Annotated in this window: 51 protein-coding genes and 2 pseudogenes (1 of these 53 only partly in view); 22 read left to right on the top strand and 31 right to left on the bottom strand. The window is 72.5% G+C overall.

Annotated features, from left to right (window positions below; genetic code table 11):
• From ABZU46_RS06175 to ABZU46_RS06165, 3 genes and pseudogenes are all read left to right on the top strand, one after another.
• Positions 1–771 carry the final stretch of a PspC domain-containing protein gene (locus tag ABZU46_RS06175; protein WP_354855368.1) on the top strand. Its footprint begins 1,206 nt before the window's first position, so 771 of the gene's 1,977 nt are visible here — the last part of the coding sequence; its start codon lies beyond the left edge, outside the window; the stop codon is at positions 769–771.
• Positions 768–953: pseudogene (locus ABZU46_RS06170) on the top strand (hypothetical protein); the annotation flags it as partial. The gene ABZU46_RS06175 and the pseudogene ABZU46_RS06170, both read left to right, overlap by 4 nt.
• 650 nt (positions 954–1,603) lie before the next feature.
• Positions 1,604–2,857, top strand: a complete 1,254-nt coding sequence (locus ABZU46_RS06165; RefSeq protein WP_354855367.1) for a phosphatidylserine decarboxylase — start codon at positions 1,604–1,606, stop codon at positions 2,855–2,857.
• A 57-nt stretch (positions 2,858–2,914) separates the two neighbouring features.
• Here ABZU46_RS06165 and ABZU46_RS06160 read toward each other — a convergent pair whose 3' ends face one another.
• From ABZU46_RS06160 to ABZU46_RS06150, 3 genes are all read right to left on the bottom strand, one after another.
• Positions 2,915–3,853, bottom strand: a complete 939-nt coding sequence (locus ABZU46_RS06160; RefSeq protein ID WP_354855366.1) for a CDP-alcohol phosphatidyltransferase family protein — start codon at positions 3,851–3,853, stop codon at positions 2,915–2,917.
• A gap of 347 nt (positions 3,854–4,200) precedes the next feature.
• Positions 4,201–5,091, bottom strand: a complete 891-nt coding sequence (locus ABZU46_RS06155; RefSeq protein WP_354855365.1) for an NUDIX domain-containing protein — start codon at positions 5,089–5,091, stop codon at positions 4,201–4,203.
• A 139-nt stretch (positions 5,092–5,230) separates the two neighbouring features.
• Positions 5,231–6,181 (bottom strand): NUDIX domain-containing protein, encoded by a 951-nt coding sequence (locus ABZU46_RS06150; RefSeq protein WP_354855364.1) that lies wholly within the window; start codon positions 6,179–6,181, stop codon positions 5,231–5,233.
• Between the two features lie 144 nt (positions 6,182–6,325).
• Here ABZU46_RS06150 and ABZU46_RS06145 point away from each other — a divergent pair, with 144 nt between their 5' ends.
• Positions 6,326–6,682 (top strand): PspC domain-containing protein, encoded by a 357-nt coding sequence (locus ABZU46_RS06145; RefSeq protein ID WP_354855363.1) that lies wholly within the window; start codon positions 6,326–6,328, stop codon positions 6,680–6,682.
• 7 nt (positions 6,683–6,689) lie between these two features.
• On the opposite strand, the gene guaA is transcribed toward ABZU46_RS06145, so the two are convergent.
• Both guaA and ABZU46_RS06135 read right to left on the bottom strand, forming a co-directional pair.
• On the bottom strand, positions 6,690–8,246 hold the full coding sequence (guaA, locus tag ABZU46_RS06140) for a glutamine-hydrolyzing GMP synthase (RefSeq protein WP_354855362.1): 1,557 nt from the start codon (positions 8,244–8,246) through the stop codon (positions 6,690–6,692).
• Between the two features lie 78 nt (positions 8,247–8,324).
• Positions 8,325–10,022, bottom strand: a complete 1,698-nt coding sequence (locus ABZU46_RS06135; protein WP_354855361.1) for a GMC family oxidoreductase — start codon at positions 10,020–10,022, stop codon at positions 8,325–8,327.
• 145 nt (positions 10,023–10,167) lie between these two features.
• Here ABZU46_RS06135 and ABZU46_RS06130 point away from each other — a divergent pair, with 145 nt between their 5' ends.
• Complete coding sequence (locus ABZU46_RS06130; RefSeq protein WP_354855360.1) at positions 10,168–11,292, top strand: LCP family protein; 1,125 nt, start codon at positions 10,168–10,170, stop codon at positions 11,290–11,292.
• A 48-nt stretch (positions 11,293–11,340) separates the two neighbouring features.
• Here the strand turns inward: ABZU46_RS06130 and ABZU46_RS06125 are convergent, their stop codons facing one another.
• Both ABZU46_RS06125 and ABZU46_RS06120 read right to left on the bottom strand, forming a co-directional pair.
• Positions 11,341–12,801, bottom strand: coding sequence for a M1 family metallopeptidase (locus ABZU46_RS06125; protein ID WP_354855359.1), 1,461 nt, complete (start codon positions 12,799–12,801; stop codon positions 11,341–11,343).
• Positions 12,802–12,908: 107 nt separating this feature from the next.
• Entirely contained in the window at positions 12,909–14,330 is a 1,422-nt protein-coding gene (locus ABZU46_RS06120) for a M1 family metallopeptidase (protein WP_354855358.1), read from the bottom strand.
• Positions 14,331–14,723: 393 nt separating this feature from the next.
• Between ABZU46_RS06120 and ABZU46_RS06115 the strand changes: the two genes are divergently transcribed.
• Both ABZU46_RS06115 and ABZU46_RS06110 read left to right on the top strand, forming a co-directional pair.
• On the top strand, positions 14,724–15,845 hold the full coding sequence (locus ABZU46_RS06115) for a sugar phosphate isomerase/epimerase (protein WP_354855357.1): 1,122 nt from the start codon (positions 14,724–14,726) through the stop codon (positions 15,843–15,845).
• A 214-nt stretch (positions 15,846–16,059) separates the two neighbouring features.
• Positions 16,060–19,377 (top strand): ThuA domain-containing protein, encoded by a 3,318-nt coding sequence (locus ABZU46_RS06110; protein ID WP_354855356.1) that lies wholly within the window; start codon positions 16,060–16,062, stop codon positions 19,375–19,377.
• 90 nt (positions 19,378–19,467) lie between these two features.
• Here the strand turns inward: ABZU46_RS06110 and ABZU46_RS06105 are convergent, their stop codons facing one another.
• The gene (locus ABZU46_RS06105) at positions 19,468–20,586 is read right to left on the bottom strand and encodes a GuaB3 family IMP dehydrogenase-related protein (protein ID WP_354855355.1); all 1,119 of its coding nucleotides are present in this window, start codon (positions 20,584–20,586) and stop codon (positions 19,468–19,470) included.
• A gap of 27 nt (positions 20,587–20,613) precedes the next feature.
• Positions 20,614–22,176: an IMP dehydrogenase gene (gene guaB / locus ABZU46_RS06100; RefSeq protein ID WP_354855354.1), complete on the bottom strand. Its 1,563-nt coding sequence runs from the start codon at positions 22,174–22,176 to the stop codon at positions 20,614–20,616.
• A gap of 186 nt (positions 22,177–22,362) precedes the next feature.
• Here guaB and ABZU46_RS06095 point away from each other — a divergent pair, with 186 nt between their 5' ends.
• Positions 22,363–22,782, top strand: a complete 420-nt coding sequence (locus tag ABZU46_RS06095; RefSeq protein WP_354855353.1) for a DUF5319 domain-containing protein — start codon at positions 22,363–22,365, stop codon at positions 22,780–22,782.
• A 37-nt stretch (positions 22,783–22,819) separates the two neighbouring features.
• On the opposite strand, the gene ABZU46_RS06090 is transcribed toward ABZU46_RS06095, so the two are convergent.
• Positions 22,820–23,638, bottom strand: a complete 819-nt coding sequence (locus ABZU46_RS06090) for a response regulator transcription factor (protein ID WP_354855352.1) — start codon at positions 23,636–23,638, stop codon at positions 22,820–22,822.
• A 255-nt stretch (positions 23,639–23,893) separates the two neighbouring features.
• Here ABZU46_RS06090 and ABZU46_RS06085 point away from each other — a divergent pair, with 255 nt between their 5' ends.
• On the top strand, positions 23,894–24,277 hold the full coding sequence (locus ABZU46_RS06085; protein ID WP_234589302.1) for a WhiB family transcriptional regulator: 384 nt from the start codon (positions 23,894–23,896) through the stop codon (positions 24,275–24,277).
• A gap of 192 nt (positions 24,278–24,469) precedes the next feature.
• On the opposite strand, the gene ABZU46_RS06080 is transcribed toward ABZU46_RS06085, so the two are convergent.
• The 3 genes from ABZU46_RS06080 to groES form a co-directional block, all read right to left on the bottom strand.
• A complete protein-coding gene (locus tag ABZU46_RS06080) occupies positions 24,470–26,146 on the bottom strand; it encodes a molybdopterin-dependent oxidoreductase (protein ID WP_354855351.1) in 1,677 nt (558 codons plus the stop codon).
• 125 nt (positions 26,147–26,271) lie between these two features.
• A complete protein-coding gene (gene groL, locus ABZU46_RS06075) occupies positions 26,272–27,912 on the bottom strand; it encodes a chaperonin GroEL (RefSeq protein WP_354855350.1) in 1,641 nt (546 codons plus the stop codon).
• Between the two features lie 70 nt (positions 27,913–27,982).
• Positions 27,983–28,297: a co-chaperone GroES gene (gene groES / locus ABZU46_RS06070; protein WP_030330046.1), complete on the bottom strand. Its 315-nt coding sequence runs from the start codon at positions 28,295–28,297 to the stop codon at positions 27,983–27,985.
• Positions 28,298–28,559: 262 nt separating this feature from the next.
• On the opposite strand from groES, the gene ABZU46_RS06065 reads away from it, so the two are divergent.
• The 8 genes from ABZU46_RS06065 (at position 28,560) to ABZU46_RS06030 (ending at position 36,155) form a co-directional block, all read left to right on the top strand.
• Positions 28,560–29,756: a methyltransferase domain-containing protein gene (locus ABZU46_RS06065; protein ID WP_354855349.1), complete on the top strand. Its 1,197-nt coding sequence runs from the start codon at positions 28,560–28,562 to the stop codon at positions 29,754–29,756.
• A gap of 10 nt (positions 29,757–29,766) precedes the next feature.
• Complete coding sequence (ybaK, locus tag ABZU46_RS06060) at positions 29,767–30,246, top strand: Cys-tRNA(Pro) deacylase (RefSeq protein ID WP_354855348.1); 480 nt, start codon at positions 29,767–29,769, stop codon at positions 30,244–30,246.
• Positions 30,247–30,425: 179 nt separating this feature from the next.
• Positions 30,426–31,520 carry a substrate-binding domain-containing protein gene (locus ABZU46_RS06055; RefSeq protein WP_354855347.1) on the top strand — a complete coding sequence of 365 codons (1,095 nt, stop codon included), beginning with the start codon at positions 30,426–30,428 and terminating at the stop codon, positions 31,518–31,520.
• A 113-nt stretch (positions 31,521–31,633) separates the two neighbouring features.
• Positions 31,634–32,452 carry an ATP-binding cassette domain-containing protein gene (locus ABZU46_RS06050; RefSeq protein WP_354855346.1) on the top strand — a complete coding sequence of 273 codons (819 nt, stop codon included), beginning with the start codon at positions 31,634–31,636 and terminating at the stop codon, positions 32,450–32,452.
• On the top strand, positions 32,449–33,714 hold the full coding sequence (locus tag ABZU46_RS06045; protein ID WP_354855345.1) for an ABC transporter permease: 1,266 nt from the start codon (positions 32,449–32,451) through the stop codon (positions 33,712–33,714). Before ABZU46_RS06050 ends, ABZU46_RS06045 begins: the two co-directional genes overlap by 4 nt.
• A 22-nt stretch (positions 33,715–33,736) precedes the next feature.
• Positions 33,737–34,918, top strand: coding sequence for an ROK family protein (locus ABZU46_RS06040; protein WP_354855344.1), 1,182 nt, complete (start codon positions 33,737–33,739; stop codon positions 34,916–34,918).
• Between the two features lie 19 nt (positions 34,919–34,937).
• Positions 34,938–35,246 carry a DUF1707 domain-containing protein gene (locus ABZU46_RS06035; RefSeq protein ID WP_354855343.1) on the top strand — a complete coding sequence of 103 codons (309 nt, stop codon included), beginning with the start codon at positions 34,938–34,940 and terminating at the stop codon, positions 35,244–35,246.
• 168 nt (positions 35,247–35,414) lie between these two features.
• Positions 35,415–36,155, top strand: coding sequence for a DUF4142 domain-containing protein (locus ABZU46_RS06030; protein ID WP_354855342.1), 741 nt, complete (start codon positions 35,415–35,417; stop codon positions 36,153–36,155).
• 22 nt (positions 36,156–36,177) lie between these two features.
• On the opposite strand, the gene ABZU46_RS06025 is transcribed toward ABZU46_RS06030, so the two are convergent.
• The 4 genes from ABZU46_RS06025 to tsaB are packed head-to-tail and all read right to left on the bottom strand — an operon-like array spanning position 36,178 to position 38,645.
• The gene (locus ABZU46_RS06025; protein WP_039906914.1) at positions 36,178–36,432 is read right to left on the bottom strand and encodes a hypothetical protein; all 255 of its coding nucleotides are present in this window, start codon (positions 36,430–36,432) and stop codon (positions 36,178–36,180) included.
• 14 nt (positions 36,433–36,446) lie between these two features.
• A complete protein-coding gene (tsaD, locus tag ABZU46_RS06020) occupies positions 36,447–37,493 on the bottom strand; it encodes a tRNA (adenosine(37)-N6)-threonylcarbamoyltransferase complex transferase subunit TsaD (RefSeq protein ID WP_007465128.1) in 1,047 nt (348 codons plus the stop codon).
• A complete protein-coding gene (gene rimI / locus ABZU46_RS06015; protein WP_354855341.1) occupies positions 37,486–37,971 on the bottom strand; it encodes a ribosomal protein S18-alanine N-acetyltransferase in 486 nt (161 codons plus the stop codon). The genes tsaD and rimI overlap by 8 nt, the downstream gene beginning before the upstream one ends.
• Positions 37,968–38,645, bottom strand: coding sequence for a tRNA (adenosine(37)-N6)-threonylcarbamoyltransferase complex dimerization subunit type 1 TsaB (gene tsaB / locus ABZU46_RS06010; protein ID WP_354855340.1), 678 nt, complete (start codon positions 38,643–38,645; stop codon positions 37,968–37,970). The genes rimI and tsaB overlap by 4 nt, the downstream gene beginning before the upstream one ends.
• Positions 38,646–39,177: 532 nt before the next feature.
• Between tsaB and ABZU46_RS06005 the strand changes: the two genes are divergently transcribed.
• Positions 39,178–39,882: a helix-turn-helix transcriptional regulator gene (locus tag ABZU46_RS06005; RefSeq protein WP_354855339.1), complete on the top strand. Its 705-nt coding sequence runs from the start codon at positions 39,178–39,180 to the stop codon at positions 39,880–39,882.
• A 119-nt stretch (positions 39,883–40,001) separates the two neighbouring features.
• Here ABZU46_RS06005 and ung read toward each other — a convergent pair whose 3' ends face one another.
• The 6 genes from ung to ABZU46_RS05975 all read right to left on the bottom strand — a co-directional run bounded on the left by ung (position 40,002) and on the right by ABZU46_RS05975 (position 45,522).
• Positions 40,002–40,703, bottom strand: coding sequence for a uracil-DNA glycosylase (gene ung, locus ABZU46_RS06000; RefSeq protein WP_354855338.1), 702 nt, complete (start codon positions 40,701–40,703; stop codon positions 40,002–40,004).
• Between the two features lie 76 nt (positions 40,704–40,779).
• Positions 40,780–41,262, bottom strand: a complete 483-nt coding sequence (gene tsaE / locus ABZU46_RS05995) for a tRNA (adenosine(37)-N6)-threonylcarbamoyltransferase complex ATPase subunit type 1 TsaE (RefSeq protein WP_354855337.1) — start codon at positions 41,260–41,262, stop codon at positions 40,780–40,782.
• A complete protein-coding gene (locus ABZU46_RS05990; protein ID WP_354855336.1) occupies positions 41,259–42,362 on the bottom strand; it encodes an alpha/beta hydrolase in 1,104 nt (367 codons plus the stop codon). Before ABZU46_RS05990 ends, tsaE begins: the two co-directional genes overlap by 4 nt.
• A 55-nt stretch (positions 42,363–42,417) precedes the next feature.
• Complete coding sequence (alr, locus tag ABZU46_RS05985) at positions 42,418–43,539, bottom strand: alanine racemase (protein ID WP_354855335.1); 1,122 nt, start codon at positions 43,537–43,539, stop codon at positions 42,418–42,420.
• 90 nt (positions 43,540–43,629) lie between these two features.
• Complete coding sequence (locus ABZU46_RS05980) at positions 43,630–45,099, bottom strand: NAD(P)H-hydrate dehydratase (RefSeq protein ID WP_354855334.1); 1,470 nt, start codon at positions 45,097–45,099, stop codon at positions 43,630–43,632.
• Positions 45,100–45,153: 54 nt separating this feature from the next.
• Positions 45,154–45,522, bottom strand: a complete 369-nt coding sequence (locus ABZU46_RS05975) for a holo-ACP synthase (RefSeq protein WP_354855333.1) — start codon at positions 45,520–45,522, stop codon at positions 45,154–45,156.
• Positions 45,523–45,696: 174 nt separating this feature from the next.
• On the opposite strand from ABZU46_RS05975, the gene ABZU46_RS05970 reads away from it, so the two are divergent.
• Both ABZU46_RS05970 and ABZU46_RS05965 read left to right on the top strand, forming a co-directional pair.
• The gene (locus ABZU46_RS05970; RefSeq protein WP_354855332.1) at positions 45,697–45,993 is read left to right on the top strand and encodes a hypothetical protein; all 297 of its coding nucleotides are present in this window, start codon (positions 45,697–45,699) and stop codon (positions 45,991–45,993) included.
• Positions 45,990–47,564 (top strand): alpha/beta hydrolase, encoded by a 1,575-nt coding sequence (locus ABZU46_RS05965; protein WP_354855331.1) that lies wholly within the window; start codon positions 45,990–45,992, stop codon positions 47,562–47,564. The genes ABZU46_RS05970 and ABZU46_RS05965 overlap by 4 nt, the downstream gene beginning before the upstream one ends.
• Positions 47,565–47,571: 7 nt before the next feature.
• Here ABZU46_RS05965 and glmS read toward each other — a convergent pair whose 3' ends face one another.
• A complete protein-coding gene (gene glmS, locus ABZU46_RS05960; protein WP_354855330.1) occupies positions 47,572–49,485 on the bottom strand; it encodes a glutamine--fructose-6-phosphate transaminase (isomerizing) in 1,914 nt (637 codons plus the stop codon).
• Positions 49,486–49,852: 367 nt separating this feature from the next.
• Here glmS and ABZU46_RS05955 point away from each other — a divergent pair, with 367 nt between their 5' ends.
• A complete protein-coding gene (locus ABZU46_RS05955) occupies positions 49,853–50,653 on the top strand; it encodes an MmpS family transport accessory protein (RefSeq protein WP_354855329.1) in 801 nt (266 codons plus the stop codon).
• Positions 50,654–50,693: 40 nt separating this feature from the next.
• On the top strand, positions 50,694–51,884 hold the full coding sequence (locus tag ABZU46_RS05950; protein ID WP_354855328.1) for a pyridoxal phosphate-dependent aminotransferase: 1,191 nt from the start codon (positions 50,694–50,696) through the stop codon (positions 51,882–51,884).
• A 30-nt stretch (positions 51,885–51,914) separates the two neighbouring features.
• Here ABZU46_RS05950 and glmM read toward each other — a convergent pair whose 3' ends face one another.
• From glmM to ABZU46_RS05915, 7 genes and pseudogenes are all read right to left on the bottom strand, one after another.
• Positions 51,915–53,273, bottom strand: coding sequence for a phosphoglucosamine mutase (gene glmM / locus ABZU46_RS05945; protein ID WP_354855327.1), 1,359 nt, complete (start codon positions 53,271–53,273; stop codon positions 51,915–51,917).
• A 117-nt stretch (positions 53,274–53,390) separates the two neighbouring features.
• Positions 53,391–53,864 (bottom strand): 30S ribosomal protein S9, encoded by a 474-nt coding sequence (gene rpsI / locus ABZU46_RS05940; RefSeq protein WP_354855326.1) that lies wholly within the window; start codon positions 53,862–53,864, stop codon positions 53,391–53,393.
• 20 nt (positions 53,865–53,884) lie between these two features.
• On the bottom strand, positions 53,885–54,328 hold the full coding sequence (rplM, locus tag ABZU46_RS05935) for a 50S ribosomal protein L13 (RefSeq protein WP_007465158.1): 444 nt from the start codon (positions 54,326–54,328) through the stop codon (positions 53,885–53,887).
• 209 nt (positions 54,329–54,537) lie between these two features.
• Positions 54,538–55,386 (bottom strand): annotated as a pseudogene (locus ABZU46_RS05930) (MFS transporter); the annotation flags it as partial.
• A gap of 157 nt (positions 55,387–55,543) precedes the next feature.
• Positions 55,544–55,837 (bottom strand): hypothetical protein, encoded by a 294-nt coding sequence (locus tag ABZU46_RS05925; protein WP_354855325.1) that lies wholly within the window; start codon positions 55,835–55,837, stop codon positions 55,544–55,546.
• On the bottom strand, positions 55,827–56,084 hold the full coding sequence (locus ABZU46_RS05920) for a DUF6364 family protein (RefSeq protein WP_354855324.1): 258 nt from the start codon (positions 56,082–56,084) through the stop codon (positions 55,827–55,829). Before ABZU46_RS05920 ends, ABZU46_RS05925 begins: the two co-directional genes overlap by 11 nt.
• Before the next feature lie 89 nt (positions 56,085–56,173).
• Positions 56,174–56,869: a class I SAM-dependent methyltransferase gene (locus tag ABZU46_RS05915; RefSeq protein ID WP_354855323.1), complete on the bottom strand. Its 696-nt coding sequence runs from the start codon at positions 56,867–56,869 to the stop codon at positions 56,174–56,176.
• Between the last annotated feature and the right edge of the window lie 194 nt (positions 56,870–57,063).

Here is a 57,063-nt window from a genome sequence, read left to right as displayed (position 1 = left end):
TCGGCGCCGGTGACCGCAGTGCCCGCCGGTCCGTCCGGTTACCCGGCCGCGGCGACGCCGGGCGGGTACCGCCCACCGTTCGCGCCACACGGCCCGTACGCCGCGCCGGCCCCGGCCGCGTATCCGCCGCCCAAACCACCGAAGCCGCCGAAGCGGCCCCGGGAGCGTTCACCGCTCGGCGCGGTGACCTTCTCGCTGATCTTCCTGGCCCTCGGCGTGGTCGCCCTGCTCGACCTGCTGGACGTCTTCGCCGTCGGCGCCTCGGCGTACTTCGCGGCCGCGTTGGCCACGATCGGGCTGGGGCTGCTGGTCGGCACCTGGTTCGGGCGGGCCCGCTGGCTGATCGCGCTCGGCCTGGTGACCGCCGCGGCTCTGGGAACCGCCACGGTCGCCGAGTCCTACGACCGCATCCGTGGCGTGGACGGCGCGGTCACCTGGGCGCCCACCGACTACCGCGACCTCGCCAACCGGTACGAGAACAGCTTCGGTGACGCCGTGCTCGACCTGCGGGGCATCGACTTCACGAAGCAGGACAGCGAGGTGACCGTCGCGATCAACTTCGGGCAGGCGACGGTTGTCGTACCGCCGAACGTGGACGTGACCACCGTGGCCGACGTCAACGCCGGCGACGCCACCATCTTCGGCAACCGTTCCGGCGGGATCGACGGCCGCCTGCGGGAGTCCACCGACCTGGGCGCGGACGGTCCCGGCGGCGGGAAGCTGCGCCTGTACATCCACGTCAATGCCGGCAACCTGGAGGTGACCCGGTGAAGGCTCACCGTACGGACCTGCTCTCGTTCGCCTTCGGGCTGGTGTTCCTGGCGTTGTCGGCCTGGTGGCTGCTCGCCCAACTGCTCGGGCTCGCGCTGCCGCCGGTCGGCTGGTTCCTGGCCGGCGCGCTGATCCTGATCGGGATCTTCGGTCTGGTCGGCGCGTTGCGCTCCGGCCGCTCCGGCCGCCCGGAGCCGAACGACGTCGCCGACCCGGCCACCATCGCGGCCCAGCAGCCCGGCACGCCGACCTCGGCGTCCGGGCCGGTCACGGGCGCCGCCGAGCCCGGCGTGCCGACCTCCGGGGTGCCCGCCCCGACCTCCGGCGCGGGCCTTCCGGCCTGGACCGCCGAACACTCCACCTGGGACGCTCCCCTGCCGGGACCGGCGCCAGAGGCACCCACCGTGGCCCTGCGGGCACCGGAGGCGCCGACCGCCGAGATGCGTCTGCCGGAGGCGTCGACCGCCGAGATCCGGGCACCGGAGGCGTCGGCGGACGCCATCCACCCCGCCTGGCTGGCCCACGGCGCGTCGGAGTCGTCGGCGGCGCCGGTCTCCGACCGGCCCGGCGACGGGGCCGACGAGCAGCCCCGGCCCGACCACCCGAGCACGGCGACCGGCGACGATCCGGCGGACGAGCGGGAGGGCCGACGGCGGGAATCCTGACCCGGCCACCTGCCCGCGGCGGCCCGCACCACCTCCACGGCGGTGCGGCCGGCGCGGGCAGGCGCATATGCTGACCGGTGGAGATCTCGCCTCCGCCGGCCGGCCCGTCCCCGCCATGGCGGCCCCGCCGCGATTCCCGTCTCTACCCCGTCAGGAGCCCGCCCGACATGACGCAGTCCCCCGCCGTGCGTACCACCGGCCGGTCCGGTCCGGTCCGCATCGGCGAGCGAGCCGCCCGTACCCTCGTCACCGAGCTGGCCCGGATGAACGACCCGAAGGCCGCCCTGCTGGTCGGCGCGAGCCCGGAGTCCGCGGTGCTGGCCGCGGCCATCGAGGCGTTGCTCCCCGGTGACCAGCTCACCGTGGTGCCCGCCGACTCGTCCGGCGCCCCCGTGCTCCGCGAGCACGTCACCGCCCAGGGCCGGTGGGTCGCCGACCGCGTACGCGTGGTCGACTCGCTCGCCGACGCCGAGGCCGCCGCCGTGGTCATCGCCGGCGAGGCGTTCATCGGCACCGCCGAGGAGACCCGGAGCGGCATCGACGGGTTGTCCAAGTACCTGACCGAGGGCGGGGTGCTGAGCGTGGCGACCACCGCGACGCCGGGCCGGACGACCGGCGCGGCCAGCGAGCTGGCCCGGCAGGACGCCCTCTACGGCGTCGGCGGGGACCTGGTGCTGCGGAACACACCGCCGGTACGGGTCTACCGGCTCCGGTTCACCCCGGCCAGCCCGGCCACGGCCGACCGGTTGGCCCCGGCGTACCGGCCGTCGAGCGTGCCGCTGACCCGGGGAATGCACATCGACTCCAACGGGGTGGCCGCGGCGGGCATCACACTGGGTCTGGCGGCGCTGGCCCGGGTGGCGCGTCCGTCGTCCAAGTTGTGGCTGCTGCCGGCGCTGGCCGCCGGGCCGGTCGCCGCGTTCTTCCGCGATCCCCAGCGGGACGTCCCGGAGGACCCGAACGCCGTGGTGGCCAGCGCGGACGGCAAGGTCCTGTCGGTGCAGCGCCTGCACGACGAGCGTTTCGGCGACGGTGAGTGGCTGCGCGTCGCGGTCTTCCTCTCCGTGCTGGACGTGCACGTCAACCGGGCTCCGGTCGCCGGCAAGGTCGTGGACTACTTCGTCGCCGACGGCGGCTTCGTCAACGCGATGAAGCCGGACGCCGAGCACAACGTCGCCGCGTACACCGTCCTGGACACCAGCCGTGGCACGGTGGTGGTCGCGCAGCGGACCGGCCTGATCGCCCGTCGCATCGTGCAGCGCGCGCCGATCGGCGCGCTGCTGGCGAAGGGGGAGCGCTTCGGGCTCATCCGGTTCGGCTCGCGGACCGACGTCTACCTGCCGGCCGAGGCCGCTGACCCGCTGGTGGGGCCGGGCGACAAGGTGGTCGGCGGCTCCACAGTCATCGCCCGCTGGCGCTGACGCCAAGACGCGAAAAAGGGGCGCCGCTGTCCGCGGCGCCCCTTTTCGTGTGTCGGATCAGGCGGTACGACGCTGGCGCAGCCAGAGCACCGGCCCGCTGACCAGGTAGCCCACCACGATCAGGGCGAACGTGAGCCGGATGTCGACGAGCGCGCCGAGCACCGGGGCCAGCCAGAGCCACGGCGGCAGCTTCACCAGGCGCGCGAGCTTGGCGTACGGGAAGCTGGACACCATCGCGAAGGCGAGCAGTGCCACCCCGGCGACCAGCACCAGGCCGGGCACCGGCAGGCCGATCGCCACGGTCACGGCGAGCACGGCCGCGGCCATGGTGGTGGGGACACCGCAGAAGAAGCGGCCGTCCTTCGGCGAGACGTTGAAGCGGGCCAGCCGGATCGCCGCACACGCCGCGACCAGGGCGCAGGCCACCGCGGCCGCAGCCGTCGACACGGAGCCGGCGAGCGAGGCGTAGACCACCACCGGCGCGGCGAGGCCGAACGAGCACATGTCGGCCAGCGAGTCCATCTGAGCGCCGAACGGGCTGGCGACGCCGAGCCGGCGCGCCAACGCGCCGTCGAGGCCGTCGAAGCCGACGCAGGCGATCAGGCAGAGGGCGGCGATGCGCACCTCGCCCTGCATGGCGAGGAAGATGGCCAGCATGCCGAGCATGAGGCTGGCCAGGGTGCAGGCGTTGACCAGGCCGAACTTCATCCGGCGGGCGACGGTGCGCTCGCCGGGCAGCAGTGGGATCGACCGGGACGACGCCTCGTCGGCGTGCGCCATCGGCGGCAGCGCCGGGCTGACCGGCATGACCGCCTCGACCTCGGCGCGATTGACGCCGAGCGACGGACGGCCGAGCCGGTCCAGGCCGTAACGGCGGCGCTGGCGGTCGGCGTACCGGTGCTCGGGCAGTGTCACGTCGGTGGTCCGCAGGTCGCCGTCACGGCGACCCGCCCGGACCAGCAGCACCTGGCGGGCGAACGTGCTGCTGCGGCGCAACGGGCCCGCCCAGCGACGCCCTGCGGGGCGCGGACTGTCAGTCGTACGACGCCGGCGCCATGGGGCTCTCGGCACGTTTCCTCCATCACCGGATCGGCTTGCCGCCGTTTGGGGCGGATGTCCGGCTGTCTCGTGCCGGACCTTGCGTGGCCCGGCAGCCGTTTTGCGGAGTACACCATCGCATAGGGGAACGTGGCTTGGCGATAGCTGCCGGCGGTACTTATATCTGGTGCAAACCGCGCGAACCGCCTTGTTATTCCCATCCCGGGCCTCATCGCCCGTTTCCTCCACCATTCCCGTCTCTGACTGTACCGGAGGGTCACCATCTCGGCTCGCCGAGCCGGGTGCTATCGACCCAGCTGTCCGATTGCCGAGGCAGCGATGCCGGTCAGCAGCAGGTCAGCGGTCTCGGCGATGGTGAACCAGCCCGCCCGGGCGGTCGAGCCACCGGCGGACTCGGTCACCACCGCGTCAGTGGGTACGTCCACGAGCACCCGATAGATCACCCGAACGCCGTGCCAGTCCAGCGGACGGCCCTCCGGGCCGAGCGCGGCCGGGTTGTGCAGGTTGTCCACGCCGAGCAGCTCCACGACCCGGCCCACCTGACCGCCCTCCTCGACCAGCTCACGGAGCAGCCCGGTGGTCGGCTGCTCACCGTGATCGGTGCCACCGCCGGGCAGGTGCCACTTGCCGGCCCCGGGATAGCCGTCGGCGATCTGGGTGAGCAGGACCCGCCCGGCCGGGTCGGTGACCAGCCCGTACGCCCCGAAGCGCAGCCGGCGATCCGGGTGCGGCGGCGGGAGCGGCTCGGCGGACGGGTGCGCGTCGGCCGGGAGCGGGGTGACCGGCAGTCCGAGCAGTTCGGCGCTGAACGGCGTCAACGGCAGCCGGGCCGCGTCCTCTGGGCTGACCCAGCGGGCCTCGATCGTGCCGTCTCCGGTGTCGCCCGGCGCATCGCCGTCAACGGTCATCTCGAACAGCAACCGGTCGGTGTGCAGCGAGACGCCGTCCTGCGCGAGGGTGCTGACGTCAGCGACCACGGCCCGCAACCGGCCCACCGACACGGTCAGCCCGGTCTGCTCGCCCACCGCGCGCACGGCCGCACGCTCAGGATGCTCGGCGTGCGCGACCGGCCCCCCAGGCAGCGACCACACCGCCCCCACAGCCCCCCGAACAACCAGAACTCGCCCCGAGGCCGACAACAGACCATAAGCCGCAACCCGCCGCACCAGCTCCACAACCAGGCCCCCGCTCCCCCGCACCCGCCTTCAGGCCGGTGATCATGAAGTTATCGCCGTCCATCCCGGCGTGTCCCGACAATAACTTCATGATCGCCGCGACGAGGGAGGCCGGGGGCGGGGTGGGGTGGGGTGGGGGTTAGGTTAGTTGGGCTGCTTGGACTGCTTCTGCGGTCACCTCGGTCAGGCGGTCGGTCGGGAGGGCGCCCAGTTCCTCGCGGGCGAACCAACGGGCCTCGCAGGTGGAGCCACCGACGTCGGTGATCGTCGGCGCGTTGGGCTCGTCGACGACGACCCGGTAGAAGGCGCGGACGCCGTGCCAGTCGATCGGGTAGCCCTCCGGGCCGAGCGAGGCGGCGTCGCGGTGGCTCGCCACACCCAGCAGCTCGACGAGGCGGCCGGACTGGCCGGTCTCCTCCACCAGCTCCCGGATGAGCGCCGCGCCGGGCTGCTCGCCGTAGTCGGTGCCGCCGCCGGGCAGGTGCCAGCAGCCGGCGCCCGGGTAGCCGTCGGAGATCCGGGTGAGCAGCACCCGACCGGCCGGGTCGGTGCACACGGCGTACGCGGCGAAGCGCTGCGCACGGTGCAGCCCGTCCGGGCCGGGCACCGCGTAGAAGGAGGGGAACTCGGGCACCTCGTCGGGCACCACGTCGGCCGAGGAGGCGGGCAGGCCGAGGGCGCGGGCCGTGAACGAGCGCAGCGGCAACTCGCGGGCCTCGTCGAGCGTGTACCACCGGGCCAGGTCGGTGGGGCGTTCGCCGACCCGGTCGGCGAGGGTGCCGCCCCGCACCGCCACCCGGTAGATCAGCCGGTCGGTGTGGATGGTGATGCCGCGCTCGGGCAGCGCCCGCATGTCGGCGAGCACGTCGGCCAGGCCCGAGACGGCGACCGAGAGGCCCGTCTCGGCGGCGGTCTCGCGGACGACTGTGTGGTTCGGGTCCTCACCGTGGTCGACCGCTCCGCCCGGCAGCGACCAGGTGCCGGGGGTGCCGGAGCGCTCCGATGCGCGGACCAGCAACACTCGGCCGTCTGAATCAGCACAAACTGCGTATGCCGCGATCCTGCGAAGCGGCTCCAGCAAGGTGGTCACGGGACCAAATTCTCCCCGGGACGGGTTACCGGGACGGAAAAGAGTCGGATTCCTGACTCTTTGCTACCCGCTCAGGGATCGGTCAGGGTAAGGATCCGGGCGGTCACCGAGGGCGGGCCGGGCACCGGCGCGGACCGTGGAGACATGACATCCACCGCCGCACCGCACGCCCCGTACAAGCAGCTCCGGCGACCCACCACCGACCGCATGGTGGCGGGGGTCGCCAGCGGCCTCGGCCGCTACTTCGACGTCGACCCCACACTGGTCCGCGTGGCCTTCGCGGTCACCGGCCTGCTCACCGGCGGGCTCGCGCTGTTCGCGTACCCCATCATGTGGTTCCTGATGCCCGAGGAGCCCACCGGCGCGCCGGCCTGGCCGCACCCGGCGGGCGCCGCGCCGCAGCCCACCGCCGGGCCCGCGCCCGGCGGACCGCAGCCGGGGTACGCGCCGACGCCGCCCTACCCGCCGACGACCCCGTCCCACACGCCGCCGGCCGCGTGAGCCGCGGTCACTCCCACTCGATGGTGCCCGGCGGCTTGCTGGTCACGTCCAGCACCACACGGTTGACCTCGGCGACCTCGTTGGTGATCCGGGTGGAGATCCGGGCCACCACGTCGTAGGGCAGCCGGGACCAGTCGGCGGTCATCGCGTCCTCGCTGGAGACCGGGCGCAGCACCACGGGATGCCCGTAGCTGCGCCCGTCACCCTGCACGCCGACGCTGCGCACGTCGGCGAGCAGCACCACGGGGAACTGCCAGACACCCCGGTCCAGGCCCGCGGCGGTCAGCTCCTCGCGGGCGATCAGATCGGCGCGGCGCAGCAGGTCGAGGCGCTCGCGGTCGACGGCGCCGATGATCCGGATGGCCAGGCCGGGGCCGGGGAACGGGTGCCGCCAGACCATCGCCTCGGGCAGGCCCAGCTGGAGGCCGAGCGCCCGGACCTCGTCCTTGAAGAGGGTGCGCAGCGGCTCGACCAGGGCGAACTTCAGGTCCTCCGGCAGGCCGCCGACGTTGTGGTGACTCTTGATGTTGGCGGTGCCGGTGCCGCCGCCGGACTCCACCACGTCCGGGTAGAGGGTGCCCTGGACCAGGAACTCCACGTCGCCGTGCGAGGCGATCTCGCGGGCGGCGGCCTCGAAGACCCGGATGAACTCCCGGCCAATGATCTTGCGCTTCTGCTCCGGATCGGTCACCCCGGCCAGCGCGCCGAGGAACCGGTCGGCGGCGTCGACCACCTTCAGCTTGATGCCGGTGGCCGCCACGTAGTCCTTCTCGACCTGCTCGGCCTCGCCCGCCCGCAGCAGACCGTGGTCGACGAACACGCAGGTGAGCTGGTCACCGACCGCCCTGTGCACCAGCGCGGCGGCGACCGCCGAGTCCACCCCGCCGGAGAGGCCGCAGATGACCTCCTTGTCACCGACCTGGGCGCGGATCCGGGCGACCTGCTCGTCGATGATGTTCTCGGGCGTCCAGGTCGGCTCGATGCCGGCGATGTCGTACAGGAAGCGGGTCAGCATCTCCTGACCGTGCGCGGTGTGCCCGACCTCCGGGTGGAACTGCACGCCGGCCCGGCGCCCGGCCACGTCCTCGAAGGCCGCCACCGGCGCGCCCGCCGACTCGGCGGTGACCGTGAAGCCCTCGGGGGCCTCGGTGACGCAGTCTCCGTGGCTCATCCAGACCGGCAGGTCCGCCGGCAGGTCGCGCAGCAGCACACCCGGCTCGAGGAGGCGGGGGCGCAGCGGCGTGCCGCCGTACTCGCGGTTGCCCGTCCGCGCGACGGTGCCGCCCAGCGCCTGGGCCATCGCCTGGAAGCCGTAGCAGATGCCGAAGACCGGCACGTCGGCCGTGAACACGCCGGCGTCGATCTGCGGGGCGTCCGGCGCGTACACGCTGGCCGGACCGCCGGAGAGGATGATCGCGGCCGGGTTCTTCGCCAGCATCTCGGCGACCGGCATCGAGTGCGGCACGATCTCGGAGTAGACCTTCGCCTCGCGGACCCGGCGCGCGATGAGCTGGGCGTACTGGGCTCCGAAGTCCACCACGAGGACAGGGCGAGGCAGGCTCATGTGCACAAAGCCTACCGACAGCACCGCCGTCCCCGGCACCGGCTCGCCCGCCGGGGTCAGGGTCACAGCCCGCCGGGGTCAGGGTTTCAGCGCGCCGGGGGCGTCCGCCGGCACCGCCGGGTGCAGCGGGGGTACGGGAGGCAGCCGCCGGTACGGATCTCCGAGCGGGGGCCGAGGGTCCGGCTCGCCCCGGTTGGGCCAGAAGGACATCGCCCGTTCCGCCTGTGCGGTGATCGTCAGGGACGGGTTCACGCCCAGGTTCGCCGACACCGCCGCGCCGTCCACCACGTGCAGCCCCGGGTGGCCGTACACCCGGTGCCAGGGGTCGATCACCCCGTCGGCCTCGGTGGCGCCGATCACCGCGCCGCCCAGGATGTGCGCGGTGATCGGGATGTCGAACGGCTCGGTGAGCGAGCCGCCCGGCGTACCGCCGATCTCCTCGGCGAGCAGCCGGGTCGCGGTGTTGCCGGCCGGGATCCAGGTCGGGCTCGGGGTGCCGTGGCCGGGCCCGGTGACCAGCCGGCGACCGAACACGCCGCGCCGCCAGCGGGTGGTCAGCGAGTTGTCCACCGACTGCATCACCAGGGCGATCACCGTCCGCTCCGACCAGCCGCGCACGGACAGCATCCGGGCGGCCAGCCCCGGCTGCCGGACGATGCTGCCCAGCCAGCGCCGAACGCGGTGCGGGCCGCCGTCGACAAGCAGCGACTGGAGCAGCCCCATGGCGTTGGAGCCGCGCCCGTAGCGGACCGGCTCGATGTGGGTCTGCGGGTCCGGGTGGAACGAGCTGGTGATCGCCACCCCCTCGGTGAAGTCCAGCCGCTCGGACCGGGCCCGCCGGTGGTCCACCGAGGCGCCCAGGATCGCCTCCGAGTTGGTCCGGGTCAGCTCACCGAGGCGGGGTGAGAGCCGGGGCAGGGCGCCGTCGGTCTTCATGCCGTGCAGCAGCCGTTGGGTGCCGAGCGCCCCGGCGGCGAAGACCACCTGGTCGGCGTGGATCACCTGCCGCCGTCGGCGCAGCCAGGCACCGGTGCGCTCGGTGTGCACCTCGTACCCGCCGTCGGCGGCCGGCCGGACGGCCGTCACCGTGGTCAGCGGGTGCACGGTGGCGCCCAGCCGCTCGGCGAGCCACAGGTAGTTCTTGACCAACGTGTTCTTGGCCCCGTGCCGGCAGCCGGTCATGCACGAGCCGCAGTGCAGGCAGCCGGTGCGCTCCGGGCCGACGCCACCGAAGTACGGGTCGGCGACGCGCTGGCCGGGGCGGCCGATGTGCACGCCGACGGGGGTGGCGTGGAAGGTGTGGCCCACCCCCATCCGGTCGGCCACCGCCCGCATGGCGCGGTCCGCGCCGGTGTCCATCGGGTACGTGGTGACGCCGAGCATCCGCTTCGCCTGGTCGAAGTGGCGGGCCAGCTCGTCGCGCCAGTCGGTGATGTCGCGCCACTGCGGGTCGGTGTAGAACGCCGGCAGCGGTTCGTAGAGGGTGTTCGCGTAGACCAGCGAGCCACCGCCCACTCCCGCGCCGGAGAGCACGAGCACGCCGCCGCCAGATCGCCGCTCGGCGGGGCGGAGCAGGGTGAGCCGCTGGATGCCGTAGCAGCCCAGCTTCGGCGCCCACAGGAAGCGGCGGGCCCGCCAGGACGTCTGCGGGAACTCGTCGTCGGCGAAGCGGCGGCCGGCCTCCAGGACGCCGACCGAGTAACCCTTCTCGGCCAGGCGGAGCGCCGTGACGCTGCCGCCGAAGCCGGACCCGATGACGACCACGTCGTACCGCATGGACGCATCATTACCCGTCAGTAGCGCTCGCGCCAGCGGCAGTTTTCGCGCGATCATGCACCGGCCGACCGACCCGGCGCCTTCCGGCCGCAACCCGGAGCACCCGTCGGAGCGTTGTGCCGGATACGGGTGGAAGGAAACGAAGATGATCTTGGGGTCGATGGAGCCGCGCCGGCGGTGGCTGGTGCTCGGGCTGGCCGCCCTCGCCGTCGTCGCGCTGATCGCTGGCGGCACTGTGGTGATCACCCGCCTGACCGGCGGCGACTCGCCCGCCGGCACTCCGGTGGCCGGCTCGCCGAGCCCGTCGTCGGTCGGCACGCCCACCCCCACGCCCAGCCCGAGCGGCCCGCCCCCGGGCGCGAACATCACTGGCCCGCTGACGCTGCTGCTCGTCGGGGTGGACACCCGGGTCAGCGTTCCCGGCTGGGAGCCGCACTCCGATGCCGTGCTGGTGCTGCACGTGCCGAAGGGGCTGGGCCGGGCGTACCTCTTCTCGCTCCCCCGCGACCTGCTGGTGGACATTCCGGCGTTCCCGAAGGCCGGCTACAAGGGCGGCAAGACCAAGCTCACCCACTCGATGAGCTTCGGCAGCCGGGTGCCCGGCAAGCCCAAGCAGCCGAGCACCGCCCAGGGGTACGAGCTGCTGCGCAGCACGGTGAGCGGATACACCGGGCTGCGGATCGACGCCGGGGCGGTGCTCACCTTCGCCGGGTTCGACCGGCTGGTGAACGCCCTCGGCGGGGTGGACATCTACGTCGACCAGCGGGTCGCCTCCCTGCACCGCAAGCCGGACGGCAAGTACCGGGACAGCGCCCCCGGCGGGTACACCGGGCCGCAGCAGGTCTACGAGAAGGGCGAGCAGCACCTCAACGGGTGGCAGGCCCTGGACTACGCGCGGCAGCGCTACATCACCGGCGGCGACTACGCCCGCCAGCGCCACCAGCAGCAGCTCGTCCGAGCGCTGACCCGCAAGATCCTCGATGAGGGCCTGGCCCGGCAGCCGGAGCGCGTCGACCAGGTGGTCGCCGCGCTGGGCGACACCCTGATCTACGTGGGCGGCAACCGGATCGTCGACCTGGCGTACGCGCTCAGCGGGGTGCCGGAGAACAAGTTCGTCCTGGTCGGCCTGCCCGGCTCAGGTGTCGGCAAGGGCAGCGCCTACCAGGGCGAACAACTCACCAGCGAGGGCCGGAAGTTCATTACCGAACTCCGGGCCGGCCGCGCGGACGCGTACCTCGCGGCCCACCCCAAGCTGGTCGTCAAGACCTGACCCGCGCCCCGGGGCCCTCGGCTCGACCGAGGCCCCCGGGGCACCTTCCTAGAGCTTCTTGGGTTGGGCGGGCTTCTTGGTGCCGTTGAGCCACGCCTCGAAGAGAGCGTCGAGCTGCTTGCCGGAGATCCGCTCGGCGAGGGCCACGAACTCGGCGGTGGTGGCGGTCCCGTTGCGCTTCTCCGCCGCCCAGGTCTTGACGATCTGGAAGAACGCCTTGTCGCCGACGGCCACCCGCAGCGCGTGCAGGGTCATCCCGCCACGCTGATAGACCGACTCGCTGAACAGGTCCTTCACCCCCGGCTTGCCCGGCGGGGTCTTCCACACCGCGGCCGGCACCCGCTCGTAGCGGATGTCGAACGCCTGCTTCGCGGTGTACTGCTTGGTGTGCTCGGCCCACAGCCACTCCGCGTACGTCGCGAAGCCCTCGTTGAGCCAGATGTCCTCCCACTTGGCCAGCGCCACGCTGTCGCCGAACCACTGGTGGGCCAGCTCGTGGGCGACCACCTCGGTGTTCTCGCCACGGCGGAAGAATCCGGCGGAGTAGACCGGGCGGCTCTGCGTCTCCAGCGCGTACCCGATCCGGCTGTCCGAGACGACCACACCGCCGTACGCGTCGAACGGATACGGCCCGAAGACGGTCTCCAGGTAGTCGGCCACCTTGACGGTCTGCGCGATCGACGCGTCCGACGCGCCCTTGGCCACCTTGGTGGTGACGGCGCTGTAGACCGGCTTCCCCTTGTGCTGGCCGGTGGTGATCCGGAACTTGCCGATCACCACGGTGCTCAGGTAGCTGGCCATGGGCGACTTCTCCGACCACTTCCAGGTGGTCCAGCCGTCCTTGGTGGTGTTGCCGCCCGGCACGCCGTTGCTGACGGCGGTCAGGCCCTGCGGGACGGTGACCTCGAAGTCGTACGCGGCCTTGTCGGACGGGTGGTCGTTGACCGGGAACCAGGTGCTCGCCGACTCCGGCTGGCCCAGCGCGATCGCGCCGTCGGCGGTGTGCAGGAACCCGCCCTCGCCGAGCACCTCGTTCTTCAGCGGCTTCGGCACCCCCTCGTACACGATCTCCGCGACGAAACCGTTGCCCGTGATCAGGCCGGCCGCCGGCTTGATCACCAGCTCGTTCTTGTCCCGGGTGTAGGTGGCCGGTGCGCCGTCCACGGTGACCGTCTTGACGGTCAGACCGGCCAGGTCGAGGTTGAACGTCGACAGGTCCGCCGTCGCCGTGGCCTGCACGGTTGCCGTACCGGTCAGCCGGTCCTTCGCCGGGTCGTAGCGCACCTTCACGGTGTACTTCCCGACGTCGTACCCGCCGTTGCCGTACGTCGGGAAGTACGCGTCCCCGAGCCCGGCCGCCCCGGCGGTGAAGGTCCGCGACGGCGTCGGGGACGCGCTCGGCGTCGGGGCCGCGGCCTCCTTCGTGGACGAGTCGCATCCGGACAGCACGAGCGCCCCGGTCACCAGCAGACCGGCACCCACCCGCAGCCTGCGCCGCGTTCCCCGCATCACGAACCCTCCCCGTACACCCGGTGCGGGGGGCCTGGCCACCCCGCGCGACCGGCGCTCCTGCCTGATCGCAGGCGGCAGCCTATCGACAGATGATCACGAGGCCGTCACGGCAGGGTCGGTGCCGCTCCGCCCACCAGCCACGCGTCGAGGAGCGGCCGTAGCTGCCGGTCGGCCACCCGCTCGGCCAGCGCCACGAAGTCCGAGGTGGTGGCGGTGCCGCCCGCCCGCTCGGTGGTCCAGGTACGCAGGATGCGGAAGAAGGTGTCGTCACCGACAGTCCGGCGCAGCGCGTGCACGGCGAGCGCGCCGCGCTTGTAGACCGCGGTGCCGAACATCCGCTCCCGTCCCGGCTCGACCGACGGCTGGGACCAGTCGGTCGACGCGTACTGCAGCTCGAAGTTGCGCTGCGCGGTCCGACCGCCGTCGTGCTCCTCCCACAGCCACTCGGCGTAGCTGGCGAAGCCCTCGTTGAGCCAGATGTCGCTCCACCGGTGCAGGGACACGCTGTCGCCGAACCACTGGTGGGCCAGCTCGTGTGCCACCACGCCGGGGTTGGGATGGTCGTCGGTGAAGAAGGCGGGCCCGTAGACCGGCCGGGACTGGGTCTCCAACGCGTACCCGATCCGGTCGTCGGCGACCACGATCCCGCCGTACGAGTCGAACGGGTACGGGCCGAAGCGGCTGGCCAGGAAGTCCACGATCTCGCCGGTGCGGGCCAGGGAGCCGGCCGCCCCACCGTTCGCCGGCAGGCTCGCCGCGACAGCGGTGACCAGCGGTCGTCCGGCGTGCTCGCCGTTGACCACCCGATAGTTTCCGATCACGAGGGTGCTCAGGTAGCTCGCCATCGGGGTGCGCTCCGACCAGCGCCAGGTGGTCCACCCGTCGGCGCTGCTCTTCGGCCCGGGCACCCCGTTGCTCAGCGCGGACAGTCCGTCCGGGACGGTCACCGCGATGTCGTAGCTGGCCTTGTCCGACGGGTGGTCGTTGACCGGGAACCAGGTGGCCGCGGAGTCGGGCTGACCGAGAGCGATCGCCCCGTCGTCGGTGTGCAGGAAGCCGCCGCTGCCCAGCTCGCCGTCGGTCACGGCGGTGGGCACTCCCGCGTAGTCGACCGCCACGGTGAAGGTCCGGCCGCGCGGAAGCCGGTCGCGCGGGGTGACCACCAGCTCGCCGTCATCGCGGCGGTGCTTGGCGCGCTCGTCGGCGACGGTGACCGCGCCGACGTCCAGGCCGACCAGGTCCAGGTTGAACCGGGACAGATCCTGGGTGGCCGTCGCCGTGATGGTCGCCCGACCGGTGAGCCGGTCGGTCTTCGGGTCGTAGCGGACGTCCAGCCCGTAGTGCGTGACGTCGTAACCGCCGTTGCCATGGCCCGGCACGTACGGGTCGCCGACGTCCGCGGCGCCGGGTCGGAACCCGCCGTCGTCGTCGCCCGTGCACCCGGCGGCGGTCAGCGTGACGGCGCAGCTCAGCACCGTGAGGGCGGCGGCCAGCCTGCGGGACGGTGTGCGTCCGGTCAGGACCATGCACGACTCCTTCGTCCCTCGGTCACGACGAGCGTAGCCAGCGTCATCGGACCCGACGCGCATATTGACGATCATCGGTTACTTTCGCTTAAACAAACAAAAGTTCGTGCGGATCGATGCTTTCTTTTGGCTTCGACCGACGTTAGTGTCTGTCTCCAAGATGTAACGCGCTCGGAACATTCAAGCCGATCGTGTCCATGGACGGGACCGGCGTCCCGCACCACCACGCCGCAGCGACGGCGTGGAAACTGCCCCTTCGACTCGCGGTACCCGGGCACGCCCTCGGCTTCACCGGGACGCGGATCGGGCGCTCGGCGGCGCCCGCGACCTGACCCCTCGTCGCACCTCTGCTGATCGTCATCGACGGCCACCACCGTCGCGAAAGGTGGAACAATGCCAGATCACACCGCACCCAACGCCTCATCTGCCGGTCGGCTCAGCCGCCGCTCCCTGCTTGCCGCGTCGGCCGGAGCCGCCGCCGCGCTCGGCGCCGCCGGCCTGCCGGTCCTCGCCACCGGCACCCCCGCGCTCGCCCACCCCAAGGACAAGGGCAAGAGCAAGCTGCGGGTCGAGCCGCTGATTCCGTCGAAGAACCGCGGCATCATCCTCTACAGCGTCCGGGACCGGATCACCGCCGCCCCCGACGACAGCGGCGTGCCGTACGGCTTCGAGCGTGTCCTCGCCCGGCTCGCCGAGATCGGGTACAAGGAGATCGAGTTCGCCGGCTACACCCAGAACACCGAGATCCTGGGCCGGCAGATCACCCCGACCGAGATTCGCAAGATCCTCGACGACAACGGCCTGGTCGCCAACGGCACGCACGCCTCGATCCAGGCGGCCACGTTCCAGCAGCAGCTGGACATCGCCGAGGAACTCGGCATGAAGAACATCGGCACCGGAAGCGACCCGACCAACAGCGCGTACAAGGCCGACTGGGACGCCGCCGCCGACACCTGGAACGAGCTGGGCCGGCAGGCGCACGCCCGGGGCATGCGCCTCTACACGCACAACCACGACGTCGCGTACAGCTTCCTGCTCGACTCCGGGCCGCTGGACGCGCAGGGCCGCCCGACCCGCTCGTCGGGCATCCGGCGGCTGGAGTACTTCTTCGGCAGGACCGACCCCCGGTACGTCTTCTTCGAGTTCGACATCTACTGGGGCTACGTGGCCCGCTACAAGCACCAGAAGTACGTCGACCCGGCCGGACGCGAGGTGACCGACCTGTTCGACCCGATCCTCAACGTGGCCGACCGGACCACCCGGTTCCCGCTCTTCCACGCCAAGGACGGCGACCGGGACACCAGCGTGCCCAACGGTCACCAGATGACCCCGCTCGGCGAGGGCGACATCAACTTCCAGCAGTTCTTCCAGACCATCGGCGAGCGGGACTTCCACCACGCCAACTGGGAGATGGACACCGCCCCCGGCGGCACCGCCAACCGGGCCCAGTCGCTGGACTTTGCGGCGCTCAGCTACCGCAACATGTCGGACCTGACCATCTACCTCAAGAAGTGACCTCCGGCGCGGCCGGCGACCGTCCGACGCCGGCCGCGTCCCACCCCGCCGGCCGAGCCGCCGGCATCCGGTGACGGGCCGGTCGAGCACCGGCCCTGCGCACCCGCGCCTCCCGTACGGCGACGGGACGCGCCCGGTCCATCCCCCACCGCAGTCGCGCTGCCGGCCCGAACAGGCCGGGGATGCCACGCGCCTGCCGACCACCGGAGGAACGATGACCCGACCGACCGGACGACGATGGTTCGCCGTCGCCGCTGGACTCATCCTGACCATCCCCCTCACCTCCGCCGTTCCCGCCACCGCCGCACCAGCCGACGACGCGCCCCCGATCGCGCCGTCCGTGGTCGAGAACGGACCGGCCGCGCTCCGCGCCGCCGTGCGCGCTCCGCAGACCTACCGGGTGCTGGTGTTCACCAAGACCGCCGGTGAGCGCCGGGCGTCCATTACCGACGGTGTCGACACCATCCAGCAGCTGGCCAAGGCGAACCACTTCACCGTCACGGTGAGCCGCGACGCCGCCGTGTTCACCGCCGCCGAGCTGGCGAAGTACCGTGCGGTGGTCTTCCTCAACACCACCGGCGACGTACTCAACGCCAGCCAGGAGGCGGCCTTCGAGGCGTACGTCAAGGCGGGCGGCGGCTACGTGGGCGTCCACGCGGCGGCGGAGACCGAGCCGGACTGGGCCTTCTACCAGAACCTCGTCGGCGCGAAGGCGGCCGCCGCCTCGCCGGTCGGCCGCGGCGTGGTGGACGTGGCCGACCGCGCCCACCCGGCGTCCGAGACGCTGCCCCGCACGCTCACCCTCACCGAGGAGTGGTACAACTTCGACCGCAACGTCCGGGGCGCCGCGCACGTGCTGGCCACCGTGGACGAGAAGACCTACACCGGCGGCACGATGGGGTACGACCACCCGGTCACCTGGTGCAAGGACTATCAGGGCGGCCGTTCCTTCTACACCGGCCTCGGGCACAGCATCGAGACGTACCGCTCGGCGAAGTTCCGTGAGCACCTGCTCGGCGGCATCCGGTGGTCCGCCGGTGTGGTCGAGGGCGACTGCGGCGCCACCGTGCTCGGCAACTACGAGAAGGTCACCCTCAACGACGACCCAGGCGAGCCGATGTCGCTGGCCGTGCTGCCGGACGGCCGGGTGCTGCACAACACCCGCGGCGGCGAGGTCCGGCTCTACGACCCGGCCACCGGCGCCAGCCCGGTGATCACCACCGTCGACGTGTACCAGCACGACGAGGACGGCCTCCAGTCGGTGGCGATCGACCCGGACTTCGTGACCAACAGGTGGGTCTACATCTACTACGCCCCGAAGCTGAACACCCCGGTCGACAACCCGGCCACCCCCGGCGTCAACGAGGGCGACGCGCCGGTCACCTCCACCGACCCGACCGTGTGGGACAAATTCAAGGGCTACAACCAGCTCTCCCGGGTGAAGCTGGTGGACTCCCCCACCCCGCACCTGGACATGAGCACCGAGCAGCAGATCCTCCGGGTCGACACCGACCGTGGCATCTGCTGCCACGTGGCCGGTGAGGTCAAGTTCGACGGCAAGGGGCTGCTCTACCTGATCACCGGGGATGACACCAACGCCGGCGGCTCCGACGGCTACACCCCGATCAACGAGTCACCGACGCAGGGCCCCGGCTACGACGCGCAGCGCTCCGCCGCCAACACCAACGACCTGCGCGGCAAGCTGCTGCGGATCAAGGTGCGGGCCAACGGCACGTACACCGTTCCCAAGGGCAACCTCTTCCCCGAGGAGCAGGACACCGCCGGGAAGACGCGGCCGGAGATCTTCCTGATGGGGCTGCGCAACCCGTTCCGGTACGACGTGGACGCCAAGGGCATGGTCTACGTGGGCGACTACTCGCCGGACTCCCGCGTACCCAGCGCCACCCGCGGCCCGGACGGCACCGGCCGCTGGTTCGCCACCAACAAGGCCGGCAACTACGGCTGGCCGTACTGCTACTCGCCCAGCCTGCCGTACATCGACTACGACTTCGTCACCCGGACCTCCGGCGCCCCGTTCAACTGCGGCGCCCCGGTCAACGACTCACCCCGCAACACCGGCCTGCGGGTGCTGCCGAAGGTCGAGCAGCCGCAGTTCTGGTACACCTTCGACGGGCGCACCCCGTGTGCCGGGTCGTACCTGGAGACCCCGCCGGTCGGCTGCGACTTCACATGGCCGGTCATCGGCACCGGCGGCGTCGGCCCGATGGGCGGCCCGATCTACTCGTACGACCCGGCGTCGACCTCCGAGGTGAAGTTCCCCGAGTACTACCAGAACGCGGTGGTCTTCGGTGAGTTCACCCGCGACAAGATCTTCATGATGCGCACCGACGGCAAGGGCACCCTGACCGGCGTGGAGCAGTTCCTGCCGGGCGTCGTGTTCGACAACCCGATGGACATGGAGTTCGGCCCCGACGGCTCGCTCTACCTGCTGGAGTACGGCGACGGCTTCTTCCGGGCCAACCCCGACGCCCAGCTCTCGGTGATCCGCTACGTCAAGGGCAAGCGGTCGCCGGTGGCGAGGCTCGACGCCACCCCGACCTCCGGGACGGCACCGCTGACGGTGCGGTTCTCCTCGGCCGGCAGCTACGACCCGGACCCGGGCGAGTCCATCTCGTACGCCTGGGACTTCACCAGCGACGGCACTGTCGACTCGGCCGACCCGAGCCCGTCGTTCACCTACACCGCGAACGGGACGTACACCGCGAAGCTGACGGTGACCGACTCCAGCGGGAAGACCGCGGTGCTCACCAAGGAGATCGTGGTCGGCAACACCGCGCCCACGGTGACCGTCACCTCCCCGGTGAGCGGCAGCTTCTTCACCTGGGGCGAGAGCGTGCCGTTCACCGTCACGGTGACCGACCCCGAGGACGGGCCGGTGGACTGCGCGCGGGTCACCGTGACCTTCGTCCTCGGCCACGACAGCCACGGCCACCCGGACAGCTCCACCACCGGCTGCACCGGCACCCTCGCCACCCCCGCCGACGGCGGTGACCACGCCGGCGGGTACCTGTACGGCGGGATCAGCGCCTCGTACACCGACCTCGGTGGCGGCGGCCAGGCCCCCCTCACCACGGTCGGCCAGGCGATCATCCAGACACCCCGGCAGCAGGCCGAGTACGCCCAGGTGAAGCAGGGCGTCGAGGTCGCCACCACGGGTGACACCGGCGGCGGGCAGCACGTCAGCGGGATCGACCCGGGCGACCACATCGCCTTCGACCCGATCAACCTGGGTGGGGTGTCCAGCGTGACCCTGCGGCACTCCGGCGGCTCGGCGGCCACCGCCGGCACTCCCCGGGCGGCGGTGGAGCTGCGGCTCGACTCGCCCACCGGCCCGCTCGTCGCCACCGCGACGGTGAACGCGACCACCGGCAACTCGGCCTTCACCAGCACCACGGTGCCGGTGGACCAGCCGGCCGGGGCGCACCGGCTCTACCTGGTCTACGCCGCCGTGCCGGGCGGTCCGACCAGCGGCCTGGGCAACCTGAACTGGGTCGAGTTCACCGAGGGCTGACGAGCCGGCCCACCCCCGGCACGCCCCCGGTACGACGGAGGCCGGCCCCGCAACGTGGCGGGGCCGGCCTTCCGGCGTCTGAACGGCAGGTCAGCGGTCGAGGACCAGGCCGACCTTCTGGAACTCCTTGAGGTCGCGGTAGCCGCACTTGGCCATCGCCCGGCGCAGCCCGCCGAACAGGTTGAGCTGACCGTCGGCCTCGTCCGCCGGGCCGAAGAGCAGCTGCTCCATCGACCCGAGCGGCTCACCGGCGACCTCGAACGCCCCGCGGGGCAGCGACGGGTGGCTGGCCGCCGAGTGCCACCAGGCGCCGCCGGCGGGCGCCTCGTCGCAGAGCGACAACGGCTCGCCGAGCATCACCGCGTCCGCGCCACAGCCGAGGGCCTTGGCGATGTCACCGGAGGTCTGGATGTCGCCGTCGGCGATCAGGTGCACGTACCGGCCGCCGGTCTCGTCGAGGTAGTCCCGACGGGCCGCCGCGGCGTCGGCGATCGCGGTGGCCATCGGCACCCGGATGCCCAGCACCGACTCGGTCGTCGACCACTCGTCGCCGCCGATGCCGACGATCACGCCGGCCGCGCCGGTACGCATCAGGTGCAGGGCCGTCTTGTAGTCGGTGCAGCCGCCGACGATGACCGGCAGGTCGAGGTCGGCGATGAACTCCTTGAGGTTCAGCGGCTCGTCGGTCGTCGACACGTGCTCGGCCGACACGATGGTGCCCTGGATGACCAGGATGTCCACTCCGGCGTCCAGGATGACCGGGGCCAGCGCCAGGGTGTGCTGCGGGGAGACCCGCACCGCCACCGTGCCGCCACCGGCGCGCAGCTCGCGGACCCGCTCGGCGATCAGGTCCGGGCGGATCGGCTCGGCGTACACCTCCTGGAGCCGCTTGGTGGCGCGGGCGTCCTCGTCGAGGCCGGCCAGCTCCTCCAGCACCTTCGTCGGGTTCTCGTAGCGGGTCCACAGCCCCTCGACGTTGAGCACGCCGAGACCGCCGAGCTGACCGAGCCGGACCGCCGAGGACGGGCTCATCGTGGCGTCCGAGGGGTGCCCGACACAGGGGATGCCGAACGGGTACGCGTCGAGCTGCCACGCGGTCGAGACGTCGTCGACGTCCCGGGTCCGGCGGCTCGGCACGATGGCGATGTCGTCCAGGTGGTAACCGCGCTGCGCGGTCTTGCCCAGCCCGATCTCGACCACGTCACGCATGGGGGACTCCAGGTTGTTGGGGGATGGTCAGCGGGAGTGGTAGTTGGGCGCCTCGACGGTCATCTGGATGTCGTGCGGGTGGCTCTCCTTGAGCCCCGCCGCCGTGATCCGGATCAGCTGGCCACGCCGGTGCAGCTCGGGGATGCTCTCCGCGCCGACGTACCCCATCGCGGCCCGCAGCCCGCCGGTGAGCTGGTGGGCGACCGCGGACAGCGGGCCCCGGTAGGGCACCTGCCCCTCGACACCCTCGGGGACCAGCTTGTCCTCGGCGAGCACGTCCTGCTGGAAGTACCGGTCCTTCGAGTACGACTTGGCCTGCCCCCGGGACTGCATCGCGCCGAGCGAGCCCATCCCGCGGTACGCCTTGTACTGCTTGCCGTTGATGAAGATCAGCTCGCCGGGGCTCTCCTCGCAGCCGGCCAGCAGGCTGCCGAGCATCACCGTGTCGGCGCCGGCGACCAGGGCCTTGGCGATGTCGCCCGAATACTGGATGCCGCCGTCGCCGATCACCGGGACGCCGGCCGGGCGGGCGGCACGGGCCGCCTCCATGATCGCGGTGATCTGCGGGACGCCGACTCCGGCCACGATCCGGGTCGTGCAGATCGCGCCCGGGCCGACACCCACCTTGATCCCGTCGGCGCCGGCCTCGACCAGCGCGCGCGCACCGGCGTACGTGGCCACGTTGCCGCCCACGATGTCGATCGTGACGTCCTTCTTGAGCTGGCGGACCATGTCCAGCACGGCCCGCTGGTGCCCGTGCGCCGTGTCCACGATCAGCACGTCGACGCCGGCGTCGACGAGCGTGCGGGCCCGCTTGTACGAGTCCTCGCCGACACCGACGGCGGCGGCCACCCGCAGCCGGCCCGCGTCGTCCTTGGTGGCGTTCGGGTACTGCTCGCTCTTGGTGAAGTCCTTCACGGTGATCAGCCCGCGCAGCCGACCCGAGTCGTCCACGATCGGCAGCTTCTCGACCTTGTGGCGACGCAGCAGCGCCAGCGCGTCGTCCTTGCTCACCCCGACCGTGGCGGTGACCAGCGGCGTCCGGGTCATGATCTCGCGGACCGGGGTGCTCGGTTCGGAGACGAAACGCATGTCGCGGTTGGTGACGATGCCGACCAGTTGGCCATCGCCGTCCACCACCGGGACACCCGAGATGCGGTAGCGCCCGCACAGCTCGTCGACCTCGCGCAGGGTGTCGTCCGGGCTGGCGGTCACCGGGTTGGTGATCATGCCGGACTCGGAGCGCTTGACCAGGTCGACCTGGAGGGCCTGGTCCTCCACGGAGAGGTTGCGGTGCAGCACGCCGATGCCACCCTGGCGGGCCATGGCGATCGCCATGCGCGCCTCGGTGACCGTGTCCATGGCGCTGGAGAGCAGCGGAACGGTCAGTTCGATGCCGCGGGTGAGCTTCGTCCGGGTGTTGACCCGGCTGGGGACGACGTCCGACTCGCCCGGCTGGAGCAGCACGTCATCGAAGGTGAGCCCGAGCGGAACGACCCGGGCCGAGCCGGCGGGCAGCTCGGGCAGGTGGCCGCCCAGATCGGCGTGCTCGACGCCGGCCGGAAGATCGGTGCTGGGCGAATTTTCCACGATTGCTCTCCTGAGCTGCTCGGATGGGCTTCAGCGAGGTGGCGCGGGCGGGCACCGGAGCACGCCACGGTGCCGGCACGTCGTCCTATCGTACCCAGTGACCTGGGCGACCTCCGTCGGCGGCGGCCGCGTGGGCGCGGTGCCGGGGGGCGGACGTTCGCGCCGCGTTGGGTCTACGGTGAGGGGGTGCACGACGAGCCCATCGACCCGTTCAACGGCGACCCGGCCGACCCGACCGCAGGCCTGGACGACCCGGGCGACGACGCGACGCCGGATCCGCTGACCGACGTCGAGCGGCAGGATGTGCTGGAGGACCTCGCCGACCTGGAGATCTACCAGGCCCTGCTGGCGCCAATCGGGGTGCGCGGGCTGGTCATCGAATGCGAGGACTGCCGGGAACCGCACTACTTCGACTGGGACCTGCTGCGGGGCAACCTGCGGCACCTGCTCAACTCGGGGCGGCCCCGGGTGCACGAGCCGGCGTACGACCCGGACCCGGACCACTACGTGACCTGGGACTACGCCCGTGGTTACGCCGACGGGGTGCACGACACCCTGACCGAGGGCACCGAGGACGAACCGGGCACCGCCACCACCGGCGAGTGACCGCTGGCTGACCCCGCCGGGGGCGGGGCCGCGTGGGTCAGGAGACCAGGCCGGCACGAAAGCCGGCGGCGACCGCGTGGGCGCGGTCCCGGGCGCCGAGCTTGCGGAACAGCCGTCGCGCATGGGTCTTGACGGTGTCCTCGGACACGAACAGCTCCCGGCCGATCTCCGCGTTGCTCTTGCCCTCGGCCATGCCCAGCAGCACCTGGAGTTCCCGTTCGGTGAGCCCGATCGACGCCCGGTTGGGGCGGGCGCTCGGGGCGGGCCGGGTCGGATCGGTCTGGCCGGCTGCCGACCCGTCGGTCGCCGACTCGACCTCGTCGTCACCCCGCTGCACCGGCACCGACGGCATGCCCGGCGACCCGTCGCCGGGCGCGGCCGTCCAGCCGGGTTCGGCGGAGCCGCGTACCGATGGCGCGGAGCGGCCCGACCCACCGACCGCCGCGGTGTCCCGGGCCGGGTCGGTGACCCGCTGCCGGGAGGCTCGGCCGGGTGCGGTGAGCAGCAGCAGGGCCTTGGCGACCGCGCTGGTCAGGTCGTGGTCGGCGTTCTGGATGAGACCCCGGGCGCCAGCGCTGATGGTGGCGGCGGCGGCCTCGGACTCCTCGGCGCCGAGCAGCAGGACCGCGGCCTGCGGCGCGCGGGCCAGCACCCGGCGGACGAAACCCGCGCTGTCCGGCCGGGTGAGAGCCGTGTCGGCCAGGACCACGTCGGCCGGGCGCTCGGCGAGTCGCAGCATCACCTCGGGATCGGAGACGGCGGTACGGACGATCGCGGACAACCCCAGCCGCGCGGCAGCAGAGTTGAGGTGCTGAGCCGCGAGCGGTGTCCGAACGCACACAAGAACGGTACGCACTGTGGTGGTCTCCTCTCCGCACACGAGCAGACCATGACGGCGTCGGCTGGGGAGGGGGTTCCCGGCAATCATCTGAACTTTTCCGACAGATAGGGCAAAAGCCGCGAGTTGCCAGACGTTTTCGATCACACACGTGTGAGCCGGCGGCAGCCCGGGTACCGGGAGATCCAGGCCGGGAACGGTGCGCCTGCGCGGCCCGCCGCCCGGAAGCCGGCCACAAGAGTCTCGCGGTGCCGCGCGGGAGGAGGGGTGCTGATGTCGAACGTACGTAGACTGCCCGGACCCATCGTCGATCTCTGGGACTGGCAGCGGCTCGGTGCCTGCCGGGGCCGGGACAGCGCCCAGTTCTTCCACCCGGACGGGGAGCGGGGCTCCTCCCGGCTGCGCAGGGAGTCCGCCGCCAAGTCGGTCTGCCGGGCCTGCCCGGTCCGCGCCGAGTGCGCCGCGCACGCCCTGTCGGTCCGCGAGCCGTACGGCGTCTGGGGCGGCTTCAGCGAGTCGGAGCGGCTGCGCCTGCTCGCCGTCGGCTGGGAGGACCTGGCCGACCGCCGGCAGATCCGGGTCGACGTCGCCCGCCTGGAGGCGCGACTGGGCCGCCCGCACAAGTCGACGGTCCCGGCCCAGCGCAACGTCGCCTGACCCGGCACCCACCCCGAACACCGCGAACCGCGCCCCCGCCCAGCGGGAGCGCGGTTCCGCGCGCCTGCCCCCACCCCACCCCACCCACCCCTGCCCCCGTCGATCATGAAGTTATTGCCCCGACACGCCGTCGCTGAAGGCAATAACTTCATGATCACCAGGGGCAGGGTGGGGGCGGGGGCAGGGTGGGGGTTAGTGGACGTTGACTGGGACGGTGTGCCAGCCGGTGGCGCCGTCCGGGGCGACGCTCTGCGTGCGCTCGGTCTGGGTTTCGCCTGTCGCGTCCGTTGCCCGGACCTGGAGCCGGTGCTCGCCCGGCGTGGCGTCCCAGCGCCAGGACCACTGCATCCAGGTGTCCACCGACACCGTCGGGGCCAGCTGCGCCTCCTGCCAGGGGCCGTCGTCGACGCGTACCTCGACCCGGCGAACGCCCCGGTGCTGCGCCCAGGCCACACCGGCCACCGTCACCGGACCGGCGGTCAACCGGTTGCGCCGTCGCGGCGCGTCGATGCGCGACTGGGTCTTGATCGGGCCCTGGGCGGACCAACCACGCGGCACCCAGTACGCGTCGAAGTCGGCGAACCGGGTCAGCTCCAGCTCGGTCACCCACTTGCAGGCCGACACGTAGCCGTAGAGGCCCGGCACCACCATCCGGACCGGGAACCCGTGCTCGACCGGCAGCGGCTCGCCGTTCATGCCGATCGCCAGCAGCGCGTCGCGTCCGTCGCGGAGCGCGGCGGTGGGGGTGCCACAGGTCCAACCGTCGACCGACCGGCCGACGACCTGGTCGGCGTCCTCCTCCGGCTGCACCTCGTCCAGCAGCTCCCGCAGGGGTACGCCCAGCCAGCGGGCGTTGCCGATCAGGTCCCCACCGACCTCGTTCGAGACGCAGGCCAGCGTGACGTACCGCTCGACCAACGGCCGGGCCAGCAGATCGGCGTAGCTGTAGGTGCGCTCGGTGCCCACCCGGCCATGGATGCGCAGCCGCCAGGTCTCCGGGTCCACCTGCGGCACCACCAGGGCGGTGTCGATCCGGTAGAACCCGAGATTCGGGGTGACGTACGGCGCGAGCTGGGCCAGCGACAGGTCCGCGCCCGCCGGCACGGCCGGTGCGGGGGCGACCGGCGCGGGCAGCCGGATCGCGTCCCGGGCGGCGGACACGCCGCGCCGCCCGGCCAGCCAGCGCCCGCCGAGTCCGGCCACGGCGGCCGTGCCGAGTAGCACACCGGTGCCGGTCAGGAACCGTCGGCGCGACTCCGGATCGACAGTCGCGGCCGGCGCGGCCGGGGTCACCGGCACCGGCGGGGCGGCGGGGGTCACCGGGACCGGCAGGCCCTCCGTCGGCCCGGCGGGCGACACCGGCCATTCACCAGGACCGGCAGCCGGCGGGGTTGCCGGGCGGGAGGTGGCGGGTGAGGTCCAGGGCCAGGGGTCCAGCTCGAACGGGCCGGCGATGAACAGCCAGAGCACCAGGGCGCCGAGTCCGCCACCGACCAGCGACGGCAGCGCGTCGAAGACGTCCGCGCCGGGGCGGGTCAGCGCGGCGGCCACACCGACGACGCCGAACGCCGCGATGCCGGCCAGGCCCAGGGCCAGCCGGCGGACCGCCACCATTCCGAGCAGCGCGGCGAAGGCGCCCAGCAGCAGGGCCGTTCCGATCAGCAGGGCGATCTTGTCGGCGGTGCCGAAGACGTCGATGGCGAACTGCTTGAGCGGCTCGGGGACGGCGTCGACGACCACCCCACCCACCGCGACCAGTGGCGCCGACCGGGGGCCCGTCAGCACCGCCACCGGCTCCGCGATCCCGATCGCGACGGCGGCGGCGGTCACTCCGGCCAGCGCGGCGTACCGCCGCGACGTGGTGCTCATCGGCCCAGTGTGCGCGATCAATCCGCCGGGTCGCCAACCATGTCAGCGCTTGGTAATGATCGCGGAGACGAACCGGGGCACACCGCCGTACGACGGTGTGCCCCGGGGCGGGTGTCGCTACCGGGTCAGAAGCCCGGGCCGTGCTGGTGACCGTGGCCGTGGCCGTGCCCACCGGCGGCGGCCGGCTCGGCCTGCTCCGGCTTCTCCACCACGAGGCTCTCGGTGGTGAGCAGCAGACCGGCGATCGAGGCGGCGTTGGTGACCGCGTTGCGGGTCACCTTCACCGGGTCGATGATGCCGGCCTTGACCAGGTCGCCGTACTCGCCGGTGGCGGCGTCGAGGCCGTGGCCCCACTGCATGTCGGCGACCTTCTGCGTCACGACGTAGCCGTCGTGGCCGGCGTTCTGCGCGATCCAGCGCAGCGGCTCGACCAGCGCCTTGCGCACGATCGAGACGCCGACCTTCTCCTCGCCGGTGAAGCCCAGGTCGTCGTCGAGCACGGGAAGGATCTGCACCAGGGCGGCGCCGCCGCCGGGCACGGTGCCCTCCTCGACCGCGGCCTTGGTCGCCGCGATGGCGTCCTCGATGCGGTGCTTGCGCTCCTTCATCTCGACCTCGGTCGCCGCACCCACCTTGATCACGGCGATGCCGCCGGAGAGCTTCGCCAGCCGCTCGGCCAGCTTCTCCCGGTCCCAGTCGGAGTCGGAGGCCTCGATCTCCTTGCGGATCTGGGAGACCCGGTCGTCGACGTCGGCCTTCTGGCCGCCGCCGTCGACGATCGTGGTGTTCTCCTTGTCGACCACGACGCGCCGGGCGCTGCCGAGCACCTCCAGGCCGACCTGGTCGAGCTTGTAGCCCAGCTCCGGAGCGACCAGCTCGGCGCCGGTGGAGATCGCGATGTCCTGGAGCATGGCCTTGCGCCGGTCGCCGAAGCCCGGGGCCTTGACCGCGCAGACCTTGAGGGTCTTGCGCAGCGAGTTGACCACCAGGGTGGAGAGCGCCTGACCGTCCACGTCCTCGGCGATGATCAGCAGCGGCTTGCTGTTCTGCAGGACCTTCTCCAGCAGCGGCAGCAGCTCCTCGATCGCCGAGATCTTCTGGGTGGTGACCAGGATGTACGCGTCCTCCAGGACGGACTCCTGACCCTCCAGGTCGGTGACGAAGTTCGGCGAGATGAAGCCCTTGTCGAACTGGAGACCCTCGGTCACGTCCAGCTCGGTGGTGAGCATCGAGCCCTCCTCGACGGTGATGACACCGTCGCGGCCGACCCGCTCCATCGCCTCGGCGATCAGCTCGCCGATGGTGGCGTCCTGCGCCGAGATCGTCGCCACGTTCGCGATCGACTTCTTGTGAGCGACCTCGACGGCGCGGCCGAGCAGCGCCTCGGAGATCTTGGTGGCCGCCGCGTCGATGCCCCGCTTGAGGCCGGCCGGGTTGGTCCCGGCGGTCACGTTGCGCAGGCCCTCACGGACCATCGCCTGCGCCAGCACGGTCGCGGTGGTGGTCCCGTCGCCGGCGACGTCGTTGGTCTTGGTCGCCACCTCCTTGACCAGCTGCGCGCCGAGGTTCTCGTAGGGGTTGGTGAGCTCGATCTCCTTGGCGATGGTCACACCATCGTTGGTGATCGTCGGCGCACCGAATTTCTTGTCCAGGACGACGTTGCGCCCGCGCGGGCCGAGGGTGACCTTGACCGCGTCTGCGAGGGCGTTGACACCGTGCTCCAGCAGGTGCCGGGCGTCGTCCGAGAAGCTCAGGATCTTCGCCATGTATGTCCCTTCGAAGCGAAGCTGCCCCGGCCCGGCGAGCCGGACCGGGGCAGCGACACTGATCGGTTGCTTACTTCTCGATGACCGCGAGGACGTCGCGGGCGGAGAGCACCAGGTACTCCTCGCCGGCGTACTTGACCTCGGTGCCGCCGTACTTCGAGTAGAGGACGGTGTCGCCGACCTGCACGTCAACCGGAACCCGGTTGCCGTTGTCGTCGACGCGCCCCGGACCCACAGCGAGGACGGTGCCCTCCTGCGGCTTCTCCTTGGCGGTGTCGGGGATCACGATGCCCGACGCCGTGGTGGTCTCAGCCTCGTTCGCCTGGACCACGATGCGGTCCTCGAGCGGCTTGATCGCAACCTTGGTCGCGGTAGTCACGGGCATACCCTCCTGGGGTACTACTGGTTTCGTTGCCGGCCAGCGGGGCTGACCAGCGTCAATCTGCCTCATGCCACCGGGCGGGGCCGTCGTCGCGGGTGCCGGTCCGCCTGGCGTGCGCACCCGGGTCGCGAGACCCGGAAGCTGGCACCCTCAGGGTGAGAGTGCTAATCGCAGGTTATTCCGTGGCTAGCACTCCGTCAAGGAGAGTGCCAGCGCGTCGCGCCCCGCCAGCCGGTATTTCCGCCTCGGCCGGGAGAATGGTGGGGTGGATCTCGATCAGCTGGCGGCGCTGCGTACCCCCGAGGGGTCGGCCGCGCTCACGGCGGCGGCCGGGCTGGCCGGCGGTGATCCACTGGCGGCGGCGTCGGCGTTACGCGCCGGCGGGGTGCCGCCCGCGCTGGCCGCGGCGGCGCTCACCCAGGCCGAGCTGCGCCACCGGGCGGTCGGCAAGTTCGGCCCGGCTGCCGCCGGGATGTTCCTCACCCGCGCCGGGCTGGAGCAGGCCACCCGCCGGGTCGTCGCCGACCGCCGCGCCGAGCGGCTGCGCGCGGCCGGCGTGCGCACGCTGGCCGACCTCGGCTGCGGCCTCGGCGCCGACGCGCTCGCCGCCGCCCGCGCCGGCATCCGGGTGTACGGGGTGGAGGCCGACCCGGTGACCGCCGCGATGGCCGCCGCCAACGCCGCCGCCGCGGGGCTGGCCGAGCTGTTCACGGTCGAGTGCGGCGACGCCACCGCGTTCGACGTCTCCCGGGTCGACGGCGTCTTCTGTGACCCGGCCCGACGTACGAGCGGCACCGGTCGGCGGATCTTCGACCCGCGCGCCTACTCGCCACCGTGGGACTTCGTCACCGGGCTCGCGGAACGGGTGCCGCGCACGGTGGTGAAGGTGGCGCCGGGACTGGACCACGCGCTCATCCCGGCCGGCGCGGAGGCGGAGTGGGTAGGCGTGGACGGCGACCTGGTCGAGGCCGCGCTCTGGTGTGGGGACCTGGCCCAGGTGCCCCGCCGCGCGACTCTCTACCGGCAGGTGGGCGCCGAGACGCACCGTTTTCAGCTCACCGGCTCGGGCGCCACCGACGCGCCGGTCGGGCCACCGCGCCGCTACCTGTACGACCCGGATCCGGCCGTGGTCCGCGCGCACCTCGTCGCCGAACTGGCCGACCAGCTGGACGCCACGCTGGGTGACCCGAGCATCGCCTACCTCTACGCCGACCGGCCGACGCCCACCCCGTACGCCCGGTGCCTGGAGATCACCGACGTGCTGCCGTTCTCGCTCAAGCGCCTGCGGGCACTGCTGCGGGAACGGCGGGTGGGCCGGGTGGAGATCCTCAAGCGGGGCTCCGCGCTCACCCCGGAGCAGTTGCGGCGGGATCTGCGGTTGGCCGGCGACCAGGCGGCGAGCCTGGTGCTCACCCGGACGGCCGGGGCACCGACCGTGTTGGTCGGCCACCCGGTCCACTAGCGTCGTCGGTGTGGCGGGACAGGGCACTCCGGCGACCGCGCTGCTGGTCAAGCGTGGGATCGCGTATCGCACCCATCCGTACCGGGTCTCCCCGGACGTGCCGAACTACGGCGCGCTGGTCGCCGAGGCGCTCGGTGTGGCACCCGAGCGGGTGTTCAAGTCGCTGGTGACCGAGGTCGACGGCGCCCTGACCGTGGCGGTCGTCCCGGTCACCGGCGAGCTGGACCTCAAGGCGCTCGCGGCGGCGGTCGGCGGCAAGCGGGCGACGATGGCCGACCGGGCGGTCGCCGAGCGGGCCACCGGCTACGTGCGCGGCGGGATCAGCCCGCTCGGGCAGCGCCGGCGCCTGCCCACAGTGCTGGACGAATCCGCGCTGGATCTGCCGACGATCTACGTCTCGGCTGGTCGGCGCGGTCTGCAACTCGAACTGGCCGCAGCGGATCTGGTGGCGCTGACCGACGCCCGCACCGCGCCGTTGCAGACCCACTGACGACAGTCGTTACGTCGACTCCCGCATGGCATACGCGGGGAGTAACAGTCGCGTTGCTGAATTGTTATCGCTTCCAACAAACTTGGCACCTGCGCGGTCTTGTGGGACCAGTGTGACGCGAAATACGTTGCCGGACACAACAAAACAACACCTCCCCCACCTCCGAAAGGACCCTGCACATGCGTAAGGGGATCCTCACCATCGCCGCCGTGGGCCTGCTCGCGACCGGCGGTTTGACCGCCTGCGGCGACGACTCCGGCTCCGACAAGCCCAGCTCCGCCAAGACCCCCAAGATCGGCGTCATCCTCCCGGACAGCAAGTCCTCCGCCCGGTGGGAGACCGCGGACCGCAGGTTCCTGGAAGAGGCGTTCAAGGCCGCTGGCGTCAAGTACGACATTCAGAACGCCCAGAACGACAAGACCGCCTTCCAGACCATCGCCGACCAGATGATCACCAGCGGCGTCACCGCCCTGATGATCGTCAACCTGGACTCCGGCACCGGTAAGGCCGTGCTCGACAAGGCCAAGTCGCAGGGCGTCGCCACCATCGACTACGACCGGCTCACCCTGGGCGGCTCCGCCCAGTACTACGTCAGCTTCGACAACGAGACCGTCGGCAAGCTCCAGGGCGAGGGCCTGTCGAAGTGCCTGACTGAGAAGAACGCCAAGAACCCCGTCGTGGCGTACCTGAACGGCTCCCCCACCGACAACAACGCCACCCTGTTCAAGGCCGGCTACGACTCGGTGCTGAAGCCGAAGTTCGACTCCAAGGAGTACGTCAAGGGCCCCGAGGACGCCGTGCCGGCCTGGGACAACGCGCAGGCCACGACGATCTTCGAGCAGCAGCTCACCAAGGCCAACGGCAAGATCGACGGCGTGCTGGCCGCCAACGACGGTCTCGGCAACGCGGCCATCTCGATCCTGAAGAAGAACAAGCTCAACGGCAAGGTGCCGGTGACCGGCCAGGACGCCAGCACCGAGGGCCTGCAGAACATCCTCGCCGGTGACCAGTGCATGACCGTCTACAAGGCCGTCCGCGAAGAGGCGAAGGCCGCCTCCGACCTGGCCATCGCGCTCGCCAAGGGCGAGAAGAAGGACACCGGCCAGACGGTGAAGGACCCGGAGGGTGGCCGTGACGTCCCCTCGGTGCTGCTCACCCCGAAGGCCATCTACAAGGACAACATCAAGGACGTCATCGCCGACGGCTACGTGACCAAGGAAGAGGTCTGCACCGCGGCGTACGCCAAGGCCTGCGCCGACGCCGGCATCAGCTGACCGACGCCGCAGTACCCGCCGGGACGACCATCGCCGCCCGGCACGGGAGCATCCTCCCGTGCCGGGCGGCGCCCGCCGGACGGGCCCCGACCCTCCCTTAAGAAGGAGACCCCGTGTCCGCGACCCCCCTGCTGGAACTTCGCGGGATCGACAAGAGCTTCGGTCCCGTCCAGGTGCTCCGCGACGTCGCCCTGACCGTCCACCCGGGCGAAGTGACCGCACTGGTCGGCGACAACGGCGCCGGCAAGTCGACCCTGGTGAAGTGCATCAGCGGCATCTACCCCACCGACGCCGGCGAGGTCCTGTTCAACGGCGAACAGGTGCACATCGGCAGTCCCCGCGACGCCGCCGCCCTCGGCATCGAGGTCGTCTACCAGGACCTCGCGCTCTGCGACAACCTGGACATCGTGCAGAACATGTTCCTCGGGCGGGAGAAGCACAGCGGCATCGTCCTGGACGAGCCGACCATGGAACAGCTCGCCGCCGAGACCCTGGCGGGGCTCTCCATCCGCACCGTCACGTCGCTTCGTCAGCACGTGTCCAGCCTCTCCGGCGGTCAGCGCCAGACCGTGGCCATCGCCAAGGCGGTGCTGTGGAACAGCAAGCTCGTCATCCTGGACGAGCCGACCGCGGCGCTCGGTGTGGCACAGACCGCCCAGGTCCTCGAACTGGTCCGTCGCCTCGCCGACAACGGCCTGGCCGTGGTGCTCATCTCGCACAACATGAACGACGTCTTCGCCGTCTCCGACCGGATCGCCGCGCTGTACCTCGGCCAGATGGTCGCCCAGGTGAAGACCACCGACATCACCCACGCCCAGGTGGTTGAGCTGATCACCGCCGGGCGCTCGGGAGGCCTCGGCCTCGCCACCGACCCGGGCAGCAACGGCGACGGCCCGGAGCCGGCCGACTCGATCTCAGGAGGCGTCCGATGACCACCACCGCCGCCGTGCGGAAGGACGGCCCCGCAGCCGTCACACCGCCGCCGACCGTCGGGAGCCACGTCCGCAACTACCTCAGCCGGGTACGCGGAGGCGACGTCGGCGCGTTACCGGCGGTGCTCGGCCTGGTCGTGCTCTGCACCGTCTTCGCGATCATGCGGCCGTCGTCGTTCCTGTCGGCGGGCAACTTCGCCAACCTCTTCACCCAGGGTGCGGCGGTCACGCTGATCGCGATGGGTCTGGTCTTCGTACTGCTGCTCGGCGAGATCGACCTCTCCGCCGGCTTCGCCAGCGGCGTCTGCGCGGCCGTGCTGGCCAATGTGGTCACCGTGCTCGGGTACCCCTGGTGGGTCGCCGTGCTGGCCGCGGTCGCCACCGGTGTGCTCATCGGCACCAGCCTCGGCCTGCTCGTCGCGAAGATCGGCATTCCGTCCTTCGTGGTCACCCTCGCCGGCTTCCTCGCCTTCCAGGGCATCGTGCTGCTGCTCGTGAAGGAGGGCACCAACATCTCGGTGCGCGACGAGGTGCTGGTCGCCATCGCCAACCGCAACCTCGCCCCCGCGCTGGGCTGGGCGCTGACCGCCCTCGCGGTCGTCGGCTACGCGGCGGTGCAGTTGCTGCGACACCGCAACCGCGTGGCCCGTGGCCTGATCACCGACCCGCTCGCGGTGGTGGCGCTCCGGATCGGCGTGCTCGCCGTCATCCTCGGCACGGCGGTGTACGTCCTCAACCTGGAGCGCAGCCGCAACGTGCTGATCGTCTCGCTCAAGGGTGTGCCGATCGTGGTGCCGGTCATCGCGGTGCTGCTGATCATCTGGACGTTCGTACTCCAACGGACCAGCTACGGCCGGCACATCTACGCCGTCGGCGGCAACCGGGAAGCGGCCCGCCGGGCCGGCATCGAGGTCGACCGGATCCGGATCTCGGTCTTCGTCATCTGCTCGTCCATGGCCGCCATCGGTGGCATCGTCGCCGCCAGCCGGGCCAACTCGGTCGACCCGAACACGGGGGGCAGTAACGTACTGCTCTACGCGGTCGGCGCGGCGGTGATCGGCGGCACCAGCCTCTTCGGCGGCAAGGGTCGCGTCCTCGACGCCGTCCTGGGAGGCGCGGTGGTCGCGGTCATCGAAAACGGAATGGGCCTGATGGGGTACAGCGCGGGAGTCAAGTACGTGGTCACCGGTGTCGTGCTGCTGCTCGCGGCCAGCGTCGACGCCCTCTCCCGCCGCCGCGCGGCAGCCACCGGCACCCGCTGACCGCGCGGGAGGTAGCACCAGCATGCGCCCGGCACCCAGCCAGGAGGAGGTCCGGCGGCAGAATCTCGGGGCCCTGCTGCGGCACGTGCACGTCCACGGGGCGACCACCCGCGCCGAACTCACCACCACCCTGGGGCTGAACCGGAGCACCATCGGCGCGCTCACCGCCGACCTGGCCGGCGTCGGACTGGTCAGCGAGGGAACACCGAAGGAGACCGGCCGGGCCGGACGGCCGTCACTGGTCGTCCGGCCCGAGTCGGCCCGGGTGTACGCGTACGCGTACTCCGTCGAGGTGGACCGGCTGCGCGCCGCCCGGGTCGGCCTGGGCGGCGCGGTGCTGGACCGCCGGGAGCTGGACCGACCGCGCGGGCTGCTGGCCGCCGAGGCCGCGCCGCTGCTCGCCGGTGCGGTCAAGGAGATGCAGCAGGCGGTGCCCGCCGACGCGATCTGCGTCGGCACCGGCGTCGCGGTCTGCGGGATGGTCCGCCGCGAGGACGGCCTGGTCCGGCTCGGCCCCACCACGGGCTGGGTGGACGAGCCGATCGGCGCCGCGCTCGGCGCCGAACTGGGCCTCGACGTGCCGGTCACGGTCGGCAACGTGGCCGACGTGGCGGCGTTCGCCGAGCACGCCCGGGGGGTCGCGGCCGGCTGCGACAACGTCATCTACCTGTACGGCGACGTCGGCGTCGGCGCCGGCATCATCGCCGGCGGGCGTCGACTCACCGGACACGGCGGGTACGGCGGCGAGGTCGGCCACATGAAGGTGGTCCGTGACGGCATGCCCTGCGAGTGCGGCGCCCGGGGTTGCTGGGAGACCGAGATCGGCGAGCACGGCCTGCTCCGCGCGGCCGGACGATCCGACGCCCGGGGCCGCGACGCGCTGCTGGCCGTCTTCGACGCCGCCGACCGGGGAGACGCCCGCGCCCAGACGGCGGTCCGCAAGGCCGGTGACTGGCTGGGCTTCGGGGTGGCCAACCTGGTGAACGTCTTCAACCCCGAGATGGTCATCTTCGGCGGCACCATGCGGGACCTCTACCTCGCCGCGGCGGCCCAGATCCGCAGTCGACTCAACTCCAACGCCCTCGGCGCCTGCCTGGAACACGTCCGGTTGCGCACCCCCAAACTGGGCGAGGACGCGCCCCTGATCGGCGCCGCCGAACTGGCCTTCGAACGGCTCCTCGCCGACCCCCTCGACGTGGGCTGACCCGCGTACCCTGTCCGGCGTGGATGTCGAGCTGCGCGCCTCCGACGACGACCGCCACCGGGTGGTCGCCGAGCTGCACCGGCACACCACCGAGGGCCGGCTCACGCTGGACGAGTTCTCCGAGCGGGCCGGCGCGGTCTGGGCCTCTCGTACCCTCGGTGACCTGGCCGCGCTGACCCGCGACCTGCCGGCTCTGCCCGACCCCGCCGCCGCGACGGCCGGCGGCGGTGACCCGATCGGGCACGGCCGCCGGGAGCTGCTGGTGCTCTTCGCCGTCGCCGCGCTCACGCTGCTGCTGCTCGGCGGCTTCCTCGCCGTCACCCGCTGATCCGCGTCGCGCCGAGGGCTTCGGCTCGTCCGCCGCACGCATTTCCACCGGGCGCGCGGATGAACTGATCGGGCGATCAGTCCGTACCAGTGGGCGGACGGGCGGCCGGCAGGGTGCGGCTGCCCGGTCCAGACGCGTTTCGGTCCGGACCGAGGAGGCACCACAGACATGGCACCGCTCAGATCCGCCCGTCGTCGGCCGGGCAACCGGATGCACCGCGCGGCGATGTTGCTCATCGCGATCGTCGCGGGGGTCGGTGTCCTGCCCGGAGTGGCCATCGCCGCCCCCTCCGGCGGGCAGCAGCTCAACGCCGCCGACATGACACTGCTCAACGGTGTGCGGTTGGCCGGGCTGTGGGAGATGCCCGCCGGTCAGATGGCCGCCGAAAAGGGACAGTCGGCGAAGGTACGGGAGATCGGCGCGGCCATCGCCGGCGAGCACCAGAAGCTCGACCAGCTCGTCGTGGACGCCGCCAACAAGCTCGGCGCGTCCATCCCCACCGAGCCGACCGCCGAGCAGAAGGGTTGGCTGTCGGAGATGCAGAACGCCTCCGGCGCCCGGTTCGACCAGATCTTCGTGACCCGGCTCCGCGTGGCCCACGGCAAGATCTTCCCGGTGATCGGCGCGGTGCGTGCCAGCACCCGCGACGCGACAGTTCGTAAGCTCTGCGAGGACGCCAACGCCTTCGTGCAGCACCACATGCAGATGCTGGAGTCCACCGGACTGGTCCGGTGGCCCGAACTGCCGCCGGCCGCGCTGCCCGCCCCCGGCAAGGACGGCCTGCTCGCCGCCGCCGGAGCGAACGCCGGCCCACAGGTCGGAGTCAGCAGCACAGTCGTCTGGCTGGTCTTCCTCGCCGCGCTCGGCACCGGCGGGATCGCCACCTACCGGATGCTGCGCCGCAGCTGACCACCCGTGGAGGTGGCCCCCGTCAGCGGTCCACCTGGGTGAAATCCCAGGAGTGCGGGGCGCGGGCCACCAGCAGGGCGGGTGGATCGGGCAGCGGACGCGGGCTGCTGCGCCACTTGGAGATGACCACGACACGGTGGTCGGTGGAGGAGAAGACCTCGCTCGACACGTGCAGAGGGTCGTGCTCCAACTCGGGCAGGGCGGTGTCGCACACCCAGGTGATCAGGTCGGCGACGCCGTACGCCTCGGCGCGCGCCTCCCACATCCGCACGATCATCTCCGGTGCCCCCGTCACACGCTGACCGTTGTCAACGGCAGCGCCGAGTCGGCCGGCAGGTCCAGCCGGCTCGGCGCGACCCCGGCGGCGACCAGGTGCGATCCGAGCGCGGCCACCATCGCCCCGTTGTCGGTGCACAGCTTCGGCCGGGGCACCCGCACCCGGATGCCGTACTTCTCGGCCCGCTGCTCGGCCAGCGCCCGCAGCCGGGAGTTCGCCGCCACTCCGCCGCCGATCACCAGCGTCTCGATCCCCTGCGCCCGGCAGGCGGCGAGCGCCTTGCTGGTCAGGACGTCGCAGACCGCCTCCTGAAAGGACGCGGCGACGTCGGCCACCGGCACCGGCTCGCCGGCGCGCTGCCGCGCCTCGACCCAGCGGGCCACCGCCGTCTTCAGCCCGGAGAACGAGAAGTCGTACCGGTGGGCGGCGAGATCCTTGGCGGCGGTGAGGCCACGCGGGAACGCGATCGAGGCGGCGTCACCGGCGCGGGCCTCCCGGTCGATGGGCGGGCCGCCCGGGAACGGCAACCCCAGCAGTCGGGCGACCTTGTCGAACGCCTCACCGGCCGCGTCGTCGATGGTGGCGCCGAGCGGGGTGACGCCCCGGGCCAGGTCATCGACCAGCAGCAGGGACGAGTGCCCGCCGGAGACCAGCAGCGCGATCGCGGGTTCCGGGAGCGGGCCGTGCTCAAGCGTGTCCACCGCGACGTGCGCGGCGAGGTGGTTGACGCCGTACACCGGCTTCTCGGCCGCCAGCGCGTACCCCTTGGCGGCGGCGACGCCGACGAGCAGCGCGCCGGCCAGCCCGGGCCCGGAGGTGACCGCGATGGCGTCGATGTCGGCCAGGGTGACACCGGCCTCGGTCAGCGCCCGCTGCATGGTCGGCACGATGGCTTCCAGGTGGGCCCGGCTGGCCACCTCGGGCACCACGCCGCCGAAGCGGGCGTGCTCCTCGACGCTGGACGCGAGCGCGTCGGCCAGCAGGGTGTGCCCGCGTACGATGCCGACGCCGGTCTCGTCGCACGAGGTCTCGATGCCCAGGATCAGCGGTTCGTCAGCCATGGTCGTGTGGTCCGTCCCCGGTCGGCTCGGCGTCGCGCCGCATGACCAGCGCGTCGGTGTTGCTCGGTTGGTAGTAGCCGCGACGCACCCCGATCGGCTCGAACCCGTACATCGCGTAGAGCCGCTGGGCGGCCACGTTGTCCACGGCGACCTCCAGCAGGGTGCTGCGGGCGTCACGTCGGGCCGCCTCGGCGAGCAGCTCCTCCAGCAGGACACGCCCGACACCGCGCCGCTGGACGTCCCGGCGGACCGCGATGACCTGCACCCACACCTCGTCCGGTGGGGCTCCGGCGAGCCCGGCATAGCCGAGCAGGGTGCCGTCGGTGTCGGTGGCGACCCGATAGTGGTGCCTGTTGGCCAGCTCGTTCCAGAACATCGCCGGCGACCAGTGTTCCGCGCCGAAGAGGTCCACCTCGATGGGCATCGCCTCGTCGATGTGCCACCAGCGGAACGGGTCCAGCCGTACCGTCGTGCTCACGGCAGGACCGATTTGCGGCCGGTGGCCGCCACGGCGTCCGGACGGCGCAGGTAGAGCGGGGTGAGCCGCTCGCCGGGTGCGCCGGCCCGGATCCGCTCGGCGGCGAGCTGCGCCAGCACGGTGGCCTCCGGGTAGCGCGGCTCGACCCGGACCGGCAGGTCCAGGGCTTCGGCGTGCCGGTGTGCCCCGTCGCCGACCGCGACCGTCGCCCCCAGTTCCCGGGCGCGCGCGGCGGCCACCGCCGGGGCGGACACTTCGGGCCCGACGATCCGCTGACCGGCGCCGTCGTAGACGGCCCAGTACAGCTCCTTGCGGCGGGCGTCGCTGGCGGCCAGCACCGGCTCGCCGGCCGCCGCCGGGTAGCCGATGCCGTCCAGGGAGCAGACGCCGTACGTCGGGACGCCGAGCACCTGCCCCATCGTGGCGGCGGTGACCAGGCCGACCCGCAGCCCGGTGAACGGCCCCGGGCCGAGGCCGGCGACGATGGCGCCCAGGTCACGCGGGCGCGCTCCGACGTCGGCGAGGACCGCGTCGACCTGGGGCGCGAGCAGTTCACCGTGCGCGCGGGCGTCGACCGTGCACCGGTGCGCCCGGGACGTCACGCCGTCCGCCGAGATCTCCACCAACGCTGCGGTCACCGCGGGGGTAGAGCTGTCCACCACGAGTACGAGCACGGTTAGCCAGCCTAGCGGCCCCACCACCGCCGCCCGGCCACGCCCCGCCCCCTGCCTGCGCCCAGGGTCAGCCACTCACTCCTGGACGCCCTGGCACCCTGGGTGCCGGCCCCTCAAGCCCGGCCCCTCAAGCCCGGCCACTCAAGCCCGGCCGCCTGTCATCCTCGGCCGCCTGGGCCGCTCTAAGCGGGTCGTCCTGGCCGTTCCGACTGTCGTCATGGCCACTCCGGCCGTTCAGGCCGTCGAGCAGGGCTGTCGCTATCGCCCGCATCGGCCGCCTTGGCCGTCTTGGCCGCTCTCACCGTTCTGGCCGTTCTCAGTCGACCTGTGCGGACGCCACCGCTCGGCCGGAGGCCACTTGCGGTGAGAAACGGTATACCTGTGAGTCATATTTATGACCCACAGGAATACCGCTCATCAGGGAATGGCCCACCCGACGGCGCCGGGTCGCCGGGAACTCGGACCCAGGCCACGCAGTCGTGAATCCGGCTCAGCGGTTTCTCCTCGGCCGTGCCCGGTCCACCATGTCGGCATGCCGCCGACGCGCCTCGCCACCCTGCTCGGCAGGGCTGTCCGCCAGCAACGGCACCTGCGCGACCTGACCCAGTCCGAGTTGGCAGAGGCGGCGGGGGTCACCCAGGCGGCTGTTGCCCGGATCGAGAGCGGCAGCCGCGCCGCGAGCCTTGCGGTGCTGGAGCGCTTGTTCGCCGCGATGGACGTGCAGATGGTGGTCGAGGTCGAGCCGCTGGACGCGCACCTCGACGCCCGCATCGACGAACTGGCCGCCCGGCCGATCGCCCAACGCATCGACGAGCTGGGCCTGGATGAGACGCTGGACCGACTCACCGACTTTCCGCAGGTGCTCACCGGCGGCACGGCGGCCCTGTTGCAGGGCGCGCCGGTGCCGGTGGACGCCGTGGAGATCGCCCTGCGCTGGCAGGACTCGAAACGGTTCACCGGCTGGCTGAAGGCGAACTACGGCCAGCGGTGGAACGCCCGGTGGGGCGAGTTCGGCGGGGTGTGGCTGGAGCCAGAGGAGCCGGGCGAGCACCGTTGGTCGACCCGGTACGGCGAGATCAGGGCGACCATGTGCGACGAGCTGCCCGAGACGATCGAGGTGCGCCACGGCGGGCGCGACTATCGGGTGGTGCCGCTGGTCGAGCTGGAGCTGACCGAGCCGCGGGCCGCCGAATTACTGCGCCGCTACCGGGCGCGGCAACTCGCTGCCGAGGGCTGACCCGCGCCGCGCGGCGAAGGGCCACGCGGTCTCGCCAGGCGGCACAGCCCGCACCACAACAACAGGCTGGCGACGCGGCCCACGCCACTGAGCTGGCGACGCGGCCCGCGCCGTAGGGATCAGCCCGCGGTGCGCTCCCAGTCGATGGTGGGCCGGCCAGCGTCGGCGAGCGCCTTGTTGGCCGCGCTGAACGGGCGACTGCCGAGGAAGCCGCGCGGGTTCATCGGGCTGGGGTGGCCAGCCTCCAGCACCACGTGCTGCGGGTTGGTAACCAGGGCCGCCTTCTTGCGCGCGTAGCCGCCCCAGAGCAGGAAGACCACCCGGTCGGGTGCGGCGTTCAGCGCCCGGATCGTGGCGTCGGTGAACTCCTCCCAGCCCGAGTTGGCGTGCGAACCCGGGGTGGCCTGGCGCACCGTCAGCACCGCGTTGAGCAGCAGCACGCCCTGCGCGGCCCAGCCGTCGAGGTTGCCGCTGCGCGGCTTGGCCACGCCCACGTCCTCGCCCAACTCCTTGAAGACGTTGCGCAGCGACGGCGGCACCGCCACCCCCTCGCGGACGCTGAAGCTCAACCCGTGGGCCTGCCCGGCGCGGTGATAGGGATCCTGCCCGAGGATCAGCACCCGGGTGCTCTGCGGCGGGCAGAGCCGGTAGGCCGAGAAGAGATCCTCCAACGGCGGGAAGACGGTCTGCGTCGCGTACTCCCGGGCGACGAACTCGGCCAGCGCGGCGGTGCGGGCCGGATCGAGGTGCGGGGTGAGCACGGCACGCCACTGCTCCGGCAGCAGTGCCAGCAGATCCAGGGCGGGGGCGTCGTCGGGCATCAGGAACCTCTTCCAGCGCGGGTCGGTCCCCCGCACTCTAGGCACCGGGTCCGACAACGCCGCGCCGACACGGGCCCTAACTCAGCTCGGCGAGCCGTCGGGCCCAGTCGCCACCGACCGGCTCCAGCTCGACGATCCGGGTGTCGTCGTCGCGGCGGTCGATACGGACCCGCAGGTGCGCGTCGACCAACTGCTCCACCAGGCCCTCGCCCCACTCCACCACGGTCACCGACTCGTCCACCGAGGCGTCCAGATCCAGGTCGTCGATCTCGGCACGCGGGTCGCTGGCGGCGCCCAGCCGGTACGCGTCGGCGTGCACCAGGGCCACCCGGCCACCCCGGGCCGGGTCGGGCCGGTGCACGCGGGCGATCACGAACGTCGGCGAGGTGACGTCGCCGAGAACGTGGAGCCCCACGCCGACGCCCTGGGTGAGCGCGGTCTTGCCGGCCCCCAGCGGACCGGTCAACAGCACCAGGTCACCGGCCCGCAGCAGCCTGGCCAGCCGGCGACCGAACTCCCGAGTGTCCTCGACGGTCGGCAGTTTGACGACGAAACTCACCGGTCCTCCATGCTCTCCAGTGACTCGAGGAACCGCGCCAGCGCGGCGTTGACCTCGTCGGCGTGCTCCAGCATCACCACGTGGCCACTATCTTTGATCTTGATGAACTCGGCGTGTGGCAACCGCCGGACGATCTCCTCCGAGTGTGTCACCGGAGTGATCATGTCCTTGTCGCCGACGACCACCAGCACCGGCGCGTTCGCCAACGCGGCCAGCGCCGGGAAGCGCGAGTGCGTGGCAAGCGTCCGCAGGTAGCGGGTCACCGTGTCGGCGGAGGTCCGGGAGTTCATCGTCTCCACGTACGAAACGAGCGCCGGGCTGGGCTTGCGGGTGCCGAAGCCGTACTTGCGGGTGAGCAGCCAGGCCACGTTGGACGTGGACTTGCGGGCCTTGTCGATCACCGGGCCGCCGTACCGGGTGGCGTTGCTGACCATGTAGAGCACCGGCCCGCCGACCCGACCGAGCAGCGCCGGCGCGACCAGCTTGGTCTCCGCGATCAACCCGCCCGAGGTGGCCATCAGCACGGTGCCCACCACCCGGTCACCGAACAGCTCCGGAAACAGCTCGGCGAACGCCATGATGGTCATGCCGCCCATCGAGTGGCCGACCAGCACCAGCGGCCCCTCCGGGGCGGTCCGGTCGATCACCTGGCGCAGAGTCCGGCCGAGCACCGCCAGGTCGTACTCCCCGGTCTCCAACCGGCCGGACCGGCCGTGACCGGGCTGGTCGTACGCGACGACACGGTAGTCGCCGCGCGCGGCGAGCATCCGGCGCTGGAAGTGGAAGGTGCCCATGTCCAGGCAGAAGCCGTGCACCAGCACCACCGTCGGGTGCCCCGGCACCGGGCGGGTCGGCTCGACCACCTCGACGTGGATGTCGGTGCCGTCCGGCAGCTCCAGCCGGAACGCGTCGTCGTACCGCTGCTCGCCGAACCTCTCGTGCGCGTAGCGGTCGGCCGGGTCGGCCTTGAGCCGGCGGACCAGGGTGCGTTCGGTCGCGACGCCGGCGGCCAGGCCGGCCGCCGCCACTCCGCCCGCGGCGCCGACCAGGCCGGCGACCCGGCCGGCGGCGGTCCGCGGCCGCGGGATGCGGTACGTCACGGCGTCACCTTTGTTCGCGACTGCGGGGCTCGCAACCCCGGCTCACTCCTCGCGCTCACGGCGAGCGCTCGCCGTCGTAGACGCGCGGCACCCGCGTGCTGCCGAACCGGGTGACGATCTCGTAGTTGATCGTGCCGACCGCCTCGGCCCAGTCGTCGGCCGTCGGCTCGCCGTCGGCACCGCTGCCGAACAGGGTCGCCACGTCGCCGTCGGCCACCGGGTCGTCACCACAGTCGATCACGAACTGGTCCATGCAGACGCGCCCGGAGATCGTCCGCCGCGCACCGGCGAGCTGCACCGGCCCGGTGTTGGACGCGTGCCGGGGCACACCGTCGGCGTACCCGAGGGGCACCACGGCGAGATTCGCGTCGGCCTCGGTCGTGTAGGTGTGCCCGTACGAGACGCCGGTGCCGGCGGGCACCCGCTTGGTGAGCATCACCCGGGCCCGCGCGGTCATCGCCGGCCGCAGCCCGTACGTCTCGCCGGCCACCGGGGACAGACCGTAGACGGCCAGCCCGGGGCGAACCAGGTCGAAGTGGGTGTCCGGGCGGGTCAGGGTGGCCGCCGAGTTGGCCAGGTGCCGCCAGCGGGGGCGCAGCCCGGCCTGCTCGACCATGGCCAGCCCCTCGTGGAAGACGGCGAGCTGCCGGTCCGTGGTCGGATGGCCGGGCATGTCCGCGTACACGAAATGGCTCCACACGCCGACCACCTCGACCAGGCCGTCGGCCTGGGCCTTCGCGGCGGCGTCGAGCAGCGCCGGCCAGTCGGCGACGGTGGCGCCGCCCCGGGACAGCCCCGTGTCGATCTTCAGGTGCAGTCGGGCCGGGCGTCCGGCACGCCGGCTCGCCTCGATCATCTCGTCCAGTTGCGGCAGGCTGGCGGCGGCGAGGTCCACCCCGGCGCCGACCCCCTCGTGCAGCGGCAGCCCCGGCGCGAGCAACCACGCCAGCACCGGCGCGGTGATCCCGGCCCGACGCAGCGTGAGCGCCTCGTCGAGGGTGCACACGCCGAGCCAGTCGGCCCCCGCGTCCAGCGCCGCGCGGGCGGACGGGATCATCCCGTGGCCGTACCCGTCGCCCTTGACCACCGCCATCAGCTCGGCGGTGGTGCCGGAGCGGAGCCGGCTCACGTTCTCGCGGATCGCATCAAGATCGACGCGTACCTCGGCCTGCCACATACGCCCAGCCTACTTTCCGCCCTGATCCGGGTGGGCGGCGACGCACGGCCCGGCCCGCCGAGCCGGCCAACCGGCCCCGAACAGCGACGATCAGCCCAGCCGGGCGACGACCGGGCGCAGGGCGGTCGCCACGTCGGGCGCGGTCACCGGGCCGCCGCGGGCCGCCTCCCGACCGGCGAGCCCGTGCAGGTACGCGGCCGAGGCCGCCGCCCGGTCCGCCGGCACCCCGGCCGCCAGGAGCGAGCCGAGCAGCCCGGCCAGCACGTCGCCGGTGCCGCCGGTGGCCAGCGCCGGGGTGCCGGTCGGGTTGACGTACGCCCGGCCGTCCGGCGTGCCGATCACCGTGCGGTCCCCCTTGAGCAGCACCACCGCGTTCATCCAGGCGGCCAGCCGCAGCGCGGCCCCGACCCGGTCGGCGCCGGGCTCCTCCCCGCACAGCCGGGTGAACTCCCGGTCGTGCGGGGTGACCACGATCGGCGCGTCCCGGCCGCGCAGCCGGTCGGCGAGCGAGCCGTCCACAAGCAGGGTCAACGCGTCCGCGTCGAGCACCACCGGCACCGGGGCGGCCAGGACGGCCCGCAGCTCGGCCGCCGCGTCGTCGCCGGTGCCCAGCCCCGAGCCGCACACCCAGGCCTGCACCCGGCCGGCGTCGGCGACCCGCCCGGTGGCGATCACCGAGGGGTGCTGGTGCAGCACCTCGGCCCGAGCGCCGCCGGCGTAGCGGACCAGCCCCGTCGGCCCGGCGAGCGCCCCGCCGACGGAGAGCACAGCCGCGCCCGGATACGTCGCCGAGCCGGTCGCCACCCCGACCACGCCCCGCGTGTACTTCTCCGACGCCGCGCCCAACTGCGGCCACCACTGCACGAGGTCGGACCATTCGGTGACCCGCAGCGCGGGAGTGCCCCGCAGCCAGGGCCGCAGCCCGATGTCGACCAGCTCCACGTGCCCGGCCAGGACCGCTGCCGGTCCGACCACCAGGGCGGGCTTCAACGCGCCGAAGGCCACCGTCACGTCGGCGCGGACCGCGGCGGGCCGGCCGGACGCGACCAGCGGCACGTGCCCGGTGTCCACCGCCACCCCGCTCGGCACGTCCACGGCCAGCACGGTGGCCCGAGCGCCGTCGCGCCCGCGCAGGTCGTCGAGGCGCTGGACCACCTCGTCCGCGCTCGCCCGCAGCCCGCCCGCGCCACCGATCCCGACGATGCCGTCGAGGACCAGGTCGACGGAACCGGCCGGGCGGTCGACCAGCCGGCCACCGGCGGCGCGCAGCGCGGCCAGCCCCGCGGCGTGCGCCCGCCCCGGGGCGAGCAGCAGGGCGGACACCTCGACGCCCCGGCGGGCCAACCGTTCCCCGGCGTAGAGGGCGTCACCGCCGTTGTCGCCGGAGCCGACGAGCAGCAGCACCCGGCCGCCGTACACCCCGCCCCGCTCGGCGAGCAGCAGGGCGGCCCGGCGGGCCAACCCGGAGGCGGCCCGCTGCATCAGCGTGCCCTCCGGCAGTGTGCCCCTCAGCCCCGCCTCGGCTGCCCGTACGTCGGCCGCCCGCCACACCGCTCTCATGTCACCGTGCCCCATTCCGCTCGCGAGTGGGCCGCCCTGGCCACCCGGCCGACGTCACCGTTCCGCGACCACCATCGCCGACGCGATCCCGCCGTCGTGCGACAGCGAGAGGTGCCAGTGGTTGATCCCCCGCTCGACGGCCGCCGCCGCGACGGTGCCCGAGACGGTCAGCCAGGGCCGGCCAGCCCTATCGGGCACGATCTCGCAGTCGTGCCAGCTCAGCCCGGCCGGGGCGCCGAGCGCCTTGGCGACGGCCTCCTTCGCGGCGAACCGGGCGGCGAGCGACTCGGGCGAGCGTGGGGTGCCGGAGCGGGTGGCCCGCTCGGCCGCGGTGAAGAGCCGGTCGGCAAGCAGCGGCGTCCGCGCCAGGGACCGGGTGAACCGGTCGACCAGGACGACGTCGATGCCGACAGCGACGATCACCAGACCACCCTACCGGCGGCCGAGGCGGCAGATTAGCCGTCGGGCCCGCCGTGGGCAACGCCTGTGGACACACCGGGGTACGGCCGCAGCCGGCTGTCCACAGGGCACTCCGGCACGGCCCGACCCTGCCTAGCGTCAGCGCGTGGATGCCGATCGTGCACGGGGGTGGGGGTCATGACCGAGGAGCCGTTCGCCGTCCGGCCGCAGGAGCTGCGCGCCGTGGCCGGTGCGCTCGACGACGAGGCGTACCGGCTGGCGTGGGGTCTGGCCGGAGTGCCCGGCCTGCTGGTGCCGGCGCCGGGTTGGCGGGCCGCCACGGCTCTGGCGGGGCTGGAGTCGGCCGCGCACGCGTGGTTCTGCCGACTGGGAGCGGACGTGGCGGCGACCGCTGGTGGGGTCCGGGCCGCAGCCGAGGCGTACGAGACGGTGGACGACCGGGCTGCCGGCCGGTTCGCCGTCCTGCCCCGGTGAGCGGGGTCGGCTACCGGCAGCTCTGGGCCGCCGATCCGGGCGGCTGGCGGGCGGCCGGGGCGGCCTGGGCCGGGCTGACCGGTCCGGTCGAGCGGCACGCCGGCGAGCTGGCCGGTTCCGCCGGGCGGTTGCGGGGCGGCTGGTCCGGCGCGGCCGCGGTGGCGGCGGACGCTCGGCTGGGCGGCCTGCGGGGCGAGGTGACCTCGGTGGCGCCCGCGCTGATCGAGGCCGATCAGGTGCTGTCCGAGCTGGCCGGGTGCCTCGTGGTGGCAAAGGCGCGGCTCGCCGAGGCGGTCGCCCGGGCCGACGCGGCCGGCCTGGTGGTGGACCGGTCCGGTGGCGTGCACGTCGATCCGACTCGTCCCCGACCGACCGAGCCGGCCGGGGTGGCGGCGGCGCTGCGGGGCGCGCTGGAGTTGGCCGACGCGGCGGACCGGCAGGCCGCCGACCGGTTGGACGAGCTGGCCCGGGCCGCCGGCACCGGTTGGGCGTCCCCACCGCCGCCCGGCCGACCGGCCTCCGGGGCGACGCCGGCGCTGGTGCGCGCCTGGTGGTCCGGGTTGACCCCGGCGCAGCGTCGGTGGCTGGTCGGGCACGAGCCGGCCCTCGTCGGCAGCCTGGACGGGGTGCCGGTGGCCGCCCGCGACCAGGCCAACCGCCTGCGGCTCGGTGCGCGGCGCGCGGAGTTGCTGGCCGAGCGTCGGCGGTTGCTGGCCCGGGTGCCGCCGGGGCCGCTCGCGTCGCTGCGGCTGCGCGCGGTGGCGGCGCGGCTGGCCGGCCTGGACACGCTCACCGAGCGCCTGGCGACCGGGGAACCACGGGCGTACCTGCTGGGGCTGGATCCGGCCGGTGAGGGTCGGGTGGTGATGGCGCTCGGCGACCCGGACCACGCCGACCGGGTGCTGACGTACGTGCCGGGAATGACCGCCGGGCTGGACGACGCCCCCGGCGAGCTGGGTCGAGCGGCCCGGGTGCTGGAGCGCTGCGCGACGCTCGCGCCGGGTGAGCGCGGCGCGGCGGTGCTGTGGCTGGACTACGACGCACCGGACTTCCTGACCGAGGCGGCGTCGGCCGGCCAGGCCCGGGACGCCGGCGGGGCGCTGCACCGCTTCCAGGAGGGGCTGCGCGCCACCCACGAGGGGCCGCCGGCGCGGCAGACCGTGCTCGGGCACAGCTACGGGTCGCTGGTGGTGGGCATCGCCGCCCGGGAGCACGGGCTGGCGGCCGACGCGTTGATGTTCGTCGGCTCACCGGGGGTCGGTGCGGCGCACGCCGCCGAGCTTGGCGTACCGGCCGCAGAGGTGTGGGCCAGCAGCGCTCCGGACGACGTGATCCGCCTGGCCCGGCCGGTGGACGAGCTGGGCCGCCGGGTCCTGCTGGGCGCCGCTCCGCTCGCCGCCGTGCTGGGGTGGCCGGATCGGACCGGCCACGAGCTGTGGTTCGGTCACGACCCGGCCGACCCCGGGTTCGGCGGCCGGGTGTTCCCCAGCGGTCGCGGCGGGCACACCGGCTACTGGGAGCCGGACAACCCGGCGCTGGACGGGATGGCCCGCGTGGTGCTGGGCCGCTGACGACGCGCTACTCGACGGTGACCGACTTGGCCAGGTTGCGGGGCTGGTCCACGTCGTGCCCCCGGGCGGCGGCGATCTCGGCGGCGAGCACCTGCAACGGCACCGTGGTGACCAGTGGGGCCAGCAGGGTCGGCGTACGCGGCACGTAGATCAGGTGGTCGGCGTACCGGACGACGGCCTCGTCGCCCTCCTCCGCGATCACGATGGTCCGCGCGCCACGAGCCCGGACCTCCTGGATGTTGGAGACGACCTTGTCGTGCAGCATCCCCCGGCCCACCGGCGACGGCACCACGCAGATCACCGGGGTGCCCTTGTCGATCAGTGCGATCGGGCCGTGCTTCAGCTCACCGGCGGCGAAGCCCTCGGCGTGCATGTACGCCAGCTCCTTCAGCTTCAGCGCGCCCTCCAGGGCCACCGGGTAGCCGACGTGCCGGCCGATGAACAGCACTGTCGGCTCGGACTTCAGCTCCCGGGCCAGCTCACGGACGGGCTCGATCCGGTCGAGCAGCTCGCGCAGCTTGCCCGGGATGTCCTGCAACTGCGCGACCACCGCGCCGACCTCGTCGGCGAACTTGATCCCGCGGACCTGGGCCAGGTGCAGACCGATCAGGTAGCAGGCGACGACCTGGGTGAGGAACGCCTTGGTGGAGGCGACGGCGATCTCCGGCCCGCCGTGGGTGTAGAGCACGGCGTCGGACTCGCGGGGGATGGTCGAGCCGTTGGTGTTGCAGATCGCCAGCACCCGGGCCTTCTGCTCCTTGGCGTGGCGCAGCGCCATCAGCGTGTCCATCGTCTCGCCGGACTGCGAGATCACCACGATCAGCGTGGACCGGTCGAGCACCGGGTCGCGGTAGCGGAACTCGCTGGCCAGCTCCACCTCGCAGGGGATCCGCGTCCAGTGCTCGATGGCGTACTTGGCGACCATGCCGGCGTGGTACGCGGTGCCGCAGGCCACGATGAAGATCTTGTCGACGTCGCGCAGATCCTGGTCGCTGAGGCGGACCTCGTCGAGGGCGATCTCACCGGTCTCGGTGAGCCGGCCGAGCAGCGTGTCGGCGATGGCCTGCGGCTGCTCCTCGATCTCCTTGAGCATGAACCAGTCGTAGCCACCCTTTTCGGCGGCCGAGGAGTCCCAGTCGATGTGGAAGTCCTTGCCGCTGGCGGGCTGACCGTCGAAGTCGGTGATCTCGATGCTGTCGCCGGTGATCAGGACGATCTGGTCCTGACCCAGCTCCACCGCCTCCCGGGTGTGCTCGATGAACGCGGCCACGTCGCTGGCCAGGTAGTTCTCCCCTTCGCCGCGGCCGACGACCAACGGCGAGTTGCGCCGGGCGCCGACGACCGCGCCGGGCACCCCGGCGTCGACCGCGAGCAGGGTGAACGCGCCCTCCAGCCGCTGGCACACGACGCGCATGCCGGCGGCGAGCAGCTGCGGACTGTCCGGCTGGCCGGCGGCGCGCAGGTCGGCCAGCGCGGCGGAGAGCAGGTGCGCGGCGCACTCCGTGTCGGTGTCGCTGGTGAACTGGACGCCGTCGGCCTCCAGTTCGGCGCGGAGCTTGGCGAAGTTCTCGATGATGCCGTTGTGGATCACCGCGACGCGCCCGTCGGGGGCCAGGTGTGGGTGGGCGTTGCGGTCGGTCGGCCCGCCGTGGGTGGCCCACCGGGTGTGCCCGATGCCGGTGGTGCCGTCACCGATGCCGATCGGGCTGGCCGCGCAGGAGGTCGGGTCGTCGGCGGCGCGCTCGGAGAGCACCTTCTCCAGGTTGGCGAGCTTGCCGGCCTTCTTCTCGGTCAGCAGCTGGTCGTCGCAGACGATCGCCACGCCCGCCGAGTCGTAGCCCCGGTATTCCAGCCGCCGCAGCCCGTCGAGCACGATGCCCAGTGCCGGGCGCCCGCCCGCGTATCCCACGATTCCACACATGGCCCGCAGCCTAACCCAGTTTCGCTCAGCATGGGTGCTCGAAAGTCGGCTAAACAAGCACCGAATTTGAGCGATCGGTGGTGGGCGGGCCGCAATGGGACGAGTGTCACCGGACCGGTCGCGGTGCCACCGCAGCAACGGGGTTGCGGACGGCCAGCGGGTACGACAGTCTTCCGGCGGGCTCGGCGCGCGCTCCCCTGGCCCGTTGGCCCCATACCCACTCCCGCCCGGAGCAGCCATGTCCGACGCGCCCCCACCCGAGGTGCCCCCGACGTCACCCCCGGAACCAACCCCGACGCCGCCGGATCCGACGGCGGGACAGCCGGCGACGCCGCCGTCCGACTGGGCCGCGCCGGGCTCTTTCCCGATGCCCGACCCACTGGCCCCGGGCCAGCCCTGGGCACCCCCACCGCCGTGGACACCCGCGTCGCCCTCCGCGCCGTGGACACCCGATCCCACCGGAACCTCGTGGACGCCCACCGCGGCGGCTCCCTGGCCACCACCCCCGTCGCCGGCACCCATCCCGGCCGCCTATCCGCCGCCGGGTTACCCACCGCCGGGTTACCCACCACCCGGCTATCCACCGCCCTACCTCTATCCCGGCTATCCGCCGGCCGGTCGCCCCTCCGGCGGCAACGGTCGCGTGGTCGGGATCGTCGTCGCGGTCGTCGCGGCGCTCACCCTCGCCGTCTGCGGCTGCTTCTGCGTGGCCGGGCCCCTGGTCGGGCAGTTCGTCGGGGAGCCGGTGGCCGAGGACCCGTACGACACCGGCCCCTTCGACGACGACGGCTGGCCGCCGAGCGTCGCGCCGGAGCCCACCGCGCCCACCGATCCGGAGACCACCACCGCCGGGCCCACCAAGAAGCCGATCACGCAACCGACGTCGGGGCCCGCGCCGGTGACCGTGGTCTACCAGGTGTCCGGCGTGGGTGAGGCGGACATCGCCTACTACGACGCCGAGAGTGATCTCATCCACGTCGACAGCGCGAAGCTGCCGTGGCGCACGACCATCCGGACCAACGGCCAGAGCCGGGTCATGGTGGAGGCGACCTGGCCCGACGGCGTGGCCGAGAAGCCCCTCGACTGCACGATCACGATCACCGGCGCCGGAAAGCCGGTGATCGACAAAAGCCAGGGGTACTGGATGACCCGCTGCGAGCCCGAGTGAGGCTGGGGTTGCGCCGCCGGGTGCCCGTAGGCTGGCGCAGGTGACGACGAGCACCGATGTCGACCCGCTGGTGGCCCGGATGCGGCCGTTCGGCACGACGATCTTCGCCGAGATGTCCGCCCTCGCCGTACGGACCGGGGCGGTCAACCTGGGCCAGGGCTTCCCGGACACGGACGGCCCGCCGGAGATGCTGGCCGCCGCCGCCGAGGCGCTGCGCGGCGGGCACAACCAGTACCCGCCCGGTCCGGGGATACCCGCCCTGCGCGCGGCCGTCGCGGCCCACCAGCGGCGGTTCCACGACCTGTCGTACGACCCGGACGGCGAGATCGTGATCACGGCGGGCGCGACCGAGGCGGTGGCGGCCAGCATCCTCGCGCTGTGCGAGCCGGGTGACGAGGTGGTCTGCTTCGAGCCGTACTACGACTCGTACGCCGCCTCGATCGCGCTGGCCGGCGCGGTCCGGCGGCCGGTCACGCTGCGTCCCGCCGCGGACGGCCGGTACGCCTTCGACCCGGCGGCGCTGCGGGCGGCGTTCGGGCCGCGTACCCGACTGGTGCTGCTCAACTCACCGCACAATCCGACCGGCAAGGTGTTCACGCCGACCGAGCTGGCGCTGGTGGCCGAGCTGTGTCAGGAGTACGGCGCGTACGCGGTCACCGACGAGGTCTACGAGCACCTGGTGTTCACGGACGCGTCCGGTCCGCACGTGCCGCTGGCCGCGCTGCCCGGGATGCGGGAGCGGACGCTGCGCATCTCGTCGGCCGGCAAGACGTTCTCCTGCACCGGTTGGAAGGTCGGCTGGGTGAGCGGCCCGGCGGCGCTGGTCTCGGCCGTGCTGCGGGTGAAGCAGTTCCTCACCTATGTCAACGCCGCTCCGCTGCAACCTGCGGTCGCCGTGGCGCTGGCCCTGCCCGACGACTACTACACAGGCTTCCGCGACGGGCTCCAGCAGCGCCGCGACCAGCTCGTGGGCGGCCTCACCGACGCCGGTTTCGAGGTGCTGACGTCGGAGGCGACGTATTTCGTCACCGCCGACATCACCCCGCTCGGCGGCTCGGACGGGGTGGAGTTCTGCCGGTCGCTGCCGGAGCGCTGCGGCGTGGTGGCCGTGCCGACCCAGGTCTTCTACGACGACGCCGAGGCCGGCCGACGACTGGTCCGGTTCGCGTTCTGCAAGCGTCCGGAGGTGCTGACCGAGGCGGTCACCCGGTTGCGCGCCCTGACCCGCTGACGCGCCGGGCCAAAGCCCCGGTCCACTCGACTACGACCCGGCGGGGCTGGCGGTGCGTACCAGGTCGGCGATGCGCTCGGCGACCTCGCGGGCGGTCGCCTCGGTGGCGGCCTCGACCATCACCCGGACGAGCGGTTCGGTGCCCGACGGGCGCAGCAGCACCCGGCCGGTCTCGCCCAGCTCCGCCTCGGCCCGCTCGACCTCGGCACGGACGGCCGGCGCGGCGGCGCCGACGGTGCGGTCGCCGACCGGGACGTTGATCAGCACCTGCGGCAGCTTGGTGACGACGGAGGCCAGCTCGGCCAGGGATCTGCCGGTCGCGGCCATCCGGGCCATCAGGTGCAGGCCGGTGAGGACCCCGTCGCCGGTGGTGGCGTGCGCGGGCATGACGATGTGGCCGCTCTGCTCGCCACCGAGCGCCAGCTCGGAGGCGCGCAACTCCTCCAGCACGTACCGGTCGCCGACCTTGGTCTCGATCAGCCGGATGCCCTGCGCGGACATCGCCAGCCGCAGGCCGAGGTTGCTCATCACGGTGGCCACCAGGGTGTCCTGGGTGAGCGTGCCGGCGTCGCGCATGGCCAGCGCGAGGATCGCCATCACCTGGTCGCCGTCGACCTCGTCGCCGTCGGCGGTGACCGCCAGGCAGCGGTCGGCGTCACCGTCGTGGGCGATGCCCAGGTGGGCGCCGTGCTCGACGACGGCCTCGCGCAGCGCCTCGATGTGGTTGGAGCCGCACTCGTCGTTGATGTTCAGCCCGTCGGGCTCGGCGTGGATCGCGATGACCTCGGCCCCGGCCTCCCGGTACGCGACGGGCGCGACCTCGGCGGCGGCGCCGTTGGCGCAGTCGACGACGACCTTGATCCCGTCGAGCCGGTGCGGCACGGTGCCGACGAGGTGCTGGATGTAGTGGTCCGCACCGTCGAGCAGGTCGTGCACCCGGCCGACGCCGGCGCCGACCGGCCGGTCCCAGGCGGTGGTGGCGTTCGTCTCGACGGCCGCCTCGATCCGCATCTCGATCTCGTCGGGCAGTTTGTGCCCGCCGGCGGCGAAGAGCTTGATGCCGTTGTCCGGCATGGGGTTGTGCGACGCGGAGAGCATCACTCCGAGGTCGGCCTTCGCCTCGGCGGTGAGGAACGCCACGGCCGGGGTGGGCAGCACGCCGACGCGTACCACGTTGGCGCCGGCGCTGGTCAGCCCGGCCACGACGGCGGCCTCCAGCATCTCGCCGCTGGCCCGGGTGTCCCGGCCGACCACGGCGAGCGGCGGGTGGCTGCGGTCCGTCTCGGCGAGTGTGTGCGCGGCGGCCACGGCGAGCGCGAGCGCCAATTCGGGGGTGAGATCCGCGTTCGCCCGCCCGCGTACGCCGTCCGTGCCGAACAACCGACCCATACCCGCCAACCTCCGATGAGCACTACCGAGAAGGAGAAAGCGGAACGGCCGGCCCACCTCCCCGGTCGAGGGGAGGCGGACCGGCCGTCCGTCAGAAGTACAACGCGCTGGGAAAGATCAGCGCTTCGAGTACTGGGGAGCCTTACGGGCCTTCTTGAGGCCGTACTTCTTGCTCTCCTTGACCCGGGCGTCCCGGGTCAGGAAGCCGGCCTTCTTGAGGGCCGGGCGGTCGTCCGGCTCGCTGATGATCAGCGCGCGGGCGATGCCCAGCCGGAGCGCACCGGCCTGGCCGGTGGTGCCGCCGCCACGCAGGTTGGCGATGACGTCGAACTGGTCGAGCTTCTCGGCGGTGACCAGCGGGTCCTTGATGAGCTGCTGGTGCACCTTGCTCGGGAAGTACGCCTCGAGGTCCTGCCCGTTGCAGGTGATCTTGCCGGTGCCCGGGACGATGCGGACCCGGACGATGGCCTCCTTGCGGCGGCCCACGGTCTGGATCGGCCGGTCACCACGAGGCGCGCGGGTGACGGGCGCCGGCGCCTCGGTAGCCTCGGGGGCTTCCGGGGCGACCTCGGTCTCGATGATGTCGGTCATGCTGCTTCCTTCGCCCGCGCTCACTGCGCGATCTGCTTGATCTCGAACGGCACCGGCTGCTGCGCGAGGTGCGGGTGCTCGGCACCGGCGTAGACCTTCAGCTTCTTGATCAGCTGACGGCCGAGCTTGTTGTGCGGGAGCATCCCCTTCACGGCCAGCTCGATGGCCCGCTCGGGGCGCTTGGTCAGCAGCTCGTCGTAGCCGACCTGCTTCAGACCACCCGGGTAACCCGAGTGGCGGTAAGCGACCTTGGTCTGGCGCTTGTTGCCGGTCAGCGCAACCTTGCCCGCGTTCACGATGACGACGAAGTCGCCCGTGTCGACGTGCGGCGCGAAAGTCGGCTTGTGCTTACCACGCAGCAACGTGGCGGCGTGGGTGGCCAGGCGGCCCAGCACGACATCAGAGGCGTCGATGACGTGCCACTGACGCTCGATCTCACCCGGCTTCGGGCTGTACGTACGCACAGGTCTACCTTGTCTCGTCGTCGGTCTGGGGTCGCGCGCCGAGGTGACCAGATCTAGCAGGCCGGACCAGCGCGCACGAACGACCAAGCGTACCTGATAGGGCACGCCTCTGGATGTCGTACAACAGCAGGCAACGATACCCGGCGCCCCATCGGCAGGTCAAAACGGGGGTGGGATGCCGCGCGGCGACGCGCCGGTCATGACCCGGATCACACCCCGGCGAGCCGATGGGACCCCGGACGCCGGTAGACGAACCAGGTCACCGCGCAGCACAGCGCGTACCAGCCGATGAACGCCAGGTAGGCGGAATCGGCGTTGCCGGAGCCGAGGAACGACTGGCGGAAGGCGATGTTGACCAGCACCCCGCCGGAGGCGCCGATCGCGCCGGCGATGCCGATCAACGCGCCGGTCATCCGCCGCGCCCACCGCGCGGCGGCCTCCGGGTCACGTGTGCCGGTGGCCACGGCGTCCGCCGCCCGGGCCTGGAAGATCGCCGGGATCATCTTGTACGTGGAGCCGTTGCCGACACCGGAGAAGAGGGCGAGGAAGCCGGCCAGGTAGAGCCCGAACGAGCGCTCGCGGGCCGCGTACAGCACCGTGCCGGCGCCGATCGCCATCGCCACGAAGTTCCAGAAGGTCACCCGCGCTCCGCCGAGCCGGTCGGCGAGGTGGCCGCCCAGCGGCCGGATCAGCGAGCCCACCAGCGGCCCGAGGAAGGTCAGCCAGGCGGCGTCGACGGCTGTGGGAAACCGCTCGGCGAACTGGAGCTGGAGCACCTGGCCGAACGCGAAGCCGAACCCGATGAACGAGCCGAAGGTGCCGATGTAGAGCAGCGACATGATCCAGGTGTGCGGGTCCCGGGCAGCCTCGCGCAGCGACCCGGGCTCGTTGCGCGCGCCGGGCACGGTGTCCAGCCAGCGGGCCGCCGCCAGCGCGGCCAGCACGATCAGCGGCAGGTAGACCGCGGGCACCAACCGGGGGTACGCGGCGCCGGCGGTGGCGAGCACCGCCAGCCCGACCAGCTGCACCGCGGGCACGCCGAGGTTGCCGCCACCGGACTGCGGTGCTGGTGAGCGTGCTCACGGCGGCTCCTCCTCGTCGATGCGACGAGGAGGAACGCTAGGAAAGGCGGGATTACCTGGCAGTGCCCGTCACGGGTCGACCCGGAAACGCCTACCGCACCACGGGCCGGCGGCGATGGTGAGGTCCGATGGCTCAGAGCTGCTGGAGGATGCGCAGGGCGCGGCCGACCCGGAGCATGGTCTCGGTGTCGGCGACGTCCACGCAGTCGGTGAACCATTTCTTCATCGGTGCGGAGATCCGGTCGGGCATCACCACGTACCGGCCCATCGGCACGGCAAGGGGTGAGTCGCGCAGCAGTGATTCCTCGACCACCTCGACCACGATCACGATGGGCACGTCTGTGGAGTTGTAGACGTCCGAGCTGATCACGAGCCCGAGGCGTTCCCGGGCGCCCTCGATGCGCCAGACCTCACCCCTACGCAGCACGCGGCCGTCCGCCGGAGTAGAGATCGTTGACCATGCCGACCTCGCGGGCGTCGGCGAGGGCGGCGGACTCCAGGTCGAGGCCGGCACGACCCACGGCGGCGGCGTGCGCGGTGAACACCTCGCGCAGCGCCTTCTCGCGGGCGGCCTGGTCCATCCACGCCGAGAGGGACAGCCCTTCGCGCTTGGCGAAGCGTCGGGCCTCCTCGATCGTCTCGTCCGTGAACGACAATGTCACCTTGGCAGTCATGCCGCTGAGACTACCCAGCGGTATGACCACCAGTCATCCCCACGCCCATCGACTCGCCCCGGGGCGGCGAAACGTACATTCCGCCGGGATTACCCGGCCCGGCCGCCGAACACCGCGAAGCGCCACTCCTTGAAGAAACAGTCGACGTCGACCAGGCCCGCCTCGGCGAGCCACCGGCACTGGTCGGCCACGGTCGCCGGGCGGTCGTGGCTCATCCGTTCCCGGGCGGCGGCGATCTCCTCGGGGGACGAGCCCAGCTCGGTGATCCTGGCTGTCCAGACTTCGTCGTAGCGCCGGTCCAGCGCCGGGGTGGGGCCAGCGACCTGCTCGGCGTTGACGAACACCCCGCCGGGTGTCAGCGCCTCGGCGGCCCGCCGGTAGAGCGCGCGCTTGCCGGCGTCGTCCAGGTGGTGGATCGCCAGGGCGCTGACCACCGCGTCGTACCGGCCCGGCGGCAACTCGTCCGCCAGGTCGGCCCGGACCGTTCGGTGTGGCACGGACCGCGCGTTCAACTGGTCGGCGGCGCGGGCGAGCATCGCCGGTGCGGCGTCCACCAGGGTCAGCCGGACCCCGGGCACCGCCGCGGCGAGCAGCAGCGAGAGCAGGCCGGTGCCCGCGCCCAGATCCAACACCTCGGGGGTACGGCCGGCGGCCAGCGCGGCGCGCAGCGGCGGCGCAGCCACCTCGACGGCGGTGCCGTAGAACGCGTCGAAGCAGGGCACGAGCCGTCGGCGGGCCTCGTCATAGGTACCGGCCACCGCGTCGAAGACGTCCACCACGCTCATCGCAGTCTCCCATAAATTGAGACAGGTTTCCCACATTATAAGCACTGATCGCAAGGTGGTCATAGACAGCGCGGCCGGCAAGGACCCGAGACCCGGCGGACCCGTTCGTGCCGGGGCCGCTCTTGCCCCGCCCCAGATCTTGGACAGTTTCCGTTACGAGCTAACGGAAACTGTCCAAGATCTCCACGGGCGAG

This window comes from Micromonospora sp. NPDC005197 (assembly GCF_040608295.1).
GTDB lineage: Bacteria > Actinomycetota > Actinomycetes > Mycobacteriales > Micromonosporaceae > Micromonospora.
The sequence above is the reverse complement of the archived record's forward strand: the minus strand, read 5'-3'. Positions and strand labels throughout refer to the sequence as shown.

What these genes read in the sequence shown, in the direction of transcription:
- ABZU46_RS06115 (WP_354855357.1), top strand. Translation starts at nt 14,724, where the DNA reads ATGCCAGATCACACCGCACCCAACGCCTCATCTGCCGGTCGGCTCAGC.
- ABZU46_RS05955 (WP_354855329.1), top strand. Translation starts at nt 49,853, where the DNA reads ATGCCCGACCCACTGGCCCCGGGCCAGCCCTGGGCACCCCCACCGCCG.
- ABZU46_RS06045 (WP_354855345.1), top strand. Translation starts at nt 32,449, where the DNA reads ATGACCACCACCGCCGCCGTGCGGAAGGACGGCCCCGCAGCCGTCACA.
- ABZU46_RS05980 (WP_354855334.1), bottom strand. Translation starts at nt 45,099, where the DNA reads ATGAGAGCGGTGTGGCGGGCGGCCGACGTACGGGCAGCCGAGGCGGGG.
- ABZU46_RS06085 (WP_234589302.1), top strand. Translation starts at nt 23,894, where the DNA reads ATGTCGAACGTACGTAGACTGCCCGGACCCATCGTCGATCTCTGGGAC.
- ABZU46_RS05915 (WP_354855323.1), bottom strand. Translation starts at nt 56,869, where the DNA reads ATGAGCGTGGTGGACGTCTTCGACGCGGTGGCCGGTACCTATGACGAG.
- ABZU46_RS05920 (WP_354855324.1), bottom strand. Translation starts at nt 56,084, where the DNA reads ATGACTGCCAAGGTGACATTGTCGTTCACGGACGAGACGATCGAGGAG.
- ABZU46_RS06125 (WP_354855359.1), bottom strand. Translation starts at nt 12,801, where the DNA reads ATGCGGGGAACGCGGCGCAGGCTGCGGGTGGGTGCCGGTCTGCTGGTG.
- rpsI (WP_354855326.1), bottom strand. Translation starts at nt 53,864, where the DNA reads ATGACCGACATCATCGAGACCGAGGTCGCCCCGGAAGCCCCCGAGGCT.
- guaA (WP_354855362.1), bottom strand. Translation starts at nt 8,246, where the DNA reads ATGAGCCTGCCTCGCCCTGTCCTCGTGGTGGACTTCGGAGCCCAGTAC.
- ABZU46_RS06030 (WP_354855342.1), top strand. Translation starts at nt 35,415, where the DNA reads ATGGCACCGCTCAGATCCGCCCGTCGTCGGCCGGGCAACCGGATGCAC.
- ABZU46_RS06005 (WP_354855339.1), top strand. Translation starts at nt 39,178, where the DNA reads ATGCCGCCGACGCGCCTCGCCACCCTGCTCGGCAGGGCTGTCCGCCAG.
- glmM (WP_354855327.1), bottom strand. Translation starts at nt 53,273, where the DNA reads ATGGGTCGGTTGTTCGGCACGGACGGCGTACGCGGGCGGGCGAACGCG.
- ABZU46_RS06130 (WP_354855360.1), top strand. Translation starts at nt 10,168, where the DNA reads ATGATCTTGGGGTCGATGGAGCCGCGCCGGCGGTGGCTGGTGCTCGGG.
- glmS (WP_354855330.1), bottom strand. Translation starts at nt 49,485, where the DNA reads ATGTGTGGAATCGTGGGATACGCGGGCGGGCGCCCGGCACTGGGCATC.
- ABZU46_RS06025 (WP_039906914.1), bottom strand. Translation starts at nt 36,432, where the DNA reads ATGATCGTGCGGATGTGGGAGGCGCGCGCCGAGGCGTACGGCGTCGCC.
- ABZU46_RS06080 (WP_354855351.1), bottom strand. Translation starts at nt 26,146, where the DNA reads ATGAGCACCACGTCGCGGCGGTACGCCGCGCTGGCCGGAGTGACCGCC.
- ABZU46_RS06040 (WP_354855344.1), top strand. Translation starts at nt 33,737, where the DNA reads ATGCGCCCGGCACCCAGCCAGGAGGAGGTCCGGCGGCAGAATCTCGGG.
- groES (WP_030330046.1), bottom strand. Translation starts at nt 28,297, where the DNA reads ATGCCCGTGACTACCGCGACCAAGGTTGCGATCAAGCCGCTCGAGGAC.
- ABZU46_RS05970 (WP_354855332.1), top strand. Translation starts at nt 45,697, where the DNA reads ATGACCGAGGAGCCGTTCGCCGTCCGGCCGCAGGAGCTGCGCGCCGTG.
- ABZU46_RS06120 (WP_354855358.1), bottom strand. Translation starts at nt 14,330, where the DNA reads ATGGTCCTGACCGGACGCACACCGTCCCGCAGGCTGGCCGCCGCCCTC.
- ABZU46_RS06105 (WP_354855355.1), bottom strand. Translation starts at nt 20,586, where the DNA reads ATGCGTGACGTGGTCGAGATCGGGCTGGGCAAGACCGCGCAGCGCGGT.
- ABZU46_RS06145 (WP_354855363.1), top strand. Translation starts at nt 6,326, where the DNA reads ATGACATCCACCGCCGCACCGCACGCCCCGTACAAGCAGCTCCGGCGA.
- ABZU46_RS06055 (WP_354855347.1), top strand. Translation starts at nt 30,426, where the DNA reads ATGCGTAAGGGGATCCTCACCATCGCCGCCGTGGGCCTGCTCGCGACC.
- ABZU46_RS06110 (WP_354855356.1), top strand. Translation starts at nt 16,060, where the DNA reads ATGACCCGACCGACCGGACGACGATGGTTCGCCGTCGCCGCTGGACTC.
- ABZU46_RS06165 (WP_354855367.1), top strand. Translation starts at nt 1,604, where the DNA reads ATGACGCAGTCCCCCGCCGTGCGTACCACCGGCCGGTCCGGTCCGGTC.
- groL (WP_354855350.1), bottom strand. Translation starts at nt 27,912, where the DNA reads ATGGCGAAGATCCTGAGCTTCTCGGACGACGCCCGGCACCTGCTGGAG.
- ung (WP_354855338.1), bottom strand. Translation starts at nt 40,703, where the DNA reads ATGCCCGACGACGCCCCCGCCCTGGATCTGCTGGCACTGCTGCCGGAG.
- tsaD (WP_007465128.1), bottom strand. Translation starts at nt 37,493, where the DNA reads ATGGCTGACGAACCGCTGATCCTGGGCATCGAGACCTCGTGCGACGAG.
- ABZU46_RS06135 (WP_354855361.1), bottom strand. Translation starts at nt 10,022, where the DNA reads ATGCGGTACGACGTGGTCGTCATCGGGTCCGGCTTCGGCGGCAGCGTC.
- alr (WP_354855335.1), bottom strand. Translation starts at nt 43,539, where the DNA reads ATGTGGCAGGCCGAGGTACGCGTCGATCTTGATGCGATCCGCGAGAAC.